This window comes from Agrobacterium sp. LY4 (assembly GCF_001526585.1).
Taxonomy (GTDB): domain Bacteria; phylum Pseudomonadota; class Alphaproteobacteria; order Rhizobiales; family Rhizobiaceae; genus Agrobacterium; species Agrobacterium leguminum.
Window position 1 is genome coordinate 57,672 of the sequence record NZ_ASYA01000014.1, and the last position, 56,893, is coordinate 114,564.

The window sequence follows — 56,893 nt, forward strand, 5'->3', positions numbered from 1 at the left end:
CCCTGCTTGCCTGCGCGGTCTTTGTCGGGGTGACCGGGCCAGAAAGCGAAACAGCGTTGGCGACAGTTCCCGCACTTCCGGATATGGAGGGGCTCGACCGCCTGTTTGCGGAACGGGGCGTTCCGGTCAGCAGCATGGCGGCAACGGGAGAGCCGCAATGACGAGCCCGCTTCCGCGTCTCAGCCTTGCCATGGACCCGGAGCGAACCCAGCATGTGCTGACACCGCAGGCGCTCGAAAGGCTGTCGCAGAGTGTCGATATTCTCGACACGGGGCGGATCTGCGATTTCCACGATCCCGCAGTGAAAGAGCAGCTGGCGCGGACGGATATTCTTCTGACCGGCTGGGGCTGTCCGGATATCGGCGCGCGGGAACTAGCGCTGATGCCGCGCCTCAGGCTGATTTCCCATGCCGCCGGCACGGTCAAATATTTCCTGTCGCAAGCGGTGTTCGATCGTGGCGTTACCGTGTGCAGCGCCGCGGAGGCGAATGCACAGCCGGTCGCCGAATTTTCGCTGGCCATGATCCTGCTGGCCGGTAAGCGCACCTTCGGTTTCCGACGCCTTTATCTGGAGCATCGCGACCGCGCCCCTGTCGAGCGATTGCAGGCGCAGGCCATCGGCAATCTCGGCCTGACGGTCGGCATCGTCGGCGCATCGCGCATCGGACGCCGCGTCATCAATCTGTTGCAGCCCTTCGATCTCAACCTCATCCTTTTCGATCCGCTTCTCAGTGCTGCGGAGGCGGAAAAGCTCGGTGTACGTCTCGTCTCGCTCGAGGAGCTGATGGCGGTGAGCGATGTTATTTCCCTGCATGCACCCTCCCTGCCGCAGACGCGGCATATGATCGGCGCGGCAGCACTTGCCCGCATGAAGGACGGCGCGACGCTGATCAATACGGCACGCGGCGCGCTGGTGGATGAAAACGCACTGCTGGCCGAGCTGAAAACCGGACGCATCGAAGCCGTCATCGACGTCACCGACCCGGAAGTGCCGCCGCCGGATTCACCCTTTTACAGCCTGCCGAACGTGTTCCTGACGCCGCATATCGCCGGCGCCACTGGGCTTGAACGCGCAAGGCTCGGCGACATGGCGATTGCCGAAATCGAACGCTTCTGCCGCGCGGCACCCTTGCAACAGCAGGTGCGGCCGGAACATCTGGAACTGATCGCATGAGATTTTTCGAGCCTGGCCTTTGCTCCGTCACCTTCCGCTCCCTGTCGCCACAGGCAGTCATCGAGCTTGCCGCCGCAAACGGCATCAGGTCCATCGAATGGGGTGCGGATATCCATGTGCCGCCCGGCGATCTCGAAAATGCAAGGGATGTGGCGGCGCGGACGGCGGAAGCCGGCCTCTCCGTCTCCTCTTACGGCTCCTACATCTTTGCACCGGATTTTGCGCCGGAAGATGTGACCGCCGTGCTGGAAACCGCAAAAGCGCTCGGCACTGGCCATATCCGCATCTGGCCCGGCAGCCGCAAACGTCCATCTGCCGATTACTCCCCCGGCGAACGCCGCGCGGCAACGGAAGCGCTGGCGACAATCGCCCGCCGGGCGCACGACTATGGCATCACAATCGGCCTCGAATATCACCCCAACTCACTGACGGACACCCTGCCCTCTGCCCTGCAACTCATGCAGGATTTGCCGATGCCCAACCTCTTTTTCTACTGGCAACCCGCCCCCGGCCTGCCGCTGGAGGACGCACTCGCGGAAATATCCGCACTCGGCCCACGCATCTGCCATCTTCATGTCTTCGCCTGGCTCGCCGACGCCAGCCGCCTGCCGCTTCACGAACGCGCGGATTATTGGCGGGCGTGCGTGGATGCATTGCCGGAAGGCGACTGGAAAAAACCGGCTTTCGCGATGCTCGAATTCGTCAAAGGCGACGATGTCGGGCAGTTCGCGGAAGATGCGGTGATACTTGGAGAAATTTTTGATAAGTCATAATCTCGACCGATCAATGTCTACTCTTACCGGTTAACGGGAGAAGGTTATTATACCACGGGTCAAAAGCATTACAGCGAAACCTCATGGCTTGCTCACGGTTGAATGGGCAGACGGCGGCCAGTCGTCTGCTGATCTGACAGGGTGGATCGCCACCGGTGGAGGATTACTGGCTCCACTACTATCGGAGGACATCTGGAAAACCGCGACAATTGCAGATTATAGTGCGAGCGTTAAATGGGATGGCCAGAATCTCGAAATTGACGCCTACCATCTTTGCCAAATCGCCGAGAACCAGCAGGCACGCAGACGTTAAACTCACTTCGCCCTATAGGCGTCAATTGCATACATTAAGACTTGTTCCTTTTTCCTCGCTGCCTCAGATCGACCCGACATCAGACCTGCCGCAATTCCTTGCCAGCTGAAAAACCAAGGCATCGCTAAAACGATCGCTAGAAGTAGAGGAAGACCAGTGATCAACAAGAAAATTGTCGCAGCACTCTTGGAGTAAGCCTGCAATATTATATGCGGCAGCATCACTGGCGTTGCCATAACAAACCACCAAAATGAGACCACCAACGAGATTGGAAAGCCTGCCACGAGCGGCATCTGCTGCGCCTTGTTAAGCGCCCAAAGCTCACTACGATGACGATAATATGTGATGCGCTGCCATAATCTCAGCATTCGTCTCTCCAGTCTTAACTTTCACACTGGACAGATTTTCCTCGTTACGCAATCGGACCTTGCCACGTGCGTCCACCTTTGTTCTTCACGATCATCATCGACGCACTGTGCCCTCGGCTCGAGATGCAGCTTACCGAAGTCTTTGGTCGCGAAAGAACCTCTTCATCGCGTAAGCACGCAATCGCTCGAAAAGGCCTGCAAAGCCAATATGACTGAAGGGGGCTTTTCTCTTGTCATCTACGTTAGACGCTAAATACAAGTGTCATATCCGCCGCCCATCCGCCCCGAACAGATGCGTCTTCGAAAGATCGAACGCAAAGGGAATGGTCTCGCCGATGCGGATATGGCGCTGGCCGTCCAGCAGCACGGTGGCGGGCTGGCCGTCGGGGGTCGCGGTGTAGACCACCGTTGAGCCGCCGAGATGTTCGACGAGCTGGATGGAGGCCTCACCCAGCGAGGCCGATTGCGCCTGCGGGTTCACATGTTCCGGGCGCACGCCGAAGGTGAGCGGTTCGCCCTGTTGCGCGGCGACCGGTTTTTCCAGCACGATGCGCTGACCGGCTACCTCGATGGTGCGGTTGGAACTGTCGCCTGAAGCCACCTTGGCGGAGAGGAAATTCATCTTCGGCGAGCCGATGAAACCGGCGACGAACTGGTTGGCGGGATTATTGTAAAGATCGAGTGGGCGGCCGACCTGCATGATGCGGCCGTCGCGCAGAACGACGATCTTGTCGGCCATGGTCATGGCTTCCACCTGGTCGTGCGTCACATAGATCATGGTGCTGCCGAGCGTCTGGTGCAGCTTGGCGATTTCGACGCGCATCTGCACGCGCAGTTCCGCATCGAGGTTGGACAAAGGCTCGTCGAACAGGAAGATTTTCGGTTCGCGCACGATGGCGCGGCCGATGGCGACACGCTGGCGCTGGCCGCCCGAAAGCGCCTTCGGCTTGCGTTGCAAAAGCGGGCCGATCTGCAGGATATCGGCGGCTTTCTGCACCCGCGCCTGAACTTCCGGTTTCTTGTAGCCTGCCGTCTCCAGACCGAAGGCGAGGTTCTTGTAGACGCTCATATGCGGATAAAGCGCATAGGATTGGAAGACCATGGCGATGCCGCGCTTGGAGGCGGCGGTTTCATTGACCCTTTCGCCATCGATACGAAGATCGCCTTCGGAGATTTCCTCAAGCCCTGCAATCATGCGCAGAAGCGTGGATTTGCCACAGCCCGAAGGGCCGACGAAAACGGTGAACTCGCCCGGCTCGATCTTGAGATCGATGCCGTGAACGACCGGAAAGGCGCCGAACCGCTTGACGATTTTTTCGAGCGTAATGCTGCTTGCCATGCTGTTTCTCCCGACTGTCGCGCCGCATGCAGGGCGGCAGCGACAGTGTTGATTGTCTTAAAATGCGTTCCCGATCCGGGTTCCGTTCAGCGTTTCATTCCGGTGGTGGCGATGCCTTCGATCAGCAGCCGTTGGAAAAACAGGAAGAACAGGAAGACCGGCACCAGCGACAGGTTGGACATGGCGAAAAGCGACGTCCAGTCCGAGCTGCCGGTGGAATCCACGAAGGATCTGAGGCCAAGCTGCACGGTGTAGGTGTTGATGTCGTTCAGATAGATCAGCGGCCCGAAGAAATCGTCCCATGTCCAGATGAAGGAAAAGATGGCAGCCGTCGCCAGCACCGGCAGCGACAAAGGCAGCATGATCTTCCAGTAGATGCGGAAGGGCGAGCAGCCATCCATCACAGCCGCCTCGTCCAGCTCGCGCGGGATGCCGCGGAAGAACTGCACCATCAGGAAGATGAAGAAGGCGTCCGTTGCGAGGTATTTCGGCACGATCAGCGGCAGCGAGGTGTTCACCCAGCCCATTTCCAGAAACAAGATATATTGCGGGATGAGCACGACGTGATAGGGCAGCATCAGGGTGCCAAGCATCAGTGCGAACCAGAAATTGCGCCCCCCGAAGCGAAGCCGGGCAAAAGCGAAGGCGGCGAGCGAGCAACCGACCACGTTTCCTATGGTGGCCAGCACCGAGATGAAGAAGGAGTTCCAGAAGAACTGTCCGAAGCTCACCTGCAGCCCGGTCCAGCCGCGAATATATCCGCCGACATCCACCGCCGAGGGGATGAGCGAGGAAGAGCCGAACAGCTCGTCCTGCGGCCGGAAGGAACCCGAGATCATCCACAGGATCGGATAGAGCATCGCGAAGGACGCGATGATCAGCGCCGTGTGGAGCATCACCGATTTCAGCGGCGAACGTTGCGGGCCCTGGCCCGGCCGGGGGGCGGTAACAGCATCAGTCATCGTAGTGCACCCAGTATTTCGCGCTGAGGAACGAGAAGGCCGTGAACAGCGAGATGATGATCACCAAAATCCAGGCAAGCGCCGAGGCATAACCCATGCGGAAGAAACCGAAGGCCTCCTGGTAGAGGTAGAGCGTGTAGAACAGCGTCGAGTTGATCGGCCCGCCGGTGCCTTCGGAGATGATGAAGGCGGGGGTGAAGGCCTTGAAGGCGTCGATCGTCTGGATCACCGCGTTGAAGAAGATCACCGGCGTCAAAAGCGGCAGGGTAATGCGGAAGAACTGCCGCACCTTGCTCGCGCCGTCGATTTCGGCGGCCTCATACATGTCCTGCGGGATTTGTCTCAGACCCGCGAGGAAGATGATCATCGGCGAACCGAACTGCCAGACGGACAGGATGACCAGCGTGTAGATCGAATAATCCGGATTGGAAATCCAACTCGGCCCTTCATAACCGAAGGCCTGCCACAGGATCATGTTGACGAGACCGTCAGAGGCGAAAAGCTGGCGCCAGAGCACGGCAATCGCGACGCTCGAACCCAGCAGCGACGGCAGGTAGAAGATCGCCCGATAGAGCGTCAGGCCCTTGATGCCGCGGTTGAAGGCGAGCGCGACCAGCAGCGCGAAGATCAACTTCAGCGGCACCGACAGCAGCACATAGGTAAAGGTGACCTGCATGGCTGCGGCGAATTTGGGGTCGGCCGTGGCGATGCGCACATAGTTTGCCGCCCCCACCCAGTCCGGCGACTGCAACAGGTCGTAATTGGTGAAAGACAGGTAAAGCGACGCAAGCGCGGGACCGAGGGTGAGGCCGAAAAAGCCAATCAGCCAGGGCAGCAGAAACAGGTAGGCGTGAATGTTGCGGTCGAAAATCCGCTTAACGCCGCCCCGCTTCGGGAGAGCCGCGCCACGGCTCTCCCCCACAAGAGTTTCAGATCGAAAGGCCATAAACCATCACTTCCGTTTGATAACGGTTTCGGATTCCTTGACGAGGCGGTCACCGCCCTCTTCCGGCGTTATCTTGCCGAAGCCGATTTCCTCCGCCGTGCGTTTGAGGACGAAGGCGAATTCGCCCGCGCCCGGAGGCGGCGCCGGCGGCAGATCGCCGACGCCGGGGGTAATCTCGGCAATATAGTCCACCATCGTCTTGCTGACCTCGTCGAGCTTGCTGCTCAACTGGCTACGCATGGATTCCGAAGCAGGAACGCCGCGCTCGACGCCGAGAATATCGATGCCCTGCGGTTCAGCCACAAGGAAGTTGATGAAACCGACGGCCTGCTCGATGCCGGCGCTGCCATTGGCGACGCTGATGAGCATGGAGGGTTTCAGATAATGGCCGGAAGGGCCATCCTTCGTGCTCTTCGGATAGGAGCTTATGGCAAGCTTGGACTTGTTGAGTTTCTGATAACCGACGAACTGGTTGGAATGGGCAAATGCCGTTGCCGCCTTGCCCGTCGTCAAAGGGTTCGTTTCGATGTTGAGCTGGTCGAGCGCCTGCACATCGGCCGGCACACAGGCGCCGCTCTTGCGCAGATCCGCCCACAAAGTGAACCACTTGGTCGCATCGGCAGGATCGAAGCCGATGCCGCCATCCTGCGTGTAAAGCGACTTGCCGTTCTGGCGCAGCCAGTTTTCGAAGCTCGGCTCCACGCCGCTGGCATCGGCCGTGGCATAATAGCCGGGCTTCGGCTTGTTCTTGCTGAGCTTGGCGGCGTTTTCGGCAAACTCCTCCCAGGTCTGGCCGATCGCCGGCGGCGTCGCACCGGATTTTTCCCAGGCCGCCTTGTCGAAGAAGACGGCGCTTGAATTGACGCCGAGATTGATGCCGTAAAGCTTGCCATCGACCCGGCCGGAATCGATGTTCATCTTGCCGAAATCCTCAATCTTCAGGCCCTTGCCGATATAGTCGTCCAGCGGCGCGAGCGCGCCGCGGCGGCCATATTCGAAGATATAGCGATAATCCATCTGGATCAGGTCGGGCGCATTGCGGCCCGCAACCTGCGTAGCAAGGCGCGGCCAATAATCGCTCCAGCCTGCGAATTCACCGGCAATATCGAGATCCGGCTTGACCTGCTTATAGGCTGCTATCGCCTTGTTGGTGCGGTCGGCGCGCTCCTGCGAACCCCACCACAACATGCGAAGGCGCGCGGCCTGGGCCTGCGCTGAACCACCTCCCAGTGTTGCAAGCGACAGGGCCGCAAGCCCCGCTGAAAGCACACCTCTCCTCTGAAGCATCACGGGCATTGGCAACTCCTCCCTATTGACTGCCAATTGATGATGAACGTAAACGACACTTGCCGTTTTATAACTAATTGGTTACATGGGAACACTGATCGCAAACATTGTCAAGCGGGTGCTGAAATGGAAGAAACGACAAAAAACCAGCCGTCCGATCCGGCCCCCGATGCGGCCATGGAGAAAACGCCGTCACCCAAGCGCAAACGCGCGACGACACAGGTGCGAAACCCGGAAAGAACGCGCGCCGCCATTCTCGAAGCCGCCCGCCGCGAGGTGGCCGCCAAGGGGCTGGCAGGGGCACGAATCGATGTCGTCGCCCGGCGCGCCGGCACCAACAAGCGGATGATCTACCATTATTTCGGCGACAAGGATGCGCTTTATCTCGCCGTTCTGGAAGACGCCTATCGCCATATCCGCCACACCGAAAGACGGCTTGACCTGGCCCGCAAGGCCCCTTCGGAGGGCTTACGCGAGCTTGCGCTTTTCACTTGGCACTACTTCCTCGACCATCCGGAATTCCTCAGCATTCTGGCCACGGAAAACCTCAATAAAGCCCGCTATCTCAGGCAATCCCCGACGATTACGGCGATGCATTCGAACTTCATTTCCGAGCTTGAGGACGTGCTGCGGCGCGGCAGCGACGCCGGCGAATTCCGTGACGGTCTCGATCCGATCGACGTCTTCTGACCATCGCTTCGCTCGGCGCTTTTTATCTTTCGAACCGGTTCACGCTGTCGACGATCTTCCAGCGCGACCTGACCGATCCCGCCGAGCTGGAGCGCTGGGGCCAGCATATCGTCGATACCCTGCTTGCTGCAGTGCGGCCGGTCTGAGCCAGTCAAACCGAATTCCTCTTTAACAACAGCGACGACGCGCCATTCGCATCCGCGAAGCGCGTCGTTTTCTTTTGCGGCGCGGTGGAAACACAAAAACGCAACCGTCGTCAGGTCACGAATTTTTCCTGTCAAAAACACCTTGACAGATCGCATCCTTCACGACCACAAATAACCAAATGGTTACAAATTGCCATGTTTGACGGAAGCGGCTTTCGGGAAGAGGCCGCCTTGGGAGGAAATTCATGAAACGTATCGGCGTCATCATGCACGGCATCACCGGCCGCATGGGTTACAACCAGCATCTCGTGCGCTCCGTTCTCGCCATTCGCGATCAGGGCGGCGTGCTGTTGAAGAACGGCGAAAGGGTCATGCTCGACCCCATTCTGGTCGGACGCAACGGCGCGAAAATCGAGGAAATCGCCAGAAAGCACAATGTCGCGCGCTGGACGACCGATATCGATGCGGCGCTGGCGAACCCCGACGATACGCTGTTCTTCGATGCCGGCACGACGCAGATGCGCGGCAGCCTGCTGGAGAAAGCCATCAAGGCCGGCAAGAACGTTTATTGCGAAAAGCCAATTTCCGACACGATGGAAGAGGCGCTGGCGATTGCGCGGCTGGCCGAAAGCGCCGGCATCAAGCACGGTGTGGTGCAGGACAAGCTGTTCCTGCCGGGCCTTCGCAAGCTCGCCATGCTGCGCGACAGCGGCTTTTTCGGCAAAATCCTCTCGGTGCGCGGCGAGTTCGGTTACTGGGTTTTCGAAGGCGACTGGCAGCCGGCGCAGCGCCCCTCCTGGAACTACCGTCTGAAGGATGGCGGCGGCATCATTCTCGATATGCTGTGCCACTGGCGTTATGTGCTCGACAACCTGTTCGGTCCGGTGAAATCGGTGAGCTGCCTCGGCGCGACCCATATTCCGGAACGTTTCGATGAGCAGGGCAAAGCCTATAAGGCGGATGCCGACGATGCCGCTTATGCCACCTTCGAGCTGGAAGGCGGCGTGATCGCCCACATCAACTCCTCATGGGCAGTGCGGGTGCGCCGCGACGACCTCGTGACCTTTCAGGTGGACGGCACACTTGGTTCGGCGGTGGCGGGCCTGACAAAATGCTTTACCCAGCACCGCACCAACACACCGAAGCCGGTATGGAACCCCGACCAGCCGCAGACCATCGATTTCTACAAGACCTGGCAGGAGGTGCCGGACAATGTCGTCTATGACAACGGCTTCAAGGCTCAATGGGAAATGTTCGTTCGCCACTTGGTGGACAACGATCCGTGGCCCTATGGCCTCATGGAAGGCGTGAAGGGCGTGCAGCTTGCGGAGCTTGGACTGAAATCGTGGAAGGAACGCCGGTGGCTCGACGTTCCCGCTATTTCGTAAGGAGGCGACGGTGAGCGAACTCAAGCTTCCGAAGGATGACCGTAGCATCGAGGTCTACCGGCTTTCAGGCACGCCAGTCGCGGTTGAGAAACGCAGTGCCGCGGATTTCAACCGCGTCGCCTTCGCCGCCGCCCATGTGGTGGCCGACCCCCTTGCCGATAATGACCCATGGCTGACGCCAGCCATCGACTGGGACGCGACGCTGCGTTTCCGTCACCGCCTGTGGGATCTCGGCCTCGGTGTCGCCGAGGCGATGGATACGGCGCAGCGCGGCATGGGGCTGGCGTGGCCGCAGGCGCAGGAACTGATTTCCCGTTCGCTGAAGGAGGCGGCCAGCCGCAAGGATGCGCTGATCGCCTGCGGCGTCGGAACCGACCATCTGAATGGCAGCGGCTACGACCTGAACCAGATTGTCGACTCTTATCTCGAACAGCTTGATTTTGTTCAGGGAGAAGGCGGACGTGTGATCCTGATGGCGAGTCGTGCACTGGCTGCGGCGGCGCGTTCCCCGGATGATTATCTCAAGGCCTATGCGCGGGTTCTCTCCCATGCCGACCAGAAAGTGGTGATCCACTGGCTGGGTGAGATGTTCGATCCCGCGCTTGAGGGTTACTGGGGTTCCGGCGACCACATGCAGGCCATGGAAACCTGCCTAGCCATGATCGAGGAGAATGCAGACAAGATCGACGGCATCAAGATTTCGCTTCTCTCCAAGGAAAAGGAAATCGTCATGCGCCGCCGCCTGCCCGCAGGCGTTCGCATGTATACCGGTGACGATTTCAACTATGCCGAACTGATCGCCGGTGACGAAAAGGGCCATTCGGATGCACTGCTCGGCATTTTTGACGCCATAGCGCCGGCGGCTTCGAAAGCGCTGGCCTGCCTGAAGCGCGGGGCGGACAACGAATTCTTCGATATTCTAGAGCCGACGGTGGCGTTATCGCGCCATATCTTCAAGGCCCCGACCCGCTTTTACAAGACCGGCGTGGTGTTCCTCGCCTATTTGAACGGGTTGCAGGACCATTTCACCATGGTCGGCGGGCAGGAAAGCACCCGCTCCACGCAGCATTTCGCCGAACTTTTCCGACTGGCGGACAGGGCCAATGTGCTGGCCGAGCCTGATCTGGCGACGCATCGCATGAAGGCGTTTCTGGCCGTCCGTGGCATCGGGTGAAGCAAAATAAGGGGAGATACAGAGATGAGCCTTGAAGGCCTTTCCATCAATTTCGCCACCGTGCGTCAGGGCGGAGACTTCGGCGCCATCGTCGATGCCTGCCTTGCCCATGGCATCACCGCCATCTCGCCCTGGCGCGAGCAGGTGCATGGCGTTGGCCTTGCTGAAGCCGCCCGCATTGTCGAGCAGAACGGGCTGCGCCTCAGCGGCCATTGCCGGGGCGGTTTTTTCCCCGCGCCCAATGCCGAAGGCCGCCGCCTCGCCATCGAGGACAATAAACGCGCGGTCGATGAGGCAGCCGCCATGAAGGCCGATTGCCTTGTGCTGGTCGTGGGCGGCCTGCCCGCTGGCTCGCGTGACCTGAAAGGCGCACGGCAGATGGTGGAGGACGGCATGGCCGAGCTTCTTCCCTATGCGCGGGCTGCCGGCGTACCGCTCGCCATCGAGCCGCTGCACCCCTTCTATGCCGCCGACCGCGCCTGCTTCAACACGCTGAAACAATCGCTCGATCTCTGCGACAGGCTGGGGTCTGGAACCGGTGTTGCCATCGATGTCTACCATGTCTGGTGGGATCCGGAACTGGATGAACAGGTGGCGCGTGCGGGCAGAAACGGGCAAATTCTCGCCCACCATATTTGCGACTGGCTGGTGCCGACCACCGATCCGCTCAACGATCGCGGCATGATGGGCGACGGCGTGATTGACCTGAAGGCATTTCGCGCCATGATCGAGGCCGCCGGCTTCCACGGCCCGCAGGAAGTGGAAATCTTTTCGCATCGCTGGCAGGCGCGCCCGATGGACGAGGTCCTCGCCACCGTGGTCGAGCGTTTCAAGACTGTTTGTTGATTATCCGGGAGAGAGACAATGCCTGAAAAGGTGAAACGCAAACGCTATGCGCTGGTCGGCACCGGCAATCGCGGCACCACCATGTGGGGCCGCGAATTGCTGGCCGGCTGGAGCGACTATGTCGAACTGGTCGGCATTTGCGACCTGAACCTGATGCGCGCCGAGCGCGCTCGCGCCATGATGGGATCGAACGCGCCGCTTTACGACGATTTCGACCGGATGATGGAGGAGCAGCGACCCGAACTGGTGATCGTCTGCACACCTGACGATACCCATGACGACATTATCATCCGGGCGCTCGAAGGCGGGGCCGATGTCATCAGCGAAAAGCCCATGACCACCACCCCGGAAAAGATCGACCGCATTCGCGCGGCGGAGGCCAAAAGCGGCCGCCGGGTCGACGTCTCCTTCAATTACCGTTTCTCTCCCACCGCCGCCCGCATCAAGGAGCTGATCGACGAAGGCGCCATCGGCACCGTCACTTCGGTCGATTTCCACTGGTATCTCGATAACCAGCACGGCGCGGATTATTTCCGCCGCTGGCATGCCTTCACCGAGCATTCCGGCAGCCTGTTCGTGCACAAGGCCACCCACCATTTCGATCTGCTGAACTGGTATCTCGATTCCGATCCCGTAGAGGTGAAGGGTTTCGGGCAATTGCTGCATTATGGCAAGAACGGTCCGTTCCGCGGAACGCGCTGTCGCACCTGTCCGCACAAGAACGAGTGCGATTATTTCATGGATCTCGGCGCCGATCCTTTTCTCGATGCGCTTTATGAAGACCCTTCGACGGTGGACGGTTATATGCGCGATGCCTGCGTCTTCCGCGAGGAGATCGACATTCCCGACACGATGAGCGCCTCGATCCGTTATGCCAGCGGCGTGCAGGTTTCCTATTCGCTCAACACCTATATGCCGATCGAGGGCCACCACATCGCCTTCAACGGCCATAAGGGCCGCATCGAGATGCGCCAGTATGAAAAGCAGCCCTGGACGGAACCGCCGGCCGATGAAATCCTGCTGGTGAAAAGCTTCGGCGGCGGTGTCGAACATATCTGGGTGCCGCATGAGCCGGGCGGCCATTATGGCGGCGACAACCGCATGCGCGACATGATCTTCAAGCCCGGCTCCAACGACCGGCTGCGGCAGCGGGCGGGTTCGCGCGCCGGCGCCATGTCCGTTCTGACAGGCGTGGCGGCGCTGAAAAGCGCCCGTGAAGGCGGCACGGCGGCGGTGAAATCGCTGCCGGTTTAACCGCCTTCATCTGCGGCCCATCGGCAGCTGGGCCGCAAACGGCAATTGCCAAAAAAGAACGGACGATATTCCGCAGATTACGCGCTTCTTCCATGCCGGTAAAATGGTCGCCGGGGGAAGAAAGAGTGAGTCATGTCCAGTTTTGAATCCTTCGTTCCGCTCATCATCATCGGCGTCAGCCTCGTCGTATTTTTCAAATGGGTCGGGCGAGATATGAACCGGGAAGAGAAAAAACCGCGTTCCCGCCGCTGACGGCAGAAAAGCGCGCCCGCGCGGCGTGGAAACGGAACCCGCGCCTTTTCCCCTGCGTTTTCCCACTAAAAGGAGGACGCGACATGACGAAGAAAACGAAGCCGAAAACAGTCGACAAAGGGCCTTCCAGCCCGAACGACATTCCTCCCGCTGGCCCACACGCCAAACCGTCCCTCACCGACTATGACAAGACGCCGGGCGCAGGCAGCCTGCCGGATGACGGTGCGAAAGACGTGTCTCCCGGCGGAGGTTGATGCGCGCGAAACCAAAGGCCGCGCAAGACCGGGCGCACGTTTGGGTCAGCGGGAAATAACGCCGTGAACCAGATACTTAGCCGATGAGCGGTCGCTCGCCGGTGCTTTTTCCTTCAGGGCCCATTGCAAAATCAAAAATTGCGCCTATATTTTCCTCATCGACCATTGCTTGTGACGTCGTTCTGGAACGCTGTGTTCCCCGTCGGATTTCCTCTCAAATAATCGATCTTATCCCGCAAGGTATCGCGGGAACCACAACGATTCTACGAAAGGAAATCGTTATGAACACTGGTACTGTAAAGTGGTTCAACGCCACCAAGGGCTTCGGCTTCATTCAGCCTGACAATGGCGGCGCGGACGTTTTCGTTCACATTTCCGCTGTTGAGCGCGCTGGCATGCGTTCGCTGAACGACGGCCAGAAGATCAGCTACGAGATCGTCCAGGACCGTCGGTCCGGCAAGAGCTCGGCTGATAACCTTCAGGCAGCTTGATATTCGTCATTTGACCCCGCAGACCACGGATGTACTGGCTGCCGGTTAGAATGATTGTGAGAGGTCGGGTCAAAGCCCGGCCTTTTGTTTTTGGGCCAGGGAAAAAGCGCGTCCGCGAAGGGCTGCTGCCTGCCGCTAAAAAGGTTACCCGCCCCCGCCAGCCGTCCGATACCGCTCTTCCATAAAGGAGAATGCCATGGCCGCGTCAAAGGAAACTTTTTTCAAACCCGGCAAACTATCCGCGCAGGACAGGGCGTCATTGACGGATAACGCCGCAAAGCAGATCATAAACGCCGAGGCCGACCAGCGCGCCCGCAAAACGGAACGCCTTCGCCAGCTTCGCGAAGCACAGGAAGCGACGATTATCGCCGACGCGCCGGTTTCCGCAAAAAAACGATCCGGCAAGAACTGACTGGCCGGATTTCCAGCATCGCCCGAGCGAAGGGCCTTGAACGGATTGTCTCATAGCCGCTCGAGGCCGTATCGATCCAACAGGAGGAGGACACCATGGCCAAGGGTCAATTGCGCAGTAACAAGGAAATCCGCAAACCGAAGAAGGACAAGACGAAAGCACCTGCCGCGCCGCCCGCCGGTTCGCAGGTCAAATTCGCAAACGCCACGACAGCGGATGCCAAAAAGAAATAAGCGTCGTGCGGGCCGGCATGTCATGGCGAATAAAAGTATTACCATGGATACCGGACTTGTTTTGGCCACATTGCCCATTTACACAGCTCACATGGCAACTGCTGGTGAGCGCGAATGAAATCGACGTTCGCAGTTGTTTTAGTCGCTTCAGACTTTTGACCACGGATGTACTGGCACGGGTGTTGAGAGCGATATGAGGAAGGTCGGTGCAATATTGCCCCGGCCTTTTTTGTTGCCTGCGGCAGCGGCTGCCGCATCTTCCGCCGTCGTCAGCGGAATTAACTTGCCTATTCCCCTTAATCAGCGCAGGCTTTCTCATCGGTAATTAAAGGGCGTTGCCGCCGTCAGGCCTGTTGCACCCCCAGCCCTGTCCCGCCCGTTGTCCGGCGGGAACGATCCGGAATTCACGCGACATGCATGACGGCACGGGCCGGAAACGGTTTCCCTGACGTCGCCCGCGTTTCAAGGCGTTGAAGCGTCCCCGCACCGCCTCTGGATGGCAGCGCGACGCTCCGGCTTTTGTGAACCCCACAGGAAAGGAGGACGTCATGTCTTCCGCATATGAAAATTGCATCATCACATCGCAGGACCTGAAAATGCTCCAGTCAGTGCTGGAAGGTCTCGGTTATGACAGCCACTCCATGGATGACGAAGTCATTCTCTACAACAATGCCGCCCGCAAGGTGATCCAGCTCTTTCAGGATGGCTTGACCGACCCCGCCGATATTTCGGAGGAAATGCTGTTCCTGTTCGGCGTTCACAAACATGAACGCGTCAAACCGTGGAAACCGCTGCCGCGTTACGCCATTCAGGGCCTTCCGCCTCTTTACCGGTGATTGGGCCTGCCGCCCTTTTCGTGGCGGCCTTCAAAATCACCGATGAAAATAACGGCTTGGCAAAAGCCGTATATCAGGCAACACTGAAATTGAGCGTCCCGTGCGCGATCAGGCGCATCCCGGGAAGCTTGGGTATGGAATGTGCATCCGAGGCGTTGCGGGACCATGATCGGTCTTCGCCAGACTTCGGTTGTTTCCCATGCCGGTAAGTTTTGCGTCTGCGTGGAGGTGAGTATGACGTATGACTGGAGCGGCCGCAAAATGCGCCGCATGCGAGCGGCGAAACTGACGATCATCAGCCTCGTCGCAGCTTTCGTGCTGACTGCCCCGATTTTCGCCCATTATTGAGGTTTTCAGACGCGAGGCGGGGTCATACCGGCTGGCGGACTTCACTCGGCTTTCTCAACCGGTTCTTCAGCCATTTCTGAACGGGCTGATCGTAATGGACCGTCAGCCACCATGACAGGCACGTCGTGCCGATGAGGAAAACAATGCCGGCCGGCAAAGCGAGGTTTTCCCGGTGCACCGCGGGGATCAGAAGCTCCGTCCAGGCCAGAAGCGGAATATGCAGCACATAGACCGCGTAGGACGCCGTGCCGAGAAACACCGAGACCATTCCCACCCCGCGCCCCGGAACCGTCTTGCTGGCGACGAAGAGCAGCAGCGGCCAGACGACGAGGACAACCGCAAGATCGAAGAACGGCCGAAGCTCGCGCGACATCGGCACGGCCAGAATGAAACAGACCAGCAGAAGGCAAAGCGCCGCCTGAAAGGGTTTCAACTGCGGTATGCGATTGCGGAAACGGTAAATCAGCACGCCGGCAAAAAACGAGAAGAACACCCGCCCCATGCCGGCATACATTTCATGCCAGCGAAAACCGGCATGCAGACGGCCGAACTCGGCGGCAGCCACCATCAGCACAAGGGCGCTGACAATGAGCACCGCGGCGGTCTGTTTCGTCGTGGCCCGGACACCGAAGCGGGCGTAAAACGCATTCACCACCAGTTCGTTGAAAAGCGACCATGCCGGGCTGACGAGAAACAGCGCACCGTTCAGGGTGAGCGTGAAGGGTGCCGGCAAAAAGAGCAGCCCCGTTACCAGGGCGAAAGCAAGCTCGCCGGGATCGATGAGACGATGCAGATCGTCGATCGGCGTCGGCAGGCCCAGCACGTAGAGACAGATGAAATAGGCCGCCATCAGGGCCAGCGCCAGCCCATAAAGAGGATAAAGACGTGCGAAGCGCGCCTTCATGAAAAAGCCTGGCGTAATCGCCCCTTCGGCCAGTTTCCGGCTATAGGCATGCGCGAGCACAAAACCGCTGAGCGCAAAAAACAGATCCACGGCGAGATAGCTCGAAGCCGTGCTTTTTCCGAACAGATCCTCGGCGTGGCGGTGGACTATGAAAAGGGCAGCCACGCCCCTTATGCCGTCGAGCAATATGAAGCGTTCCGGAGACGACTGGACCATGGCATGAGGCTCGGTGTGGCTGACGGATTTAAGGTTCACAGGCAACGAGCTTTACCGCGTTGCGGTTCACCGCTGCCAGTCACAAACTGTTTAACGTGGCGAACGTCCCATATTATTATGGAACACTAACGGATGATCGACACCCTTTCGCGGCTGCGAAAGGCGTGCTACGTCCGGATGTCATCGATCTTCCGAACCTTTGACTCTGTGCCCTGTCCTTTCGAAACTTCAGTTTGATTTCACTTGGATATCTTCGGCGCAAATTCAGATGGGGCGGCGTTCGACGGCAGGCAACTTTCGCGGAGTCTCACCATGTCCACCATTGCAGAACGTATCAGAAAAATCATCGTGGACCAGCTTGGTGCAGACCCTGCCACCATCGTGGACGAGGCCAGTTTTGCTGACGATCTCGGTGCGGATTCGCTCGAGACCGTTCAGATCGTCATGGAAATCGAAGAGGAATTCGGGGTGGAAATTCCAGATTCCGCCGCAAGCACGATCCTGACCGTTGGCGACGCCATCCGCTTCGTCGAAAAAAACAAGGCGTGACCGGCAGGGGGATTTACCCCGCAGACAAAGCCGCGACGGGATCGAGCTTCGACGCGTTGCGCGCCGGCAGATAACCGAAGACTACACCGATCAGCGTCGAGCAGACGAAGGCGGCGATGATCGACGCCGTGGAATAGACCATGGCGAAGTTGCTGCTGAAGGCGGAAAAAAGCGCGCCGAAGCCGAGGCTGCCCAGCACGCCCAGCGTACCGCCGATGATGCAGACCAGCACCGCTTCGATGAGGAACTGCCGCAGAATATCGGTGCGCCGTGCGCCCACCGCCATGCGCACGCCGATTTCCGACACGCGTTCAGACACCGAAACGAGCATGATATTCATCACCCCGATGCCGCCGACCAGCAGCGAAATCACCGCAATGGCCGCAATCAGAAGGGTCAGCGTCTGCGTGGTGCTGGTGATGGTCTGGCGGATATCGTCGGTGTTGAGAATGTAGAAATCCCGTGTGCCGTGCCGCTGGGTCAGAAGCGTCGTCACCGCCTGCTCGGCGATTGAGGCATCGACATCGTCGGCCACCTGCACCGTGATGCTGCGCAGCGACAGGCTGCCGAGAAAGCGCGACTGGACGGCGGTATAGGGCAGGTAGAGCGACAGGTTCTGGCTCGAGCCGAAACCGCCCTGCTGCGCCTGCGTGACGCCGACGATGCGGGCCGGCACCTTGCCGATGAGAATGACCTGGCCGACAGGGCTGCCGTCGAAATCCGCAAACAGCGATTTGCGGGTATTTTCGTCGATCACCACTTCCTGCGCCTTCTGCGCAACGCTTCCGCCATCGAAAAAGCGACCCTGCGACAGCTTGGTGCCCTTGGCGACGAAATAGCGCTCGCTGACGCCGTTCACCAGCGCATTCGCCTCCTTCGCGCCGAAACGCACCGTGCTGGACGTCGAGACCGTCGGCGTCACCGCCGCGACATAGGATTGCTTGGCAAGCGCTTCGGCATCGGAAACGACGAGCGTGGTGATCTTGCCCGACCTTATGTCGCCGAAATCCTTGCCCGCGAAGATTTCCAGCGTGTTGGTGCCAAGACTCGATATGTTCTGCAGCACCCGCTGCTGCGAACCCTGCCCCAGCGCCACGACGCTGATGACCGAGGCGATGCCGATGATGATGCCGAGCATGGTGAGAAAGGTGCGCAGCTTGTGCGCCCGCATCGACAGAAGCGCCATGCGCAACGCCTCCCGCAGAGACGAAACGAGACCCGCAAGACCGGAAGACCCGCCGGAAACGGCAGCGGGTTTGGCATCGTCCTGCGGCACGGGCGTTGCATCCGTCCTGCGGTCGGAAATGATCGTGCCGTCGCTGATTTCGATGATCCGCCCGGCGCGTCTGGCAATCGACATGTCATGGGTGACGATGATGACGGTGCGGCCTTCGGCATGCAGCTCGCCGAGGATGCGCAACACCTCGTCGCCACTGGCGCTGTCGAGCGCGCCGGTCGGCTCGTCGGCAAGAATGATCTCGGCACCGTTCATCAGGGCGCGGGCGATGGAAACGCGCTGCTGCTGGCCGCCGGAAAGCTGGCCGGGACGGTGATCGAGGCGTTCCGCCATGCCGAGGCGGCCGAGCAGCCTTGCAGCATTGTGCCTGCGGTCGCCCTGCGTCTTGCCGGCATAGATCGCCGGAATTTCGACATTGCCGAGCGCCGTCAGCTCGGCCAGCAGATGGTAGCGCTGGAAGATGAAACCGAGATTTTCACGCCGCAGCGCCGAAAGCGCGTCGGCATCGAGATTGCCCGTTTCCCGGCCCCTGATGCTGTAGTTACCCGATGTCGGGCGGTCGAGGCAGCCGAGAATATTCATCAGCGTCGACTTGCCCGACCCGGACGCACCGACGATCGCCACCATCTCACCGGCCTCGATGGTGAGGTCAATGTTCTTCAGCACGCTGATCGTGCCTTCGCCGGAGGGATAATCCCGCCGCACGGATTTAAGCGAAATCAGAGGTTCAGCCATGGTTCAAAGCCCCATCGGCGGGCCGCCCGGCCCCGGCATGGCGTTTGCGGTGGTGTCGGTGGAACGCTCGCCGGTCACCACCCGCTCGTTCTCGGCAAGGCCGGAACGCACTTCCGCCGTGACCTTGTTGTTGAGCCCGATTTCGACCTTGCGCTCGGAAACCCTGCCATCGGCACCGGCCACGCGCACGACATAGCTGCCGTCGCTGTCCATGCTGCCAAGGGCCGCCGAGGGGACGGTCAGCACGTCCTTCGCTTCGCCGAGAACGATATGGACCTCCGCCGTCATATAGGTGCGCAGCTTGCCGTCCGGGTTCGGCACTTCGAACACGCCATTATAATAGATCGCCTCTGATGACGACGTGCTGGAAGAGGATGAGCTGGAGGATGAAGAGGTCGAGGAGCTGAAGCTGGAATCGCTGCGCACCGATTCCGGCGCCGGCTCTATCGAGGCGAGCGTCGCGTCGTAACGCTGCTGCGGCTCACCCAGCACCGTGAAATAGACCGGCAGGTCCGGCTTGACCCGCGTTACATCCGCCTCGGAAATTTCCGTGCGCACCGTCATCCGATCGAGCTGACCGAGGATGACGATGGTTGGCGCGGATTGCGTGGCGTTGACGGTCTGCCCTTCCTGGCTGACGATCGACAGAACCGTGCCTTCGATGGGCGCGGTGATCTTGGTATAGCCAAGATTGGCCTCGGCCGTTTCCACCGCGACCTGCGCTTCCTCGATCTGGGCGTCGATGGCTTCGATCTGCGCCTCGGTGACGGCGAGCGCCGCGGTGGCGCTTTCGAAATCGGCGCGGGAGGCGGCGTTCTTCGACACCATCTCCTGCTGACGGGCAAGGCTCTGGCGGTTGAGAACAAGCGTCGCCTGTTTCTCCACCCGCTGCGCCTTCACGTTCGCAAGGGCCGCCTGCGCCGTGCGCAGGCTGTTCGTCTGGGTAACGGAATCGATTTCGGCGATCAGATCGCCCGCCTCGACCGTATCGCCGAGCGCCACCTTGACGGCGGTGATGCGGCCGGAGGCCTGCGCGCCGACGGCGACAAGGCGAACGGGTTTCAGCGTTCCCGTCGCCAGCACCGTCTGCTCGATATCGCCGCGTGTCACCGGTGCGGTTATGTAGTCGGGTGTGGCCGCCCGTGTATATTGCGAGGACAGCCAGTAGCCGCCCACAGCGAGAGCGACAACCGCCAGCAATGCGCCTGCTTTGCGTGCCGTTTTCATCTTGATGTCCTGTCCAGCCGGTTCATTCGAAGGAAGAAACCGGCGTCATCTCGTGTTTCACGAGGATGAAACCCCTATCCGCCTCGATCCATTCATAGGCAGAGGCGGATTTTCGCGCCGCGGCCTTGCGGCAGGTGCTGCGAAGACGTTTGGAATCCGTCTTTTCGCGCTGATCCTTCGCACAGGCGGGCTGACGCCGCTGTTCATCCTGCCGGGATTTGGCCGCCGGCTGTTGCACGGGCTTGTCCTTTGCCACGGCCATCGACCAGGCAAAGCTCAAACCAAAAGCCGTTGCCAGCACCAGATAGAAATATCTCATCATCGTCTTCCTGCTTGAAAATCACGCGGGGGATCGCAGGCGTGCGATCCCCCGGCTCCAGCCGTTGCCGGCTGATTTCCTCCTTTACTGGGGGGCAGATTAAAGGAGGAAACTTCGAATAGTTGCCTCAGCCCCGTTCCGCCTCGGGAACCGGCGGCCTCATATCGCCATGCGGGGGAGCAAAGCCGCCGCGCGCTGCGGGGCCATGACGCGGGCCGGGAGGCGGAGGTGGCATCAGCGCACGCTCGAGTTCGGCAAGCTTCAGCACCTGCTGCGGCGAAAGCTTCGGTTTCAGCGCCGCAACGGCGTCCTGCAAGGCTTTGGCCTTTTCCGCCTTCTGCGCGATGATGCCTGCCAGCTCCTCTCCCGCAAGACGCGGCTCGGGCTTGGCCTTGCCTTCACCCTGCACCGGCGGACGCGGATTGCGCTCCGGACCGGGGGAAACGAGATCGATCAGCGCCGTGGTATAGGCGCGCCATGGACCGAGCTGCTCCGGCGTGACGCCGAGATAGATTTCGGCCGCCGAAAGCTTCGTCGCCAGCCCGAGAACATCCGGGCCGGGCATTCTGCGCATATGCGGCGGCAGCGGCCTTTCATCCGGACCCCGATCCGGGCCGATGCCCGGGCCGAGATCGAGATTGGCGGGCGGCGGCGCAGCCTGTTCGGTCGCCTGGGGTGCGGGCGCATTCTCTTCCGCTGCCTGCGCGGCGGCGGAAACGCCGATAATTGCTGTCGCGATGACGGCGGTGGCCAGTAGCGAGTTTCTCATCTTACCTTCCTTCCGTTTTCCAACATGAAAGGACGATAGGTGCATCGCGTTTCCGGCTTTGGTCCGAATGTTTCCGGCCTGCTTCCGCAAACCGCCTATTTGTAACCGAATGTTGCCAGAACGGCCCCGGAAAGCTTTCGTTGCAAAAATCCGCCGTTTCTTTTCGGCGCTTATGTATAGTGGCATCAAAAGGTTGGACGATATGACGACAGTTTCGGTGACACATATATTGATCGTCGATGACGATCCGGAAATACGCACATTGCTCGCGAAATATCTCGGCTCGCAGGGGTTTCGCGTGTCGATGGCCGCCGACAGGCGTGAGTTCGAGGAAAAGATCGCGAGCTCCGATCCCGATCTCATCGTACTCGACGTGATGCTGCCCGATGGCTCCGGCCTCGATATCTGCCGCGATCTGCAAGGCCGCCGGCCGCGCACGCCGGTCATTCTCCTGACAGCGCTGAAGGAAGATGTCGACCGCATCGTCGGGCTGGAAATCGGCGCCGACGACTATCTCGGCAAACCCTTCAATCCGCGCGAACTGACCGCGCGCATCAAGGCCGTGCTGCGCCGCGCCACGCCGCAGGAAGCCCCCCGCCCCTCATCCGCCGCCTATGGTTTTGCGGATTTCACCGCCGATCCCGAGCAGCGCTCCGTCATCCGCGCCAGCGGTGAAAAGATCGATTTGACGGGAGCGGAATTCGATCTTCTGAAAGTCTTTCTCGACAGGCCCGGCCGGCTGCTTTCCCGCGATCAGCTTCTCGATCTCACGCAGGGCAAGGATCGCGGCCCGTTCGACCGCTCCATCGACGTGCTGATGAGCCGCTTGCGCAAGAAGCTGGACGCCGACACCCAAACGCCGATCTTCAAGACCGTGCGCAACGGCGGTTACCAGATGACGGTTCAGGTCAAAACCCTGCCGGTGCCGCGATGAGCTCGCTTAAAAACCGCATCACGGCGCTGATGATCGTCTCCATCATCGCGGTCATCGCACTTGCGACTTTTGTGGCGGACCGGACATTGCAGCCGCCGCCGCCCGACGCCACCATCGAACCGCTGGCCCGCAGCCTCGCCTTTGCCGTGGCCATGGCCGAGCGCGATCCCTCCCTGCAGCAGCCCGGCTATTTCCAGATCGAGCAGAAGCCGCCGGAAGGCGATCTCGACGGCATGCTCTCGGAATTTCTGGAAAAGGCGCTGGCCCGTATCGGAGAGCCGCGCACCGCGATGGTCATCCGCTCGCCGGGAAATCCTGCCCCCGTGGCGGCTATCGCGCTGGAAAAAGGCGGCTGGCTGGTCGCGGAAATCCCGCATATGGGTCCGCCGCCGGGCGGCTGGAAGATTTTCGGCATGTGGATCGGGCTGATCATTCTCGGCAGCGCCGCCGTTTCGATCTTTGCCGCCAGCAAGATCACCCGCCCGCTCGACATGCTGGAAAATGCCGCCGCCAGCATCGGGCCTGACGGTTCGCTGCCGCACCTGCCGGAAACCGGACCAGGCGAAATCCGCGCCACGGCGCGGGCGCTGAACGAACTCGCCACCCGCCTGAAGGCGGCGATGGAAAGCCGCATGCGCCTCGTCGCCGCCGCCGGCCACGATCTCAGAACCCCGATGACCCGCATGCGGCTGAGGGCGGAATTCATCGAAAACGACGAGGAACGGGCCAAATGGCTGGCGGACCTCGAGGAGCTGGACGCCATCGCCGACAGCGCCATTCTTCTGGTGCGGGAAGAGGTCAGCCAGGATAGCGTCAAGACGATCGACATCGGCACGCTTCTCAGCGAAATCGTCAACGATGTATCCGATCTCGGCCATGCGGGCGCACTCGACTTCATCGAGCCGGAGGCCGCCATGACCATCAAGGCGGCCCCGCTGGCGCTGAAGAGAGCCCTGCGCAACCTCATCCTGAACGCCGTTACCCATGGCAAGAAGGCGCATATCGATCTGACCGGAGACGAGAGCGAAATCGTCGTGACCATCAGGGACGAAGGCCCCGGCATTCCGCAGGAACTGATCGGGCGGGTTTTCGAACCCTTCTTCCGGGTGGACCTCGCGCGGCGCAAATCAATCCCCGGCGTGGGTCTTGGTCTTGCCATCGCCAAGGAAATCATCGAGCGCTTCGGCGGCACGATCACCATTGCCAACCACAAGAAACAGGGCCTGATCCAGACCGTGATCTTCGCAAGGGCGGCGTGACGTCACGCCGCTGAAACAGTCTGCGCCTGCGGCTTAGCCAGAAGCAGGCTTTCGGCATAGGCCATCATCAGCGGCCCGACGCCCTTGGCATCGTCGGACACCACCGGCTCGGTCAGATAATATTCCGGCGTTCCATCGCGATAATTGCCCTCAAAGCCGCCAAGGCCCGCGACATGAACGATGCCGATGAGGCGGGTCACGCCCTCTTCATCGGCTTTCAGCCGCGTTTCAAGAAGCGCCTCAAGCGCACGGCGACCCGCCGAGAGGGCGGCATTCACCTCTTCGCCCTGCACGAGCTTCAACCGCACTGCGTGCAGCAAGGCATAGGCAAACATGGCCGAGGCGGATGTTTCCTCGTAATTGCCCGCAAGGCCCGGATTGTCGAGAACCTGCATCCAGAGGCCGGCCTCAGTCTGCCGTGCGATGATGCCGGCCAGAAGCAACTGCGTCTTGTTGCAAAGCGCCGCCGTCGCGCCGTCATCCGGCAGGATGGCCAGCGCGTCCACCAGCGCCATGGCGAGCCAGCCGACCGCACGCGCCCATATGGCGGGAGACTTGCCGCTTTGAGGATCGGCCCAGCGCTGGCTGCGGCTGTCGTCGTAACCATGGGCATAGAGCCCAGCGCTATCCTCGGTCGCCGCGAGCGCCGCTGAAAACTGCCGCACCGCATCGTCGATCAGTTCCGCCCGGCCCGTCGCCTGAGCGTATTCGATCTGGAAAGGAAGTCCCATATAAAGCCCATCCAGCCAGACCTGATGCGGATAACGCTTCTTGTGCCAGTAATTCCCGGATGCGATGCGCGGATGGCTGCGCAGTTGCCCCGCCAGATGTTCCGCCGCAGCGAGGTAACGCGGATCGCCCGTTTCCGCCACAAGGGGAAAGAGGATACGACCAGCGAGGATATGGTCGATATTATATTCCTGCGGATCGTACCCGGCGAGCGTGCCGTCTGGCGCTATCTGCGCATCGGCGAGACGATGCAGATGGTCGTTCCAGCGCGCTTCCCCGGTCGCCTCGAACAGCTGCTGCAGGCCGCGATAGACGCATCCATCCTCGTAACACCAGCTTCCGCCCTTGTAATGTTTATAGCGACTGGAGAATTGATCAAAATATTCAGTGGCTTTCATCGGTTTTCTCAATCGGAATCTGACACAATGGAAACGGACGCGTCGCTCAACAGGGCGGGATTATCGCAGACTATATGCGCCTGCTCGAAAACAATCGCCTCATGACGCATGGGACGCACCCGGTCGGCCATGATCGGCGGCGTTGCGATGGCCGAAGGATCGCGCGAGACGATGGTGAGATTGCGGATGGCGATGTTGCGGATGGGCGCTTCGGCAAGGCCTAAAAAAGCGCCGGCCGCATGGGAGAGATTGCGGATTTCGACGTCCTCCACCGTAATGCCGTCGATAAAGGGCGTGCCGCCATCAACCGGCGCCGGGTTTCGCGACTGCACCCAGTCGTCATGTCCATCGGCATCGCAATGGTAATGGGCATTGGCGGAAAGCGCGGTCTGCACGCCATCCAGCAGCACCCGGCGCATGGCAATGTTGCTGACGGTACCGCCCCGCCCGCGCCGTGTCTTGAGGCGCAGGCCGCGATCCGTGCCGACCATATCGCAATCCTCAACCGCCACGTCACGCACACCGCCGGACATTTCCGAACCGATCACCAGCCCACCATGGCCGCGCTGCATCAGGCAATGGCGCACCCGAACGCCGCGCGTTTCCGCGAGATGATCGTCCTCGCCATCGGGGCCGCGCTTTCCCGCCTTCACCGCGATGCAATCGTCGCCGACGGAAAAGCGCACGCCTGATATCGTGACGTTGCGGCAGCTTTCGGGGTTGAAACCATCGGTGTTCGGGCTGTCATGGGGTGCGACGATGCTGAGGCCGGCGGCAATCAAGTCTTCGCAGCCCTGCGGATGGATCGTCCATGAGGCGGCGTTTCGGATGGTGAAACCGAGCAGGTTTGTCTTCCGGCAGGAAACGAGATGCAGGCCACGCGGCCGGCGCGCGCCGTCGCGGGTTTCTTTCGGCCAGCTCCACCAATCGCCGCTATCGCCGGAGCCATCGAGAACGCCCCTGCCCTCGATGACGAGATTGTCTGCCGCGATGGCGTGAACCGGCGCGGCAAAACAGGCATCCGGCAAGCCTTCCCAGCTTCCGAGCATGCGGCCTGCCTCATCGCGGGCGGGCAGGATCGGCCAGCCCCTGCGGGTGGAGGGCGCGCGCAGCACGGCTCCTTCGGCAAGGTGGAAGGTCATGTTGCTTTTCAGGCGAACGGGAAAGGCTGTCCAGAGACCGGCCGAGAGACGCAATGTGCCGCCGTGCGGCACCGCAGCCACGGCCCTTTCCAGCGCCTGCGCATTGGCGCGCGCGCGTGTCTCATCATCGAGCGCAACATCCGGCATGGGGGAGAATTCCGCAGCCTCGACAAGCCCGGCACAGGGGGCGGTTCTGAACTCCAGCCGCCCGAACCCCTCCGCTTCGAAGACATAGCGGGTATCCGGGGAGAGACCATGCAGCAGCGTCACCACGGACGCTGTTTCGCCGCGCCGTTCGTCGCCATCCGCCGACGTCAGACGCCATGCCGTTTTGTACGGAAGGAAATATCGAGCGCCGGGCACAGCAAGGCAAAGCGCTGCCGTTCGCGCCGAAGACGCGATGATAAGGGGTTCGTTCATGCTCTTTTCTCGTCTTTGGTGCCTGTCCGGCCAAACCGTTAGCGGACATGCCTCACATCATCCGGCAGCCGGATAGGGAGCCCGCCGCCATGGAGGCGGCGGCGGGCCATTGTCGTCAATCAAATTTGGCAAGAACATCGTTGGTCGTATCGATGATCTGCTCGGCCGCCTCTTCCGCCGTCAGCTGGCCATAGGCATATTCCTCAAGCGTATCGATGAAGCCCGAGCGGATTTCCGGGTGTTCGTTGAAGGGTGACACCACCGGTCCCGATGCCGCCATGACGATGGCGTTGGCGGCCCGCACTTCCGGCTCACCCTTATCGCCCAGACGCGCAGCCGCGGCTTTCGACGCGGGCAGGCCGCGCGAGGTACCGAGCGCATCGATGCCTTCCGGTTCGTTCAGCAGGCAGTTCAGGATTTGCGCGGCCGCTTCCGGGTTCCTGGAGTTTTTCGAGATCGAAAACACCATGGAAGGCTTGCGATAGACGCCCTCTGTCACGGCATCGGCAAGCTTCAGCATCGGGAACGGTTTCAGAACCTGCCCTTCCTTGAGCGGATCGGCATATTTCGAATAGGTCGAATCCCATTCATAGGAGCCGGCAATCCGGCCTTCCGACCAGGACGGTTTTTCATAGAGATTGACATTACCGTCGGCCGCTTCCTCTTTCTGGGAGCGGATGGAGCCGGTTTCGACCAGCTTGCCGACGAAAGAGATACCCTCGGCAAGCTCCTCCGGCGTCCAGGCCACGCGGTTGGTCTTGGGATCGACCAGATCCTTGCCGGTCTTCTGTACGACAGCCAGTGTCACCAGAAGCTGGGCAGTCTCCTTCACGGCATTGAAGGTGTAATAGTCCTTGCCGAGCTTTTCCTTGATGGTCTTGGTTGCCGCGAAAAACTCGTCCCAGGTCTTCGGAATTTCCACGCCGGCCTTTTCGAAGGTGGTGGCGTTGAAGAAAAAGACGCGACCGGTGGTGGAAACGGAAAGCCCCTGCAACACACCGTTCATCGAACCGGCATCCAGATCGCTCTCGGCCCATTGCGAAAGATCGAGCGGTTTCAGCTGGCGCAGATCGGCAAAACCTTCGCCGTTCTTGGAAAACAGCGGCAGCCACGGCCAGTTGACCTGAACGATATCGGCCTCCGTCTTGCCGGCCATCTGCGTGGTGAGCTTTTCCAGATAACCGTCGAATCCGGTGAATTCGCCCTTGACGGTGTGGCCGTATTTCTCCCCACAGGCGGCAATCGCCTTCTGGGTGGCGACGTGGCGGCTTTCGCCGCCCCACCACGACATGCGCAGTTCCGCAGCACCCGCCGCCGGAGCCGTCGCCATCGCCACATAAGCGGCACCGGCGAGCATCGCCATCATTCTTGTCATCGTCTTCATTGTTCTTCTCCTCCTCGAAAAATCAGGCACGCCCGTCCGCTCCTCACAGCGAGACGTTGCGACCGTCGGCCTTGTCGAAAATATGCAGCTTCTCAGGGTCCGGCTTCAGCCGCAGGATGCCGTCGCGCCCGAGTGCCTCGAATTCGGCCGCGCCAACGACACTGACGACTTTCTGACCGCCGAGATCGGCGTGCAGATAGACCTCGTGGCCCATGAATTCAGCATTGGTGAGTTTCGCGTGCAGCGCCGGGCCATCGACTTCTCCCGCCAGCGAAAGATGCTGCGGGCGGATTCCGATGACGGCATCTGCGGATCTCGCCGAAAGCCGTTGCTCCAGATGCGCACCGATGGGCAGCCGCTGGCCGGCGATAACGAATTCCGCGCCGTCGATTGCCACATCCACCAGGTTCATTTCCGGTGTGCCGATAAAGCCGGCGACGAAAAGATTGGCGGGATGGTTGTACAGCTCCTTCGGCGTCGCGACCTGCATGATGCGGCCGGCCTGCATGACGCAGATACGGTCTCCCATGGTCATGGCTTCCGTCTGGTCATGGGTGACGTAAATGACCGTCGAGGACAGGCCTTCCGCCTTCAGCTGACGGTGCAGATCGGTGATGCGCACCCGCATCGAGGCGCGCAGCTTGGCATCGAGATTGGACAGCGGTTCATCGAACAGGAACACGCCGGGCTTCTTGATGAGCGCGCGGCCCAGCGCCACACGCTGCGCCTGCCCGCCCGAGAGCTGTTTCGGCAGACGGTCGAGCAGCGGCTCGATTTCGAGAATGCGCGCGACATTGTCGATTGCCTTTTCGATCTCTGGCTTGGCGACACCGGCGATCTTTAGGCCGAAGGCGAGATTGCCGCGCACCTTCATATGCGGATAAAGCGCATAATTCTGGAACACCATGGCGATAGAGCGCTTGCCGGGCGGCAGGTCGTTGACGCGCTGGTCGCCGATCAGGATTTCGCCGCCGGTGATTTCTTCCAGCCCCGCCACCATGCGCAGCGTCGTGGATTTGGCGCAGCCGGAAGGGCCGACGAACACCATGAACTCACCATCCTCGACATCGAGATTGATGCCGTGCACGGCCTTGAAGCTGCCGCCATAGATTTTTTCGAGATTTTTAAGTTGAACGCTTGCCATTTTCAGCCCTTGACCCCGCCAGACGAGATCCCTTCAATGAAATACCGTTGCGCCGCGAAGAACACGATCAGCGCAGGCGCGATCGTCAGCACCGACATCGCCAGAATGCGGTTCCATTCGAAGGCTTCGGTGGTGTCGATGGAGAGTTTGAGCGCGAGGCTCACCGGATATTTGTCGACCGAGGACAGGTAGATCAGCGGCCCGAGGAAATCGTTCATCGTCCACATGAACTGGAACAGGCAGACCGAGATCAGCGCCGGGGCCAGCATCGGCACGACGATGTAAATCAGCGTCTGCAGGCTGTTGGCGCCATCCACCCGGGCGGCCTCTTCCATGTCCGATGGCAGCGAGCGCAGGAACTGCACCAGCATGAAGACGAAGAAGGCATCGCCGGCGAGCGCGGACGGCACCCAGAGCGGCAGGAAACTGTCCAGCCAGCCGAGATCGCGAAACAGGATATATTGCGGAATGCGGGTAACGACATTCGGCAGCAGCAGGATGGCGATGACCGAGCCGAACAGGACTTTCTTCAGCGGAAAATCGAAGCGGGCGAAGGCATAGGCCGCCATGGTGCAGGAAATCGCCGTGCCGATGACTTTCGGCAGGATAATCAGGAACGAATTCCAGAAGAACCGGCCGAATGTATAGGGCGTCGAAGTTTCCCAGCCGCGAATATAACCATCCAGCGTCGGGTTTTCGGGGATGAAGCCGGCGCCGGAGAAGATTTCCGAATTGGTCTTGAAGCTTGCGCCCACCAGCCAGATCAGCGGATAGAGCATGATGAGGCCGACCGCGAAGAGAAGCACGTAGCGGACCGAGGTAGAGACGAGCCTCAGCCGCGCCCGGCGGGCCGCCTGCATGTCGTTTAGGATTGCGATATCGGTCATGGCATCAGTTCCGCTTGTCGCCGGCGTAATAGACCCACTTCTTCGAGGACCAGAAGGCCACGAGGGTCAGCACGGTGATGATGGTGAAGAGCACCCAGGCGATGGCGGAGGCATAGCCCATGTTGAACTTCTTGAAGGCCTCGTCATAGATGTAAAGAGGCAAGAGATAAGTGGACTTCAGCGGCCCGCCCTGGGTGATGATGTAAGGTCCGTTGAACTCCTGGAATGCCTGAACCATCTGCATGATGAGGTTGAAGAAGATCACCGGCGTCAGAAGCGGCAGCGTGATGAAGAAGAATGTTCTCACCTTGCCCGCGCCATCGATGGCGGCGGCCTCATAAAGCGACTTGTCGATGGATTGCAGCGCCGCGAGAAAGATCACCATGGCCGAACCGAACTGCCAGCAGCGCAGCAGCGTGATGGTGAAAAGCGCATTGCCGGGATCGCCGAACCAGTCCACCGGCGACAGGCCGATGGCGGCCAGCGCCATATTGGCAAGTCCCTCGCTTGCGAAGATATAGCGCCACAGAACCGCAATCGCGATGGAGCCGCCGAGAATGGACGGCACGTAAAAGGCGGTGCGGAAGAAGTTGATGAATTGCAACTTATAATTGAGTATGGCCGCAATGAACAGCGCGAAGGCAAGCTTCAGCGGCACCGTCAGAAACACGTAGAACAGGGTAACGTTCAGCGATTTCATGAAGGTGCGGTCGCGGGTGAACAGCCGCTCGTAATTGGCCAGCCCCGCCCAGCTGGGATCGCTCATCAGATCGTAACGGGTGAAGCTGAGATAGAGCGAGCCGAGAAACGGGATGGCCGTGAAGACCAAAAGCCCGACGATATAAGGCGTCAGATATCCCAGCCCGAGGAAGCGCTGAGATTTCATAATGCTCCTCCTCGCGTCCCAGTGGAACGCGAATGACAGAATACAATTTCGTACAAGTGATTCTCCCGGAACGGCCGGCGGCACGCGCGTGATGGCACAATTTCTCGCCGCGACCGATCTCCTCCCTCATTGATACGGCGCGTAAAAGCAATTTATGCGGTGACAAAACCAAATTTCCGCGCCAAGGTGAATTAACAAAGACGAGGAAAAAGATGGACGAAATCGAAGGTGGCATTCTGTCGTCCGTTCCGCCTGCGGCGCTCAACCTCAACCTGACGCGCGCAACGATCAAGATGGAGCATTCGCGCACCTGGCAGATCGACAAATCCAACCAAGTGGACGATCTCATCATCTGTCTGGAAGGGCGTGGGCATTATCTCGTCGATGGCGAGGCGCGGGTGCTGGAGCCGGGTGACGCCATGCTGATTTTCCGGGGCCAGCGCTTTGTCGGCTGGAACGAGCAGGCCGTCACCTATCGCGGGGTGGCGCAGCATTTCACGCTGGATATTTACGGCCGCCACAACCTGATCGCGCAGATGGACCTGAAGCCCAAAGTGAAGCTGAGCCGCTGGCCGCTGCTGGAACCGCTGGTGCGCCACTACCGGCAGAGCGCCCCGCCCTCCTCCGTCACGCTTGGCCAGCACCATCTTTTCATGGTGCTTCTCATCGCCTTCATCGACGACGCTTTCCTCGGATGGGTGGACCGCCCGAGTTTCCAGCCGGAGGGGACGGAAGGCCTCGACCTTGCGGTGATGAAGGCGATCACCATGATTTCGGCCAATCCGCTCGACCCCGACATTGCCGGCCGGGCGACCGAGGCGGCTCCCTATAATCGCGACTATTTTCTGCGCGAATTCCAGAAACGGGTGGGACGGACGCCACGTAAATATCAGGAGTTCAAACGCATGGAACGCGCCATGCATTTTCTCGAGGCGGGGCTTTCGGTCTCGGCGGCGGCGGCCGAAGTGGGGTATGGCGATCCCTATTATTTCTCGCGCATGTTCAAACGGACATTGGGGTTAAGCCCACGCGACCATATGAACCGCATACGCCGCAGCCGGCACGGCAATCTCATGGCCTTTGACGAACACGAACAGCAGCGGCTGCTTGCCACTGAAACGGAAAAGGGCCCGGCATAGCGGGGCCTTGTTACGGTGGATTCCGGTCATCCCGGATTGACCTATGCCGCCGTGACTGGCGGCAGCTTGAACAACGCTTCCGGGTTCTCCACCAGCGCACGGTGGCGCGCCGCTTCATCCGGCAGCCAGCCGAGTATGAGTTCCGCAAGGCGGGCATCGTCGGGATAGGCCGCCGTTTCGCGGATGGAATTATGCGGCCAGTTGGTGCCCCAGACAATGCGTTCCGGCGCATGGGCGGCGATGACGCGCGAAAAGGCGGCGACGTCCTCATAGGGCCAGCTCTCACGCGAACTTTCGTAGACGCCGGCGAACTTGAACCAGAGATTGCCGCGGTCGATGAGTTTCAGAAGCGCCGCCATTTCCGGGCCATCGGTTTTGATGCCCTTGAAGAACTTGCCGTGGTGATCGAACACCCAGCGCGAGCGGATGTTCTGAAGGCGCGGCAGGTGATCGAGCAGCGTATTGCCGTCGAATTGCACCGCCACCATCCAGTCGGCCGCATGCGCGCGCTCGTCCACGGCTTCCAGCTCGGACAGGTTCACCGCGCCACCCGGCAGATCCATGATACGCGCACCGACGGCGCCTGCGGCGGCAAGCTTTTCTACGTCCTTTTCGGTCGTGCCAGCATCGATGATGACCACCGCGCGGGCCGCCTCGCCCATTTCCGCGACACAGGCGAGTGTGTTGCGGTTATCGCGCTGATGGGCGTTGCCCTGGGTGATGATGACCCGGTCGATGCCGAGCCATTGCATGAGGCTGCGATAATCCTCCGGTCCGGGCAGAGCGCCCGGCGGCAGGCCCGGTCCGCCCGGCAGGGCGGGATAGTGGGGCAGATAGAGATGCATCTGCGTATCGATGGCGCCTTTCGGGAAAGCGGGCCGAGGCGCTGTGCCGCTCAGTTTTCTGACAAGTTCGCTCACGGGTCTGGCATCCTGAATTCAACCAATGCGTCGCGGTCGATCTCTATTCCAAGGCCGGGGCCGTTCGGGATCGTGACGACGCCGTTTACCGCCTCTATCGGCTCGCTCAGCACGGCCTGCCGGAACGGATTATAGGTGCGGTCGAATTCCATGATCGGCTCGATGGGATTGACCCGCACCGGATCGGGCGTCATCGCCGCCATGAATTGCAGGGCTGCCGCAATCTGTACGCCGGTGCCCCAGACATGCGGCACAATGCGCACGCCGTGCAGCGTGGCGAGCGCCGCAATCTTCTGCGTTTCGGAAAAACCGCCGCAGCCGCAGAGATCGGGCTGGAGAATATCCACGGCGCCGGCGGAAAGCGCCTGCCACATGCCATAACGCCCGTGCCATGTCTCGCCGCCCGCAACCGGTATCGGCTGGCCGGCCCGCACCCGGGCATAAGCATCGAGCTGTTCGGGAACCACCGGCTCCTCGAACCAGTCGATACCATAGTCGGCGGCGCGGTTGCCGAGCGCGATGGCTTCGGTGACGGTGTAGCCGTGATTGGCGTCGATCATCAGCCGCATATCCGGCCCAATCGCCTCGCGCACCGCGGCGATGACGCGGAGGTCCTCCTCGATACCGAAGCCGATCTTGATCTTGCAGGCGTGAAAGCCGTCCGCCCGGCGATCCGCCATCTCCGAGGCGTTGTCGGAAACGCGGTCGACGCCATCGCGCTTGAAGCTGCCGGTGGCATAGGCCCGCACGCTTTCGCGCCAGCGCCCGCCGAGCAGCATCGAGATCGAAGCGCCATAATGCTTGCCCTTGATGTCCCACAGCGCGATATCGATGCCGGACAGGGCCGTGAGGCTGAGGCCGCGCTGGCCCTGATCGCGCAGGGCGTTATAAAGCACGGCCCAGATCTTCTCGGTCTGGCGCGGGTCCTGGCCGATAAGCCAGCCTGAGTAAGCCTTAACCACGGCGGCGTTGGGCCGCGCCGGGCCGAGGCATTCGCCCCAGCCGACGGTTCCGTCGTCGCATTCGATTTCCACCAGAATATGGGCGCGGCGATCAAAACGCATGGATGCGCTTTCGAACGGCGTGTCCAGGCAATGTTCGAGCAGATGCGTGCGCACCGCTGTGATCTTCATGGCTCCCCTCCCGCTTGTCTCGATCAGGCCTCCAAATCAGGCTTTGCGCTTGTGCGTGCCGATCAAGGCGTCGAGCATGCCGATTTCCTCATTGGTCAGGTCCTTCAGCGGCGCACGCACCGGACCGGCGTTGAAGCCCTGCAGGCGAACGCCGGCCTTGACGGCGGAGACGGCATAACCCTTGGCGCGGTTGCGGATCGCCATGAACGGATAGAAGAATTCCGTCAGAATACGCTCGCAGGTGGCGCGTTCACCGGCGCGCAGGGCGGCATAGAACTCATTGGCAAGGCCCGGCACGAAGTTGAAGACAGCCGAGGAATAGGTGGTGAAACCGGCGCCGAGATAGGCTTCGGCAAACAGCTCCGCCGTCGGCATGCCACCGAGATACATCAGGCGGTCGCCCATCTTGGCGGTGATCTGGCGAACGAGGCCGATATCGCCGGTGCCGTCCTTGAAGCCGACGAGGTTCGGGCATTCGTCGCAGAGACGCGCCAGCGTATCGGCCTGTAGCACGGAATTGTCACGGTTATAAACCATGACGCCGATGCCGACCGACTGACACACCTTCTTGATGTGGGCGTAAAGGCCTTCCTGCGGCGCATCGATGAGATAATGCGGCAGAAGCAGGATGCCGTCCGCGCCGACTTTTTCGACCGAGCGGGCGATATCGACGGCGATCTCGGTGCCGTAACCGCAGCCGGAAACGATGGCGGTTTCACCGGCCACATCCTTGGCGGCGGAAACGATGGTCGGAATTTCATCCGGCTTCAGCGAGAAGAACTCGCCCGTGCCGCCGGCGGCAAACAGCACCGGCGCTTTATAACCGGCAAGCCATTCGACATGCGCCCTGTAACTGTCCTGGGCGAAACGGCCCTCGGAATCGAAATGGGTGACCGGGAAAGACAACAGGCCGGAGCCGAGCGCCGCCTTGATTTGTTCAGGGTTCATGTTTGGTATTCCTTTGCAAATTCATTGACTGGAAGCCACCTAACCCGGTTGCCGCATGCTTGTCAACAATTCATCATACATGTTGTATGATGAATTGTCGAAATCTGTAACAGATCAGCGCGCCAGCCAGCCACCATCGACATTGAGAATGGCGCCATGCACATAATCCGCCGCCGGCGAGGCAAGGAAAACCGCCGCCCCGGCTATATCGTCGGAATGGCCCCAGCGGCCAGCCGGAATACGCTCGAGAATAGCCTTGTTACGGGCCGCATCCGCGCGCAGCGCTTCGGTATTATTGGTTTCGATGTAGCCGGGCGCAATCGCATTCACATTGATGCCCTTTGCCGCCCACTCATTCGCCAGAAGCTTGGTGAGGCCCGCGACGCCATGTTTCGCCGCCGTATAGGACGGCACGCGAATGCCGCCCTGAAAGGAGAGGAGCGAAGCGATATTGACCACCTTGCCGGACCGGCCTTTCGCCAGCAACTCTTTCGCAAAAGCCTGGGTGGTGAAAAACAGCGCCTTGAGATTGACATCCATCACCTCGTCCCAGTCGAGTTCGGAAAACTCGACGGAATCGGCACGGCGGATGATGCCGGCATTGTTGACGAGAATATCGAAACCGGTGCCGGCAAAACTGTCCTTCGCCGCCAGCGGATCGGCAAAATCGATAGACAATGCGCTGGCCTTGCCGCCGTCCCTGGCGATCATCTCCAGCGTTTCATCCGGCGCGCGGCGGGCGGCGCAGACCACCTCCGCGCCGGCAGCGGCGAGCCCCACCGCAATCGCCTGGCCAAGCCCCGTATTCGCGCCGGTGACGAGCGCCTTACGCCCCTGAAGCGAAAAGGGATTCTTCATTTCAGATCTCCCGGCTGGATGAAGTCCATATCGGTGTAATCGACATTGTCTCCTGCCATGGCCCAGATGAAGGTGTAAGAACCGATGCCGGCGCCGGAATGGATGGACCAGGGCGGGGAAATCGCACCCTCTTCATTCGAAATGAACAGATGCCGGGTCTCCTGCGGCTCACCCATCAGATGCAGCACGCGCGACTTTTCATCCATGCCGAAATAGAGATAGGCCTCCATGCGGCGATCGTGGATGTGGGAAGGAATGGTGTTCCAGACGGAACCGTCCTCCAGCATCGTATACCCCAGCACCAGCTGGCAGCTTTCCATGACCAGCGGATGGATGAACTGGTTGATGGTGCGCTTGTTGGAGGTTTCGGTCGCGCCGAGCTTGACCTCCTTGCTGTTGGCCAGTGTCACGAGCTTTGCCGGCAGGCTGCGATGCGCCGGGCAGGAGGTGATGTAGAATCGCCCTGCCCCGTCAAAGGTCACTGCGCCGCTGCCTGCGCCGAGATAAAGCACATCGCCGCGATTAAGGGTATAAATCTCGCCGCCGGCGCTGACCGTGCCGGTCTCGCCGATATTGACGATGCCCATCTCACGCCGGTCGAGGAAGGACGGCGTTTTGGTTTCTTCCACCTTGTCCAGCGTCAGCGGTGCACCGTTCGGCACCGCGCCGCCCATCACGAAGCGGTCATAATGGGTATAGATCAGCCTGATTTCGCCGGAACGAAACATGTCGTTGGCGAGGAAATGCCGGCGGAGCCCTTCGGTATCCAGCGTTTTTGCATATTCCGGGTTCACGGCCTGCCTTGTTTCGACGGTCAACATCAAACTCATCCTTCATGATTGTTGCGTATGGCACATAATATATGTTATCCGCTTTTTGTACGATCTGTATGACAAGGTCAAGAGGCATAGGCATATCTCGACCACGCCAGGGACGTGCAACGCTGAGGGAGAATGGCAATGAAACGGCTTCTTGTTACCGGTGCTGCGGGCCAGCTTGGCCGCGTTATGCGTAAACGCCTTGCATCGATGGCCGAGATCGTTCGCCTCGCCGATCTCGCCCCGCTCGATCCGGCAGGCCCGAATGAGGAATGCATGCAATGCGACCTTGCGGATGCAGACGCCGTGGATGCCATGGTTGCCGATTGCGACGGCATCGTTCACCTCGGCGGCATATCCGTGGAGAAGCCTTTCGAACAAATCCTTCAGGGCAACATCATCGGGCTTTATAATCTCTACGAGGCCGCCCGCGCCCACGGCCAGCCGCGAATTGTTTTCGCCAGTTCCAACCATACGATCGGCTATTATCCCCAGACCGAGCGGCTTGGTCCCGATGTTCCCTTCCGCCCGGATGGGCTTTACGGCGTTTCCAAATGTTTCGGCGAAAACCTCGCCCGCCTGTATTTCGAGAAATTCGGCCAGGAGACGGCGCTTGTCCGCATCGGCTCCTGCACCCCGGAACCCAACAATTACCGCATGCTGTCCACATGGTTCTCGCATGACGATTTCGTGTCGCTGATCGAAGCGGCGTTCCGCGCACCCGTACTCGGCTGCCCGGTCGTCTGGGGCGCGTCGGCCAATGATGCCAGCTGGTGGGACAATTCGCATCTCGGCTTTCTGGGATGGAAACCGAAGGACAATGCCGAGACCTTCCGGGAGCACATCGCCCGGACAACCCCAAAACCGGACCCGAGCGACGCGGTAGTCCGCTTTCAGGGTGGCGTGTTTGTCGACAACCCGATCTTCAAGGAGACGTGAAATGTCGCACGGACCTTTCCCGCTAAAAAGGCGGGATTGCATGCCAGGCCGCGAATGACGTATCGAGGAACGGTGCACGCAACCGACATTTTTTAGAACGGCGACCAAGATGACAAAAGCGACAAGCTCCGAACCGGCAGCTCCACAAGGCAGAACGCTTGTGGTGAAGGTTTCGGAGGAACTCCGCAGCCAGATCGCCAAGGGCCGTTACAAGACGGGCGAACGCCTGCCCTCCGAGGCGCAGATGACGCAGGAATTCGGTGTCAGCCGTACCGTGGTGCGGGAGGCAATCGCCTCGCTGCGATCCGACGGTCTGGTCGAGCCGCGTCAGGGCGCGGGTGTTTTCGTACTGGAACCCGCACCCACTGAGCGGCGTCCCTTCCACAATGTCGATCTTGCGCGCGTCTCGTCGCTGATCGAAATGCTGGAATTGCGCACCGCCGTTGAAGGTGACGCCGCCGGTCTTGCCGCCATTCGCCGTTCGCCGGCGCAGGAGGAAAAGATCATCGAGGCCTTCGATGCCTTCCGCGCCAGCGCCACCAAGGGCGTGCCGACAGCGGAGGCCGATTTCGCCTTCCATCTCGCCATTGCCGAAGCGACCAACAATCCCCGCTTCAGCGAGTTTCTGCAGGTGCTCGGCCCCACTCTCATTCCGCGCCGCGCCGTGGCCGAAAACGGCACGGAAACCGTGCTTTCGCCCGCCGATCTCGCCCGGCTCGTCGGAGAACACGAAGCGATCCTGATCGCGATACAGGACGGCGACGAGGAGGCGGCGCGCAGCGCCATGCGCAGCCACCTGAAAAGCAGCCAGACGCGCTATCGCTCCATGCTGCGCGCGCCGCGCTGAGACTACCTGTTTAAACCGTATTGCATGACTGAGGAGAACGATATGCAGCAGCTTCCGACCTTCCCCACCGTTTCCCCCGACGATGGCGTGGAGCGCACCGTGCTTTCCGAAGCGCCGGAACTGATGGTGGTCTCCTTCCGCTTCAAGACCGGCGCCGAAGGCAGGCTGCACAGCCATCCGCATGTGCAATCCACCTATGTCGCCAGCGGCAGCTTCCGCTTTTACCGCGACGGCGAGGCCTACGACCTTCAGAAGGGCGATAGCCTCGTCATTCCCGGCCATATCGAGCATGGCTGCCTGTGTCTGGAAGAGGGCGAGCTGATTGACTGCTTTACCCCGCGCCGCGACGATTTCCTCTGATCCGGCGCTCAGTCCGCCGATAAATCCCGCAGGGCGCGTGGCAGGCTGTTCATGCATTCTGCGCCGGAGGAGGTGACGAGGAACTGGTCCTCGATCATCAGCGCGCCCAGCCCTTCGCCATAAAACGGCGCTTCGAGCGCCACGACCATGCCGGGAAGAATGATTTCCGGATTGTCATGGGAAAAGAACGGCCATTCCTCAATGCCCACGCCACCGCCGACGGAATGGCCGAAATGGCCGCGATAATATTCGCTTAAACCTTGCTTGCGCATCGAGGCCAGCATGGCGGCGTGCACCGAGCCGAATGTATTGCCCGGACGAAGCGCTTCCAGCCCGCAGGCAAAGGCCGCTTCCAGCGCGCTGAAAATATCGGCGGCCAGTGGCGGGACCGGCCCCCACGAAAAACTCCGCGCGCCATCCGATGAATAACCGTCGACCAGTGTGCCGACATCGGCCTTGATAAGCGCACCCGGCGTGACAACCGCCGCCATATCCGACAAAGCGGGTCCGACGGATATGTAGTCCCAATGGCCGCTCAGCGAAAACCCGGATTTCGCGGCATGGGCCTGTGCGCCGGCCTTCCAGGCGGCAGAAAGCCCGCCGAGCGGCGCGCCGGGCCTGACGGCAGCGGCCATCGCGACCAGCCCGGCCTCCGCAGCCGTCGCCGCGCGCCTCAGAAGCCCTATCTCGCGCTCGGATTTCACGGCGCGCAGGCGACGCAGCACGGGCGATCCGTCAACCCAATCGACATCGGGCAGCGCCTGACGCAGCGCCCGAAAATCGGCGGCGGGCATGAATTCGAGGTCTGCGCCAATGCGCGCCGCCGTCAGCCCGCGCTCCCGCAGCAGGTCAGCCAGCAGGCCGAAACAGGCGTCGCGATCGAACGTCTCCGGCCTCGGACCACCGGAATTGTTGCGGCGGTAGGCATCGTCCACCTGCGCGACGGTTTCGGCGCCCGACAGATCGACCATATCGATCCAGATGCGATGGCAGCGCAGATCGATCTCCGGCGCGGCCCTTCTGACAAGCGGGGCTGCATGATCGCTGACGACAGCGGCAAGCCGAGCCCCGGCATCGGCCGGCACCAGCGCAATTGCCGAACCCGCCCTGCCCCACATGGTCGCGACACCGGCATGGGCGCCGACGGCATAACGGAAGGCTTCGGGCTGGAACAGCACCAGCGCATCCATGCCCGCTTCCCGCATCAGCTGCTGGGCACGGCTTCGGTCGATATCGCTCATGGGAACCCCGGTGATTGTTTGGCTGCAGGTTTATGAACCTACGCTTTAGCAGTCACCGGGAGAGGAAAGAAGGTGGAAGATGATGTCTCCATCCTGAGATTCGTCAGTTGGACCGAGCGGTTACCGCCTGTTTCTTCTCCCCGCCGGGGAGAAGTCCGCGGCAGCGGGATGAGGGGGCAAGGGTAGAGATAAACCGAGAGCTTGCCCCCTCATCCGACCCTTCGGGCCACCTTCTCCCCGGCGGGGAGAAGAAATATGCCGCAACGCCTTGCCCTATCCGAATGAGCGGCGGATAAATCCGCCGTCTCATTGTCTTTCACGCCTCCAGCCACTTCACCTGCTCGGGCGTCAGCCTGATATCCAGCGCCGAAAGACTATCCTCCAGCTCCGCAATCGTGCGCGGCCCGATCAGCGGAATGACCGGGAAAGGCTGGGCGATGACATAGGCGAGCGCGATATGGATCGGGTGCCGCCCGAGGTTTTGCGCAAGCTCGATCGCCCGGTCGCGGCGGACGAAGTTGCGGTCGGAATACCAGACGCGGACGATTTCCTCATCGTCATGCCTATCGCGCCCTGCCCTGTCCGTGAAAAATCCACGTCCCTGACTGGACCAGGCGAAATTGGGAATCTGGCGTGATTGCTGCCATTGCTTCCACTCGTCGTCCGATGCCGCGACGCAGCCCGCCCAGATGGGATCGAGCATTTCCGCCAGCGAGAAATTGTTGGAAAGCGCGGCCGGAGCCTGCTTGCCGTTCTTCGCAGCATAGGCGGCCGCCTCTCCATGCGCTCGCGCGTCCAGTTGGAACCGCCGAAAATGCCGCGAATGCGGCCGCGCCGGACTTCGGCATCCATGGCATCGACAAATTCGCCGACCGGAATGTCCAGATTATCGCGATGCATGAAATAGGCATCGACATAATCCGTTTTGAGCCGTTCAAGCGACTGATCGAGCTGTTTGGCGATCATATCAGGATAGCAGAGCGGCGAATGTGCGCCCTTGCCGATCAGCACGATCTCTTCGCGCGGCACGTTGCGGCTGGTGTGCCAGTCGCCGAAAATCGCCTCGGTCTTTCCTGCACCATAAACATAGGCCGTATCGAAGAGATTGCCGCCCGCCTCGTAAAAGGCATCCAGCGTCAGGGATGCGGAAGCGAAATTGGGGAAGAATTCGAAACCGAGCGCGACCACGGAAGCGGGTTTGGCAAGGCCCGGTATCTGCCGCTTGGGAACCGAATTTCCGGCAACGACCTTGCCGCCGGCAATATTGGCAATGCGCGACGTTGCTTTTTCAATGCTGTATTCGAGCCCGACGGAAGCCCGCCATTGATCCATGACACGCAGATTGCCGAGGCTGTCGGCCCAGGCCATGCCGGGTGCCGCGAATTCATGTCTGCCCTGGCGGATTGCCTCACCCGCTGCATCGACCTCGAAGGAATAAAGCCAGCGATCCTCCGGCAATTCGATGGTTTCGACCTTGTCGCCCCTGATGATATCGATCCGGCCGGTGCCACCCTTGTGGCCGGCGGCAAACCAGAAATCCTTGACCTCGATGCGCCCTTCCGAGCCGATGATGCGCAGCACATTGTCCTGCGCCGCCATGATCGAGCACGAGACTTCGGCGACGATGCCGTTTGCGAATTTCAGCACGGCCGAGGCCCATTCATCAACGCCCGACTGGCCGAGATGCGCCGCACCCGCAACCTTTTCCGGCTCGGCAAAGGGTTTTCCATCCACGGCACCGGCGATCATCCGCACCATGGAAACCGGATAACCGCCGACATCGAGAATGCCGCCGCCCGCCGTTTCATTGGCGAAAAGCCGGTGATCGGCCCGGAACGAACCCATGTTGAAACCGAAGCTGGAGCGGATGATGCGGATATCGCCCACCGCACGGGCTTTCACCAGCTCCAGCAGTTTCGCCGTCTGCGGATGCAGGCGATACATATAGGCCTCGCCCGCGAAGACGCCCGCCTTTTTCGCCTCGTGGAAAATGGCGTCGGCATCATAGGCGGAAAGCGCGATGGGCTTTTCCACCAGCACGTTTTTGCCCGCCCGGATCGCCTTGATCGCCCATTCGGCATGGCCGGTATGGGGTGTGGCGATATAGACCGCATCGATATCGGGATCGGCAAGCAGCGCATCGTACCCATGGATGATGCGCGCACCGGCGAAGGCCTCGGCAAGGCCGGGCTTGTCCGGATTGCGTGTGGCGATGGCCTCTAACCTGCCGGTGCGGGAATGCGCGATACCATCGGCAAAGGTTCTCGCGATGGTGCCCGGGCCGATGATGCCCCAGCGGATCGGTTGTACGGTCGTCATGAAATCCTCGTCCTTCATATCAGTCTTGGGTGCTTGGGAAAGGGTTCAGCGCAGGCGTTCGCCCTTGCTGTCGAAAAGGAAAGCCCTGCGGGCGGAAAGGCCGACCGTCAGCCGGTCGCGATTGCCGACATCGCGCGATTCCGGCCGCTCGATAATGAGCTGCTCGCCGCCTTCGGTCCGGGCATAGACATAGCTGGTATTGCCGAGATGTTCGGCGACATCGACATGAACGGTGAGATCGGCATCGCCCGCGCCCGCATCGGCAAAATGTTCGGGCCGGATGCCGAGCGACACCCTGGCTCCCTCGTTCAAACCGGTCGTGACCGGCAGGCTCAGCCGCACCGCAGAATCGCTGTCGAGGGAGAGCGTGACGCTATCGGCGCCGCTGCCGACGATGGTGGCTTCGAGAAAATTCATCTTCGGCGAACCGACGAAACCGGCAACGAAGCGGTTGGCGGGATCGTCGTAAAGATCGAGCGGCGCGCCGACCTGTTCGATATTGCCGGCCCGCAGCACCACGATCTTGTCGGCCAGCGTCATCGCCTCGGTCTGGTCGTGGGTAACATAGATCATCGTGGTGCCGAGCTGCTTGTGCAGCCGCGAGATTTCCACGCGCATCTGCACCCGCAATTCCGCATCGAGGTTGGACAGCGGCTCGTCGAACAGGAAGACCTGCGGTTCGCGCACGATGGCACGGCCGATGGCCACACGCTGGCGCTGGCCGCCGGAAAGCTGCTTCGGCCGGCGCTGCATCAATTCGTTGATCTGCAGAATTTCGGCGGCGCGGTTGACCCGCTTTTGCGTATCCGCCTTGGGGTTGCCGTTCATTCTAAGACCGAAGGAGAGGTTTTCGGCCACCGTCATATGCGGATAAAGCGCATAGGACTGGAACACCATGGCAATGCCGCGATCTGCCGGATCGGCATCGCTGACCGTTCTGCCACCAATCACGATATCGCCGCCGGAAATATCCTCCAGCCCGGCGATCATTCTGAGAAGCGTGGATTTGCCACAGCCGGACGGGCCGACGAAAACGACGAATTCCCCGTCTTTCACCTCGAGATTGGCGCCATGGATCACTTCCAGCGCGCCGTAACGCTTGACCACGTTGTTGAGCGAAAGTTCCGCCATGCGGCCCCCTTACTTGACTGCCCCGGCGGAAATGCCGGCGATGAAGTGACGCTGCAAAGCCACGAAAACCACGAGGATGGGTGCGGTGAGCAGCACCGCGCCGGCCATGATGCCGCCCCATGACACTTTGGTGAGCCCGATGAGGGTGCCAAGCGCCACGGGTGCGGTCATCATTCCTGGGCGGGAATTGATGAGAAGCGGCCAGAGGTAATTGTTCCACGAGGCCAGGAAGAGAATGATCGACAGCGCCGCCATGGTGGGTCGCGCCAATGGCAGGGCGATGCGCAGGAAGATCTGCCATTCCTTCACGCCCTCCACCCGTGCCGCATCGAAAAGCTCCGTCGGCATCATCGAGAAGGATTGCCGCATGAACAGCACGCCGAGCGAGTTGAAGAGCGGCGGCACGATCAGCGCCACCCAGGTATTGGCGAGCTTGAACTCACGCGCCACCATGATGAATTGCGGAATGACGACGACCGCGAAAGGCAAAGTGATGGTGCCGAGAATGATGGCGATTACCACCCCGCGCCCGGCGAACCGGTAACGCGCCAGCGCCCAGCCGGCCATCGACGTCAGCAACACCGAAAGAACCGTGTAGATGACCGCGACGGTGATCGAGATGAACATGGCCCTGAGGAAATTGGTATCCGCCTGCAGATTGTTGAAATTCTCGACGAAGTTGGTGGAGGGCACCAGCACGATATCCGGGCTGAAAATGCCGTAATCCGGCATGGTCGAAAACACGAACATCATCCACAGCGGAAACAGCCAGATGATGGCGAGCGGTGTCAGAGCCGCATGCAGGGCGATCTTCTGCCAGAAAAGCGATCTCGATTTCGATCTCATTTCGGCTCCCTCCCGACCCAGAGATTAAGCAGCGAAATGGCGATTGCGAGCGCCGCCATAGTGTAGGCAATAGCCGAGGCGTAGCCGAAATTAAGCGAGGTGAAGCCCTGGCGATAAAGGAACAGCCCCAGCGTTTCCGTGCCGCCGCCCGGCCCGCCCCTGTTGGTGATGAGGAAGGGTTCGGCAAACAGCTGCATGGTGCCGATGACCGAGAGCACAACGCAGAACAGGATGATGGGTTTGAGGAGCGGCAGGGTGATATAAAAGAACTGCTGGCGCTTGCTCACCTTGTCCAGCGTCGCCGCTTCATAGACATCGCCGGGGATCGATTGCAGCCCGGCCAGAATGATGATGGCGTTATACCCCGCCCAGCGCCAGGTCACCGCGATGATGACCAGCGCCATGGCCGCATTGGCATTGTCGAACCACGAGATAGGCGAAAGTCCGACTGACGTGATGAGCTTGTTGATGATACCGAAATCGGCGCTGAACATCAGTCGGAAGACAGCCGCATAGGCCACCTCGCCGACGACGACAGGCGCAAAAAAGGCAAAACGATAAAGCGGCCGCGCCTTCAGGAGCGGCGAGTTCAATAGCACCGCCATGACGGTGGCGAGCGCGATCATGACGGGCACCTGAATGACCAGAATGATCAGCGTATTGTAGAGCGCATTATAAAAGGCCGGATCGGAAACCAGCCGCCCCCAGTTCATGGAAGGCGCGAACCGCCACGGATTGATCCGCGTATTCTGGAACGACAGCATGAACGAGCTGATGATCGGCCAGACCCAGAAGGTGGCGAAGATCAGGAGATAGGGCGCAAGGAACGCATAAGCGATCCTGTTCCTGGACGGCATGACGACCTCCATGTGCCGGACGGTGGGCCGGATAAATGGAAAAGCTTGAACGAGGCCTGCCCCCGTTTGAGGGCGAGACCATTGCAAGGCGATGCGGCGTATTTCTTCTCCCCGAGGGGGAGAAGGTGGCCCGAAGGGTCGGATGAGGGGGCGACGTCAGCGATAGGCCGCACCCTCGCCCCCTCATCCCGCTGCCGCGGACTTCTCCCCCTCGGGGAGAAGAAATTCGTGGCACCCACTCGGTTCATAAACAGCCGCCGGCTTACTCCGCGACCGGCAAACCGGTGGCCGTTTCGATCTGCTTGGCCGCATCATCAAGCGCCGCTTTCGCATCGGGATATCCGCCAGCGAAATATTTCGTCTGCGTCGCCTTGTAGATCGCATCCGCATCCGACTGGAACGCCGTGCCACGGCTCGGCACGATCTTCGGCAGCGTGGCGAGAATATCGGTCCACACCGCCTGCCCGCCCCAATAGGCCTGCTTTTCCTTGACGAAAGGATCGTCGATGGCTGAGAGCAGCGAGGGAACGAGGCCGAAGGATTTCAGCATCGTCACCTGCCCTTCATTGGTGGTCAGCGCGTAGTCGATATATTTCCACGCGGCTTCCTTATGCTGGGATGTCGAGCTGATCGCCAGCGACGAGCCGCCGAGATTGGCGGCGTGCGGACCATCCGGCGTCAGGCTCGGCATCAGATAGACGCCCCATTTGCCGGAAAGATCAGGAGAGCCGGAACGAACCGTGCCTTCATACCAGGCGCCATACATCTGGCTGGCGGCCTTGCCGGCCGTATTGGCTTGGATTTTTTCATCCCAGATTGCCGCCGTGATGATGCCGGCGTCCTTCATTTCCTTGACCTTTTCAAGGGTCGCGACACAGGCGGGCTGGTTGATGGTGATGTTCTGGCCATCGGTCGAAAAGTAACCGCATCCCTGCTCATTGGCGATCATGCGAAACCATTCGCTATCGCCGTTGAAATCGGCCTGCGCCATGACGGTGCCGGGATTGGCGGCCATGACCTTCTTGCCGGCGGCGATGAAATCATCCCAGCTTTTGATGGTGGCCGGATCGACGCCCGCCTTTTCGTAGAAGTCGCGGCGATAGAACACCGCCACCGGACCGGAATCCCACGGAACCGCATAGGCGACGCCGTCAACCTCCAGTTCCGTGCGCTTGAAATCAGGGAAAAGCGCCTGTTTCTCAGGCGTATAGCCAAGCTCGGTCAGATTGGCAAAACAATCGGGAAAACGACTCCAGAACAGTTCCGCCTCGAAATTTTCAATGGTGACGATATCAGGAAGACCATCGCCCCCGGCTGCGCAGGCAGCCAGCGTCTTGTCAAAAACCTGATTGTTTCCAAGGTCTTCAACGACGATCTTGATATCCGGATTCTGCTTATTGAAGCCCTCTACCGTGGATTTCAGCGCGGAAGCCGCGACGTTCCAGCTCCAGATGGTGACGGTTTCCGTTTGCGCGAAAGCCGGGGCTGCGAGAAGCAGCATGGCCGTAGACGCGCCAAGAAATTTCAAGCACATTGAAAACCTCCCTTTTTCAATTGCCGTTCTTCAGCGAACATGGGCACATTAGCGGCGGCAAGAAATCTGTCTCGTAAAAAGGGAACATCGATTTGGCGGAAAGTAAGATTGCTGAAAGAGCCTTCTACCAGCCGGGTGCGAGCAGCATCGAAGGCATGCCGACGACGCTGCAGCTTTTTCACAATCATCCGCCCATCATGCTCAGGCCCCACTGGCACGCGCAGGTGGAAGTGAATTATGTCATGTCGGGATCGGTGCATTATCGCATGGGCGATCATGAACTCTCGCTCGAGGCCGGCCAGATGTGCATCTTCTGGGGTGGCCAGCCGCACCAAATGGACCATTCCTCCGACGATTCCTTTTATGCCGGCGCGCACCTGCCGCTCGTGCATTTCTTCCGCATGCGCCTGCCGGCCGCCGTCTCCAGCCAGTTGATGGGCGGTGCGACGATGGTGAGTGCCGAGACGGACAGGGCGGATGCGGAAAATTTCGGCCGCTGGTTTCGCTACGTCACCTCGGGCGATCCGGCAAAAGCCCAGCACGCGGTGGAGGAATTGCTGCTGCGGGTCGAGCGGATGTTTCTGGAGCCTTACTCCGTCATATCCTCGGCCATGAATGGAAAACGCAGACAGGATGACGAGGGCATGGCGCCCTCCATCGGCGTGGTGCGCATGTGCGACTTCATCGCCGCCAATTTTCTCGACGATATCGACGCGACGGAAATTGCCCGTGCCGCATCGCTGCACCCGAAATATGCGATGAACCTGTTTCGAAAATCCACCGGCATGACGCTGATCAAATATCTGACCCTGCTCCGGCTTTCGCGTGCGCAGGCGATGCTGATGACCGGCAAGGACAATATCCTGCAGATCGCCATGGAAAGCGGCTTCGGCTCCGTCAGCGCCTTCAACAAGGCGTTCCGCCAAATCGCCGGCATGTCACCTTCCGATTTCCGCCGTGACATGCGGGCGACTGCGGCTTAGGGTATTTCCAATGGAGCCGTACCGTAAGCAACCTACATGGTGCCGATGCGTCCCATCTCCACCCCTCATTCCTGTGCTTGTCACAGGAATCCAGCCGACGCGCGTCTGCGCGGCGGGAAGAGTCCTTTCAGCCCAAAGACTTGGGCTGGCTGGATCCCTGTGACAAGCACAGGGATGAGGAGCGTTAAGCCTAGTCTCCTATATCTTCCAAGTCGGAAAAAGCTCCCCCGCGCTGCCGCGCCGCCTGCCGATAGGCCCTTGGTGAACTGCCCAGCATTCGCCGGAACATGGTGGTGAAAGCCGGGATGTTTTCATAACCGGCATCCAGCGCCACATTCGTCACCGCTTCGCCGGCCGCCAGTCTCGGCAGGGAGGCGAAGATACAGGCCTGCTGGCGCCAGGTGACGAAACTTAACCCCAATTCCTTGCGGAACAGCCGCGTAAACGAGCGCCGGCTGATGCCCATGGCCGCCGCCCAGTCCTCTATCTCCACCCGCGCCACCGGCTTTTTCAGGAAATCACGACACAGCGCCGCCAGCCGCTCGTTATCGGGAAAAGGCAATCCGAGCGGCCGGTCCGGCAGGCGGTTGATCTCGTCCAGCAACAGCGCCCGCACCAGACCGCGCCGATGGAAAGCGGGTGGCTCATGCTCTTCGCCCAGCAATTCGGCAATCAGGCTTGAGGCGAGATCGGTGATTTCCACCACCCGCGGCACTTCCGCCTGAAACAAGTCGGGATGCACATAGATCGATTGCATTTCCACCGTCGATATGGTTTCCGACTCGTGTTCCAGGCCGGCGGGAATAATCAGCCCATGGCCGGGGGGTATCATCCAGCGACCATCGGCGGTGCTGACCAGAACCACGCCCCTGCGAGCATGCCAGATCTGCGCCCGCAGATGGCTGTGGACCGGTGCGCGATGTCCCTTGGCATAGGTGCGGGAAATCGCCAGCACCGGCTCGTTGGTGCCATCGATCAAATTCAGCATGTAGTTGTGGTCTTCGGCAGAAAAGGAGCCGAAGATCATGGAATTGTTTTTTGCCATTTGGCCCACTCACAAAGAAAATCGTCCAGAGCAAAGATGCAGGCCAGAAACAATATGAATAAAAGCGGGAAGAAATAAAGACATGTTTCCCGCCTTCCGCCGGGAACCGAAGAGGACTTCATCATGGCCACTGTTACCAGCGCCAGCACCAGCACCGGGTTCAATCCGCAACGCACGGCGTTTTCGATCATCGCAGCCGCCAGCTTCTGCCACATGCTGAACGACATCATGCAATCGCTGCTGACGTCGCTTTATCCGCTGCTGAAGGCGAATTACGCGCTCGATTTCATGCAGATCGGCCTGCTTACCTTCGCCTTTCAGGTCACCGCCTCGCTGCTGCAGCCGGTCGTTGGCATGGTGACGGATCGCTGGCCCATGCCGTTTTCCCTGCCCGTCGCCATGCTGTCCACCTGCGCCGGCCTCATCACGCTTGCTTTTGCCCATAGTTTCGAGGTTCTGGTGATCGGCGCCTGCCTCATCGGCATCGGTTCGGCGATCTTCCATCCGGAAGCCTCGCGCGTGGCGCGTCTCGCATCCGGCGGTCGCCATGGTCTGGCGCAATCCTTCTTCCAGGTGGGTGGCAATACCGGCACGGCCATCGGCCCGCTGCTCGCCGCCTTCATCGTCATCCCGCTCGGGCAGTCGAGTCTGAGCTGGTTCTCGCTGATCGCGCTCGTCGGTTTTGGCGTGCTTTCCTGGGTTGGCGTCTGGTACACCCGCCACCGCCGCGCAACGGTCGGCAAGGCGCCGGCCAGCCGCACCCTTCCCCTTGCCCGTGGCACGGTGATCATGACGCTTCTGGTGCTGGTGGTTCTGACCGCCACCAAGAATGCCTATCTCGCCAGCCTGTCCAGCTACTTCACCTTCTACACCATCGACAAGTTCGGCCTTGGCGTACAGGATGCGCAGGTTCTGCTGTTCCTCTTCCTCGGGGCTTCGGCGCTCGGCGTGTTCTTCGGTGGCCCGATCGGCGACCGTTTCGGCTCGCGCGTCGTCATCTGGTTCTCGATCCTCGGCGTCATTCCCTTCGCGCTGCTGCTGCCCTATGCCAACCTGTTCTGGACGGCCATTCTCGTCGTCGTCATCGGCTTCGTCTTCTCCTCCGCTTTCTCGGCCATTGTCGTGTTCGCGCAGGAACTGGTGCCGGGCCGCGTCGGCCTCATCGCCGGCATGTTCTTCGGTTTCGCCTTCGGTTTCGGCGGCATCGGCGCTGCGGTTCTGGGTGTTTATGCGGATAAGGAAGGTATCGAATTCGTCTACCGCATCTGCTCCTACATGCCGCTGCTCGGCCTGCTCACGGTGTTCCTGCCGAAACTGCCGAGCCACCGCTAAAAGCTGAGCCTTCAACGCTTTTCAACACGGCGGTCACCTGTGATACTCAGGTGACCGCCGTATTCCGTTGAGCAAAGCCCTGCCCATGCAAATCCCGATAAAATCGATCCTCGTTTTCCACGCCGCGGCAAGGGCAGGCAGCATTTCCCGGGCGGCGGAGGAACTGAGCGTCACACCATCGGCCGTTTCCCAGCAGATCCAGTTGCTGGAAGGCCAGCTCGGCACGACCCTGATGGCGCGAACCGGCCGCAAGGTGACATTGACCGAAGCGGGCGAACGCTATTTCTCGATGATCACCGCCCAGATCGAACAGATATCAGACGCCACCGACAGTATTCGCGGCTTCCGCTCGGTCACCACGCTGACGATCCGGGCGACGCCGACCATCTCCAACAAATGGCTGCTGCCGCGTCTCGGCTCGTTTCTGGAGGAACACCCGGAACTGGAAGTGCGCCTCGACGGCACCAACGAGCCGACGGATTTTTCCCAGGAACTTGTCGATATAGAGCTGCGCCACGGCGATGGCCGCTGGCCGGGCCTCTTCGTGGAAGGGCTGGTGGAGGAGGAATTCCTGCCGGTCTGTTCGCCGAAGTATCCCGGTGCGGGTAAATTTCTGCCCGAGGAATTGCAGAACCAGCGGCTGATTCATTCAGTCAAGGCGCAGGCGCAATGGAACCACTGGTTCCCGCTGGCTGGCGTGACAGCCGAAAAGCGCTGGCAGCGGGTCCTGTTCGACCGCAGCCACATGGCCATCGATGCCGCCGTTCTCGGCATCGGCGTGGCGTTGGAAAGCACCTTGATGATGGAGCGGGAGCTGCAGGACAAAATGCTGATCCCGGCCGTGACGGACGCACCGCGCATCAAGCTCGTCACCCAATGGATCGTCTGCCCGCATTCCCATCTGCGGCAGAGAAAAGTCATGCTGTTTCTGGAGTGGATGCGAAAACAACGCGACGAGTGGCGTGCCCGTCGCGTTGTCTGATTTTTCAGTTCCGTTCTTCCCGTTTCAATAAAGCCCCATCAGCCGTATCGGCCCGAGCGTCAGCACCGGGAAAAGCACCAGCGCGAAGATGGCGAGCGTCAGCACCGTCATCGGCGCCAGCGAACCGCGAATGACATCCTCGATCTTCATATTCGCCACCTGTGCCGCCGCAAACAGGCAGACCCCCACCGGCGGCGTCACCAGCCCGAGCGTCAGCGTCATAACAGTCACAATCAGGAAATGGATCGGATCGATGCCCAGCGCCTCCACCGGCGGCATCAGCACCGGGATGAGGATGAACATCGCCGGGATCGCTTCCATGAAGATGCCGATGATGAGCAGGAACACGAAGATGACGAGCATGCCGGTCATTGGCCCGAGGTTCATGGCCTTCAGGAGATCAGCGACCTGTTCCGGCAGGCCATCGAAGGTGAAGACCCAGGCGGCGAGCTGCGAGGTGGCGGCGATGAACAGGATGGTTCCCGAGATACGTGCCGTCGAGATCAGTATTTCCGGCAGCTCGCGTACCGGCAGGGTGCGGTAAACGATGACGCCGAGCACCGCCACATAAACCACCGCGATGGCTGCGGCCTCCGTCGGCGTGAACAGGCCGCTGGCGATGCCGATGATGAGGATCAGCGGCGTCAGCATCGGCAGGATGGCGCGCAGGCCCGTGACGACCACCAGGCGGAAATTGAACGGTGTCGGCGGATTGTAACCGTAATGCACCGAATAGAAGTGGTTGAAGACCAGAAAGGCGAAGGCGATGAAGAGGCCGGGCACCAGACCCGCGATCAGCAGCGTGCCGATCGACACATTAGCGATGGAGCCGGCAATCACGATCAGGATCGAGGGCGGAATGATCGAGGAGAGCGTCGAGGTGCAAAGCGTCATACCGACGGCATAACCCTTCGGAAATCCATGGCGTTCCATCGCCTTGATCTCGATGGCGCCGACCGAGGCAATATCGGCGACGGAGGAGCCGGAGACGCCGGAAAAGATCACCGATGAGATGACGTTGACATGGCCGAGCCCGCCGGGAAGCCAGCCGACCATGGCCTCGGCGAAATCGAAGATGCGCTCCGCCACACGCCCCCGTTCCATGACGGTGCCGACAAGGATGAAAAGCGGCACGGCGACAAGGAGGAAGGAGTTCATCGACGAGAACATCGTCTGCGACAGCAGGTCCATGGGCATGGAGGTGAAGAGCCACAGCGTGCCGACACTGGCGAGCGCCAGAGCGATGGCGAGCGGCACGCCGAGCATGCTGAGACCGAAAAAGGCGACGAGAAGAAAGACCGACATGGCTCAATGTCCTGCTGAAATGGAAATATCGGCATGGGCGATCTCATCCGCCGGCAGACCAAGTTCGGGAAGCGCGATGAGCTCCCGGCGGCTGCGCAGCGATTCGATGATGGCCAGCACGGCGATGATGGCGGAGACCGGCAAGACAATGCCGATGGTCCACATGGGGATCGGCAAGGTGGCGGCGGTCTCGTTCATCATGATCTGCTGGCGCACCAGGGTCAGACCCGTCCAGCCCATCATGCCGAAGAAGAATACCGAGGAACCGACATAGATCGGCACCGCCAGCCGCCGGAAGAAGCGGTGAAACAGCACCAGAAACACCACGACACGGGCGCTTTCAACGGTGCGGAAGCCGGCGGCGAGGCCGAGAAACACCATCCAGATGAAGAGGAAACGCGTCGCCTCCTCCGTCCAGGGAAGCGGGCTGCCGGCAAGGCGGCCGATGACCTGAAGAAGAACGACGATGAGAATGCCGGCACAGGCCGCCCCTGCGGCCACATCGGCGATGACTTTAACGATGGTGCCGAGCACCGAAGGTTTCGTATCGTTCATGACAATACCCTTCCACTGCTGAAACCGGATATCCGGTAAAAACGAATGCCACCCTGCCCTAACGGCAAGACAACCCTGCCTGACGTTGGGGAAGGCCGGATAAAAACCCGGCCTTCCCTGTGCGAAAACGTCAGTTCGTCTTGAGGAAAGCCTGCGTCTTGTCGAAGAACGCCTGATCTTTCACCAGTGCGGAGAACTTTGCCGAAAGCCCGGCCGCCACCGCCACGAAAGCCTTGCGCTCGTCGTCCGTCAGCGTGTTCACCTCCATGCCGTTCTTCTTCAGCGTTTCGAGCGACTTGTCGATATCGGCAGCGTCGTTCTGCGCCTTCCACGCTTCGGTCTCGGTGGCGGCCTCCTTCAGCGCGGTCTTGAAGTTCTCATCGAGACCTTCGAAGCGGGCCGGGTTCATTCCCAGCACCCAGGCGTCAGCAATATGGTTGCTGATCGTCAGATACTTCTGCACTTCGTAAAGCTTGGCGCTGACCGGCACGTTGACCGGATTTTCCTGTCCGTCGACGACCTTGAGCTGGAGAGCATTATAGACCTCGGCAAAGGCCATCGGCGTCGGAGCCGCCCCCATGGCGCCGAAGAATTCGACCCAGAGCGGATTGTTCGGCACGCGCAGCTTCATGCCCTTGAGATCGGCCGGCGACTTGATCGGCGCCTTGGAATTGGTGATCTGGCGCAGCGGCCGCGACCAGAGATCGAGCCCGAGAATGCCGATCTTGCTGAGATCGGTGGAAAGCTCCTTGCCGAGATCGCTGTCGAGATAGACCCTGAGCTGGTCGATATCGCGGAACTGGTAAGGAATGGCGATGGCCGTGAACTTGGGATTGAAGGTCGCGTAAAGCGAGGTCGAGTTCAACAGCATGTCCAGCGAACCGCCGGCCAGCTGCTTGACGCCCGCCGAGGGATCGCCGCCATAAAGCGTGCCGTTCGGAAACACCTTGATCTTGAGTTTGCCGTCGGTCTTTTTCGAAACGATCTCGGCAAATTTGTTGGCGGCGAGCGTGATTTCGGACGTATCCGCATCGGGTGTCGAAAGTGTCAGCGTTTCCGCCTGTGCGATGGATGCCACGAGCATGGTGGCGGCCAGAGCCAGCCCGTAAAGTTTTGAAATTTTCATGTGTTCCTCCCTTTGTTGTCTCTCAAACAGTTTCGAGCGTTCCTCCGAACGCATTCATGCGCTTAATTTCAAGGATCACACCGCTGTGATCAAGCTCGCCCGCGCCATGCTCGACCATGGAGCGGAACAGCCGGTCAACCTCCTCGCCAACCGGTAGTCTGAGGCCCCGATTTCTGGCGAAGGCCAGCGCCGTGGACGTATCCTTCACCTGATATTTCGCCGGTCCGCCGGGACGGAAATCGCCTTCCACCATGCGTTTTCCGTGCTGGCGGAAGACGGTGGAATCGGCAAAGCCGCCGAGCAGGGCGTGGCGCACCTGCGCCGGGTCTGCTCCGCCCTCTTCCACAAGGGTGAGAGCTTCGGCGACGGCGCAGATTGTCGAGGCGACGATCAGCTGGTTGGCGAGCTTGGCCAGAGAACCGCAGCCCACCGGGCCGACATGGGTGACGCGCCCCAGACAACCGAGGAGCGGCCGGAGCGCATCCACATCCTGCTGTTCGCCGCCGGCCATGATGGCGAGCGTTCCTTCGATCGCTCCCTTTTCACCGCCGGATACGGGCGCATCGACATATCTGACCCCGCATGCCCTGGCTGCCTCCGCCTGTTCCATTGCGGTCTCGACGGGAATGGAACTCATGACCAGCAACACCGCGCCGGGCTTCATGGCTGAAACGACGCCCGATGGGCCGAGCAGAACCTCGTTGCAGACCGGCCCGGAACTCAGCATGCAGAGCAGGGCATCCGCTTCAGACACAGCCTCGGCAGCCGTTGCCGCCGCCAGCACGCCCTTCTCCGCCAGAACCGCAGCTTTTTCAGCGCTGCGGTTCCAGACCTTGACGGAAAATCCGGCCTCCACCAGACGCGCCGCCATGGGAGCACCCATGATACCCGTTCCAATAACGGCGATCCGGCGAATATCTGCCATCGTCCCCATCCTTCAAAGCCATTGCCGGTTCAGGAAACGCACCGGCAGTTCTTCATCGATAAGGGCGGGAAACGCCTCGCGAAACCGGTCGAGATGCGGTGTTTTGAGGTGATCGTCGAAAGCCTGCCGGTCGTCGTAGACCTCATAGAACACCACATTATTCCCCGTTTCCGGCCGCACCACGTCGAATTGCCGGCAACCCGGTTCATCCTGAACCGAATGGGTGGCGTCATCGCGCGCGGCGTCGAGAAAGGCATCCATTGAACCGGGCTTTACCCGAAATTCCGCGATTACCACGAAAGCTCCCTTCGGCATGTCCCGTTCTCCGTCCATCACGCAGCGGCGTCTTTTTGCGGACGGAAGCGGTTTTCCATGTCCTGACGCAGCTTCACCACATCGAGGTCGTTCACCAGCTCCACATCGTCGAAGCTGACGATCTGGTCCTTCTTGATCGCGCGCTTCAGCTTGACATTATGCGCAAGACCAATCGGCAGCGCCTTGATGTCAAGGCTGCGGGTGGCCGGAATGGCGTTCGCCCAGACCGCGTATCCGCCCTCGCCGTCCAGCATCTCGCCGGGCTGCATATCCTTCTTCGCCGTGGCGACGGCATCGCCGCGAAATTCTTTCGAGCAACCGGTGGCTTCGTTACGCAGCACGGCGGAGAGCACGCTGATTGAGGTTTCGAGACCGATGATGTGGAACGGGCGCCACATGGAGGCGTACCAGCCGGACGGGTCAGTCAGCAGTCCATATTGCTTGAAGCAGGCGCGGGCATATTCATTATGCGCCTTGAAGGTGACGAAAACACCATAGCGAATGTTGTTGAACACCTCGCGTCCATCAGGCTCCTGGCTTGCGGCAATGTCGACGAGACCGGAGCGCGCCATGCGGCCGCCATCGGCAGCGGGACGGAAGACGCGGGCGAGATCGTGCAGGCCGGCGGGCGGGAAGGCCAGACCGTCATCCGGGCAATCCAGCCCCGTGCCGTTGGCGACGGCCGCCATTTCGATGGCCGCCTTGGTGCCGTCGGTGAAGGAATTGTACATTTTCGGATTGAAGTCGCCCTTGGCCACTTCCTCGTCCGTCCAGCCGAAATAACCCCAGACCGTGTCCGGCGTCGAATAACGGTAACGCGGCTCGAAATTCATGCCCTTGCCGGCGGAGACGACCTCGAAACCGGTGGCGCGCGCCCAGTCGACCAGTTCGCAGATCAGCGCCGGCTGATCGCCATAAGCCATCGAATAGATCAGGCCCTTGGCGCGGGCCTTCTCGGCAAGGATCGGCCCGACCATCACGTCGGCTTCGACGTTGACCATGACGACGTGCTTGTTGTGGTCGATGGCGCCCAGCGCATGGCGCGCGCCGGCCAGCGGATGGCCGGTGGCCTCGATCACGCATTCGATCTCGCCGCAGGCGAAAAGCTCGTTCACATCGTCGGTCACATAGGTCTTGCCGCTCTTCAGCGCCTCGGCGCAGCTCTTCGCATCGTAACGCTCCTTCGGCCAGCCGACGCGATCCAGCGATTCCTTCGCCTTGCCGACATTGAGGTCTGCGACGGCGACCATGTGGAAACCGGCGATGCGCTGCGCCTGCGCCAGCACCATGGAGCCGAACTTGCCCGCGCCGATGAGACCGACCCGCACAGGCCTGCCGCCGGCTGCACGCTCTGACAGAAGAGAATAGAGATTCATGTTTTGACATCCTTCGCTGGGGAAATTGCTGGCGAGAATGTCCAGTCAGCCCGGCGAAGGCCATGCGACACCGAGGCAGCGAAGGCTCCCCTCGCGGCACCGACGGCATGACGATCCAACGTTCCTCCCGGATACCGGCACGCCTTTGCGCCGGCTCTCGCGGTCGCCTCCCAAAGCAACCTTGAGAACAGAGTAGGAGCGTTCAAATATTAGTTCTATTTAGAAAATCAGATTCTTTGTTTAGCTTATCTAACAAATTATCAGGCCGATTTGCGCAGCATCAGATCGGCGCTGAGGAGAATGCGCTCGCGCATCCGCGTTGTGTCATCCGGCTCCTCATCGAGCTTCTGCAACAGAAGCTCGATCGACAGCCTGCCGATCTCGTTATAGTTCTGCGCCACCGTGGTAATCGGCGGGCAGGCATAACGCGACAG

56 protein-coding genes and 2 pseudogenes (2 of these 58 only partly in view) are annotated in these 56,893 nt (G+C 60.6%); 23 read left to right on the forward strand and 35 right to left on the reverse strand.

All coding sequences use genetic code 11. The annotated features are described in order from the left end of the window. The 3 genes in view from L904_RS14535 to L904_RS14545 are tightly spaced (each overlapping or abutting the next) and all read left to right on the forward strand, a layout consistent with a single transcriptional unit that may run on beyond the window. Positions 1-161 carry the final stretch of a DUF2264 domain-containing protein gene (locus L904_RS14535; protein WP_020809238.1) on the forward strand. It extends 1,717 nt beyond the left edge of the window, so only the last 161 of its 1,878 coding nucleotides appear in the window; its start codon lies off the left edge, out of view; its stop codon occupies positions 159-161. Next, positions 158-1,174, forward strand: a complete 1,017-nt coding sequence (locus tag L904_RS14540) for a hydroxyacid dehydrogenase (protein WP_020809239.1) — start codon at positions 158-160, stop codon at positions 1,172-1,174. Before L904_RS14535 ends, L904_RS14540 begins: the two co-directional genes overlap by 4 nt. Further along, on the forward strand, positions 1,171-1,947 hold the full coding sequence (locus L904_RS14545; RefSeq protein ID WP_020809240.1) for a sugar phosphate isomerase/epimerase: 777 nt from the start codon (positions 1,171-1,173) through the stop codon (positions 1,945-1,947). Before L904_RS14540 ends, L904_RS14545 begins: the two co-directional genes overlap by 4 nt. Before the next feature lie 315 nt (positions 1,948-2,262). On the opposite strand, the gene L904_RS14555 is transcribed toward L904_RS14545, so the two are convergent. The 5 genes from L904_RS14555 to L904_RS14575 all read right to left on the reverse strand — a co-directional run bounded on the left by L904_RS14555 (position 2,263) and on the right by L904_RS14575 (position 7,171). After that, positions 2,263-2,628, reverse strand: coding sequence for a hypothetical protein (locus tag L904_RS14555; protein WP_020809241.1), 366 nt, complete (start codon positions 2,626-2,628; stop codon positions 2,263-2,265). A gap of 262 nt (positions 2,629-2,890) precedes the next feature. Continuing rightward, positions 2,891-3,967, reverse strand: coding sequence for an ABC transporter ATP-binding protein (locus tag L904_RS14560; RefSeq protein WP_003520178.1), 1,077 nt, complete (start codon positions 3,965-3,967; stop codon positions 2,891-2,893). 86 nt (positions 3,968-4,053) lie between these two features. After that, complete coding sequence (locus tag L904_RS14565; protein WP_020809242.1) at positions 4,054-4,929, reverse strand: carbohydrate ABC transporter permease; 876 nt, start codon at positions 4,927-4,929, stop codon at positions 4,054-4,056. Continuing rightward, a complete protein-coding gene (locus tag L904_RS14570; protein WP_003520181.1) occupies positions 4,922-5,875 on the reverse strand; it encodes a carbohydrate ABC transporter permease in 954 nt (317 codons plus the stop codon). The genes L904_RS14565 and L904_RS14570 overlap by 8 nt, the downstream gene beginning before the upstream one ends. Positions 5,876-5,881: 6 nt before the next feature. Further along, on the reverse strand, positions 5,882-7,171 hold the full coding sequence (locus L904_RS14575) for an ABC transporter substrate-binding protein (protein WP_020809243.1): 1,290 nt from the start codon (positions 7,169-7,171) through the stop codon (positions 5,882-5,884). A gap of 117 nt (positions 7,172-7,288) precedes the next feature. Here L904_RS14575 and L904_RS14580 point away from each other — a divergent pair. From L904_RS14580 to L904_RS14615, 10 genes and pseudogenes are all read left to right on the forward strand, one after another. Then, positions 7,289-7,998: pseudogene (locus L904_RS14580) on the forward strand (TetR/AcrR family transcriptional regulator). 245 nt (positions 7,999-8,243) lie between these two features. Next, positions 8,244-9,386 (forward strand): Gfo/Idh/MocA family protein, encoded by a 1,143-nt coding sequence (locus L904_RS14585; RefSeq protein WP_020809245.1) that lies wholly within the window; start codon positions 8,244-8,246, stop codon positions 9,384-9,386. 10 nt (positions 9,387-9,396) lie between these two features. Continuing rightward, entirely contained in the window at positions 9,397-10,560 is a 1,164-nt protein-coding gene (locus L904_RS14590; protein WP_020809246.1) for a dihydrodipicolinate synthase family protein, read from the forward strand. 24 nt (positions 10,561-10,584) lie between these two features. Next, on the forward strand, positions 10,585-11,406 hold the full coding sequence (locus L904_RS14595; RefSeq protein WP_020809247.1) for a sugar phosphate isomerase/epimerase: 822 nt from the start codon (positions 10,585-10,587) through the stop codon (positions 11,404-11,406). A gap of 18 nt (positions 11,407-11,424) precedes the next feature. Continuing rightward, positions 11,425-12,660, forward strand: coding sequence for a Gfo/Idh/MocA family protein (locus tag L904_RS14600; RefSeq protein ID WP_020809248.1), 1,236 nt, complete (start codon positions 11,425-11,427; stop codon positions 12,658-12,660). A gap of 335 nt (positions 12,661-12,995) precedes the next feature. Next, positions 12,996-13,166 (forward strand): hypothetical protein, encoded by a 171-nt coding sequence (locus L904_RS28145; protein WP_020809249.1) that lies wholly within the window; start codon positions 12,996-12,998, stop codon positions 13,164-13,166. 281 nt (positions 13,167-13,447) lie between these two features. Next, a complete protein-coding gene (locus tag L904_RS14605; RefSeq protein ID WP_003520191.1) occupies positions 13,448-13,657 on the forward strand; it encodes a cold-shock protein in 210 nt (69 codons plus the stop codon). Positions 13,658-13,853: 196 nt separating this feature from the next. After that, positions 13,854-14,069, forward strand: a complete 216-nt coding sequence (locus L904_RS14610; RefSeq protein WP_020809402.1) for a hypothetical protein — start codon at positions 13,854-13,856, stop codon at positions 14,067-14,069. Between the two features lie 95 nt (positions 14,070-14,164). Next, positions 14,165-14,302 (forward strand): hypothetical protein, encoded by a 138-nt coding sequence (locus L904_RS28150; protein ID WP_020809401.1) that lies wholly within the window; start codon positions 14,165-14,167, stop codon positions 14,300-14,302. Between the two features lie 548 nt (positions 14,303-14,850). Continuing rightward, the gene (locus L904_RS14615) at positions 14,851-15,138 is read left to right on the forward strand and encodes a hypothetical protein (RefSeq protein ID WP_020809400.1); all 288 of its coding nucleotides are present in this window, start codon (positions 14,851-14,853) and stop codon (positions 15,136-15,138) included. Positions 15,139-15,508: 370 nt separating this feature from the next. Here L904_RS14615 and L904_RS14620 read toward each other — a convergent pair whose 3' ends face one another. After that, positions 15,509-16,606 carry an acyltransferase gene (locus L904_RS14620; protein WP_020809399.1) on the reverse strand — a complete coding sequence of 366 codons (1,098 nt, stop codon included), beginning with the start codon at positions 16,604-16,606 and terminating at the stop codon, positions 15,509-15,511. Between the two features lie 312 nt (positions 16,607-16,918). Here L904_RS14620 and L904_RS14625 point away from each other — a divergent pair, with 312 nt between their 5' ends. Next, positions 16,919-17,155 (forward strand): acyl carrier protein, encoded by a 237-nt coding sequence (locus L904_RS14625; protein ID WP_003520197.1) that lies wholly within the window; start codon positions 16,919-16,921, stop codon positions 17,153-17,155. Positions 17,156-17,168: 13 nt separating this feature from the next. Here the strand turns inward: L904_RS14625 and L904_RS14630 are convergent, their stop codons facing one another. The 4 genes from L904_RS14630 to L904_RS14645 form a co-directional block, all read right to left on the reverse strand. After that, complete coding sequence (locus L904_RS14630) at positions 17,169-19,127, reverse strand: MacB family efflux pump subunit (RefSeq protein WP_020809397.1); 1,959 nt, start codon at positions 19,125-19,127, stop codon at positions 17,169-17,171. A 3-nt stretch (positions 19,128-19,130) separates the two neighbouring features. Next, on the reverse strand, positions 19,131-20,354 hold the full coding sequence (locus tag L904_RS14635; RefSeq protein WP_020809396.1) for an efflux RND transporter periplasmic adaptor subunit: 1,224 nt from the start codon (positions 20,352-20,354) through the stop codon (positions 19,131-19,133). Between the two features lie 22 nt (positions 20,355-20,376). Beyond that, the gene (locus tag L904_RS14640; RefSeq protein ID WP_035264377.1) at positions 20,377-20,673 is read right to left on the reverse strand and encodes a hypothetical protein; all 297 of its coding nucleotides are present in this window, start codon (positions 20,671-20,673) and stop codon (positions 20,377-20,379) included. A 127-nt stretch (positions 20,674-20,800) separates the two neighbouring features. Beyond that, complete coding sequence (locus L904_RS14645) at positions 20,801-21,442, reverse strand: hypothetical protein (protein ID WP_020809394.1); 642 nt, start codon at positions 21,440-21,442, stop codon at positions 20,801-20,803. Between the two features lie 202 nt (positions 21,443-21,644). Between L904_RS14645 and L904_RS14650 the strand changes: the two genes are divergently transcribed. Beyond that, complete coding sequence (locus L904_RS14650; RefSeq protein WP_196248079.1) at positions 21,645-22,376, forward strand: response regulator; 732 nt, start codon at positions 21,645-21,647, stop codon at positions 22,374-22,376. Further along, positions 22,373-23,635, forward strand: a complete 1,263-nt coding sequence (locus tag L904_RS14655) for an ATP-binding protein (RefSeq protein ID WP_020809392.1) — start codon at positions 22,373-22,375, stop codon at positions 23,633-23,635. Before L904_RS14650 ends, L904_RS14655 begins: the two co-directional genes overlap by 4 nt. A 2-nt stretch (positions 23,636-23,637) precedes the next feature. Here the strand turns inward: L904_RS14655 and L904_RS14660 are convergent, their stop codons facing one another. The 6 genes from L904_RS14660 to L904_RS14685 all read right to left on the reverse strand — a co-directional run bounded on the left by L904_RS14660 (position 23,638) and on the right by L904_RS14685 (position 30,625). Next, a complete protein-coding gene (locus L904_RS14660; RefSeq protein ID WP_020809391.1) occupies positions 23,638-24,762 on the reverse strand; it encodes a glycoside hydrolase family 105 protein in 1,125 nt (374 codons plus the stop codon). 8 nt (positions 24,763-24,770) lie between these two features. Continuing rightward, positions 24,771-26,324, reverse strand: coding sequence for a glycoside hydrolase family 28 protein (locus L904_RS14665; protein WP_031233593.1), 1,554 nt, complete (start codon positions 26,322-26,324; stop codon positions 24,771-24,773). Between the two features lie 115 nt (positions 26,325-26,439). Beyond that, complete coding sequence (locus tag L904_RS14670; protein ID WP_020809390.1) at positions 26,440-27,708, reverse strand: ABC transporter substrate-binding protein; 1,269 nt, start codon at positions 27,706-27,708, stop codon at positions 26,440-26,442. A gap of 43 nt (positions 27,709-27,751) precedes the next feature. Continuing rightward, complete coding sequence (locus tag L904_RS14675; protein ID WP_035264380.1) at positions 27,752-28,852, reverse strand: ABC transporter ATP-binding protein; 1,101 nt, start codon at positions 28,850-28,852, stop codon at positions 27,752-27,754. 2 nt (positions 28,853-28,854) lie between these two features. Continuing rightward, the gene (locus L904_RS14680; RefSeq protein WP_020812252.1) at positions 28,855-29,739 is read right to left on the reverse strand and encodes a carbohydrate ABC transporter permease; all 885 of its coding nucleotides are present in this window, start codon (positions 29,737-29,739) and stop codon (positions 28,855-28,857) included. 4 nt (positions 29,740-29,743) lie between these two features. After that, positions 29,744-30,625 (reverse strand): carbohydrate ABC transporter permease, encoded by an 882-nt coding sequence (locus L904_RS14685; protein WP_020812253.1) that lies wholly within the window; start codon positions 30,623-30,625, stop codon positions 29,744-29,746. Positions 30,626-30,837: 212 nt separating this feature from the next. On the opposite strand from L904_RS14685, the gene L904_RS14690 reads away from it, so the two are divergent. Beyond that, entirely contained in the window at positions 30,838-31,764 is a 927-nt protein-coding gene (locus L904_RS14690) for an AraC family transcriptional regulator (RefSeq protein WP_020812254.1), read from the forward strand. A gap of 41 nt (positions 31,765-31,805) precedes the next feature. Here the strand turns inward: L904_RS14690 and L904_RS14695 are convergent, their stop codons facing one another. The 5 genes from L904_RS14695 to kduI form a co-directional block, all read right to left on the reverse strand. Then, the gene (locus tag L904_RS14695; protein WP_020812255.1) at positions 31,806-32,684 is read right to left on the reverse strand and encodes an amidohydrolase family protein; all 879 of its coding nucleotides are present in this window, start codon (positions 32,682-32,684) and stop codon (positions 31,806-31,808) included. Then, a complete protein-coding gene (locus L904_RS14700) occupies positions 32,681-33,817 on the reverse strand; it encodes a D-galactarolactone cycloisomerase (RefSeq protein WP_020812256.1) in 1,137 nt (378 codons plus the stop codon). The genes L904_RS14695 and L904_RS14700 overlap by 4 nt, the downstream gene beginning before the upstream one ends. A gap of 36 nt (positions 33,818-33,853) precedes the next feature. Further along, positions 33,854-34,765, reverse strand: a complete 912-nt coding sequence (gene kdgD, locus L904_RS14705) for a 5-dehydro-4-deoxyglucarate dehydratase (protein WP_003522686.1) — start codon at positions 34,763-34,765, stop codon at positions 33,854-33,856. 114 nt (positions 34,766-34,879) lie between these two features. Continuing rightward, positions 34,880-35,623, reverse strand: a complete 744-nt coding sequence (gene kduD / locus L904_RS14710; RefSeq protein ID WP_020812257.1) for a 2-dehydro-3-deoxy-D-gluconate 5-dehydrogenase KduD — start codon at positions 35,621-35,623, stop codon at positions 34,880-34,882. Continuing rightward, positions 35,620-36,444: a 5-dehydro-4-deoxy-D-glucuronate isomerase gene (gene kduI / locus L904_RS14715; RefSeq protein WP_020812258.1), complete on the reverse strand. Its 825-nt coding sequence runs from the start codon at positions 36,442-36,444 to the stop codon at positions 35,620-35,622. The genes kduD and kduI overlap by 4 nt, the downstream gene beginning before the upstream one ends. A gap of 138 nt (positions 36,445-36,582) precedes the next feature. On the opposite strand from kduI, the gene L904_RS14720 reads away from it, so the two are divergent. From L904_RS14720 to L904_RS14730, 3 genes are all read left to right on the forward strand, one after another. Continuing rightward, entirely contained in the window at positions 36,583-37,380 is a 798-nt protein-coding gene (locus L904_RS14720; protein ID WP_020812259.1) for an NAD(P)-dependent oxidoreductase, read from the forward strand. Between the two features lie 109 nt (positions 37,381-37,489). Further along, positions 37,490-38,227 (forward strand): FadR/GntR family transcriptional regulator, encoded by a 738-nt coding sequence (locus L904_RS14725; protein ID WP_020812260.1) that lies wholly within the window; start codon positions 37,490-37,492, stop codon positions 38,225-38,227. A 42-nt stretch (positions 38,228-38,269) separates the two neighbouring features. Then, the gene (locus tag L904_RS14730) at positions 38,270-38,587 is read left to right on the forward strand and encodes a cupin domain-containing protein (protein ID WP_003522691.1); all 318 of its coding nucleotides are present in this window, start codon (positions 38,270-38,272) and stop codon (positions 38,585-38,587) included. An 8-nt stretch (positions 38,588-38,595) separates the two neighbouring features. On the opposite strand, the gene L904_RS14735 is transcribed toward L904_RS14730, so the two are convergent. The 6 genes and pseudogenes from L904_RS14735 to L904_RS14760 all read right to left on the reverse strand — a co-directional run bounded on the left by L904_RS14735 (position 38,596) and on the right by L904_RS14760 (position 46,515). Continuing rightward, positions 38,596-39,828 (reverse strand): Xaa-Pro peptidase family protein, encoded by a 1,233-nt coding sequence (locus L904_RS14735; RefSeq protein ID WP_020812261.1) that lies wholly within the window; start codon positions 39,826-39,828, stop codon positions 38,596-38,598. Positions 39,829-40,144: 316 nt separating this feature from the next. After that, a pseudogene (locus tag L904_RS14740) lies at positions 40,145-42,147 on the reverse strand (aldo/keto reductase). A gap of 45 nt (positions 42,148-42,192) precedes the next feature. Next, entirely contained in the window at positions 42,193-43,278 is a 1,086-nt protein-coding gene (locus L904_RS14745) for an ABC transporter ATP-binding protein (RefSeq protein ID WP_020812263.1), read from the reverse strand. Positions 43,279-43,287: 9 nt separating this feature from the next. Further along, positions 43,288-44,124, reverse strand: coding sequence for a carbohydrate ABC transporter permease (locus tag L904_RS14750; RefSeq protein ID WP_020812264.1), 837 nt, complete (start codon positions 44,122-44,124; stop codon positions 43,288-43,290). Continuing rightward, a complete protein-coding gene (locus tag L904_RS14755) occupies positions 44,121-44,981 on the reverse strand; it encodes a carbohydrate ABC transporter permease (protein ID WP_003523586.1) in 861 nt (286 codons plus the stop codon). The genes L904_RS14750 and L904_RS14755 overlap by 4 nt, the downstream gene beginning before the upstream one ends. Before the next feature lie 262 nt (positions 44,982-45,243). Then, positions 45,244-46,515 (reverse strand): sugar ABC transporter substrate-binding protein, encoded by a 1,272-nt coding sequence (locus L904_RS14760; protein WP_020812265.1) that lies wholly within the window; start codon positions 46,513-46,515, stop codon positions 45,244-45,246. A gap of 86 nt (positions 46,516-46,601) precedes the next feature. On the opposite strand from L904_RS14760, the gene L904_RS14765 reads away from it, so the two are divergent. Beyond that, entirely contained in the window at positions 46,602-47,498 is an 897-nt protein-coding gene (locus L904_RS14765) for a helix-turn-helix domain-containing protein (protein WP_196248047.1), read from the forward strand. A gap of 190 nt (positions 47,499-47,688) precedes the next feature. Here the strand turns inward: L904_RS14765 and L904_RS14770 are convergent, their stop codons facing one another. Beyond that, positions 47,689-48,543 (reverse strand): helix-turn-helix domain-containing protein, encoded by an 855-nt coding sequence (locus tag L904_RS14770; protein WP_020812267.1) that lies wholly within the window; start codon positions 48,541-48,543, stop codon positions 47,689-47,691. A gap of 123 nt (positions 48,544-48,666) precedes the next feature. On the opposite strand from L904_RS14770, the gene L904_RS14775 reads away from it, so the two are divergent. Continuing rightward, a complete protein-coding gene (locus tag L904_RS14775; protein WP_020812268.1) occupies positions 48,667-49,875 on the forward strand; it encodes an MFS transporter in 1,209 nt (402 codons plus the stop codon). Between the two features lie 85 nt (positions 49,876-49,960). Further along, positions 49,961-50,857, forward strand: a complete 897-nt coding sequence (locus L904_RS14780; RefSeq protein ID WP_020812269.1) for a LysR substrate-binding domain-containing protein — start codon at positions 49,961-49,963, stop codon at positions 50,855-50,857. Between the two features lie 24 nt (positions 50,858-50,881). On the opposite strand, the gene L904_RS14785 is transcribed toward L904_RS14780, so the two are convergent. From L904_RS14785 to L904_RS14815, 7 genes are all read right to left on the reverse strand, one after another. Beyond that, the gene (locus tag L904_RS14785) at positions 50,882-52,162 is read right to left on the reverse strand and encodes a TRAP transporter large permease (protein WP_020812270.1); all 1,281 of its coding nucleotides are present in this window, start codon (positions 52,160-52,162) and stop codon (positions 50,882-50,884) included. Between the two features lie 3 nt (positions 52,163-52,165). Beyond that, on the reverse strand, positions 52,166-52,717 hold the full coding sequence (locus tag L904_RS14790) for a TRAP transporter small permease (protein ID WP_020812271.1): 552 nt from the start codon (positions 52,715-52,717) through the stop codon (positions 52,166-52,168). A 130-nt stretch (positions 52,718-52,847) separates the two neighbouring features. After that, positions 52,848-53,843 (reverse strand): DctP family TRAP transporter solute-binding subunit, encoded by a 996-nt coding sequence (locus L904_RS14795; protein ID WP_020812272.1) that lies wholly within the window; start codon positions 53,841-53,843, stop codon positions 52,848-52,850. 22 nt (positions 53,844-53,865) lie between these two features. Next, complete coding sequence (locus L904_RS14800; protein WP_020812273.1) at positions 53,866-54,768, reverse strand: NAD(P)-dependent oxidoreductase; 903 nt, start codon at positions 54,766-54,768, stop codon at positions 53,866-53,868. Between the two features lie 12 nt (positions 54,769-54,780). Then, complete coding sequence (locus tag L904_RS14805; RefSeq protein ID WP_035259684.1) at positions 54,781-55,083, reverse strand: putative quinol monooxygenase; 303 nt, start codon at positions 55,081-55,083, stop codon at positions 54,781-54,783. A 17-nt stretch (positions 55,084-55,100) separates the two neighbouring features. After that, entirely contained in the window at positions 55,101-56,459 is a 1,359-nt protein-coding gene (locus tag L904_RS14810) for an NAD(P)H-dependent oxidoreductase (protein ID WP_020812275.1), read from the reverse strand. A 260-nt stretch (positions 56,460-56,719) separates the two neighbouring features. Then, positions 56,720-56,893: the 3' portion of a LacI family DNA-binding transcriptional regulator gene (locus L904_RS14815; protein WP_031234309.1), read on the reverse strand. Its footprint extends 840 nt past the window's final position; only the last 174 of its 1,014 coding nucleotides appear in the window; its start codon lies off the right edge, out of view; the stop codon is at positions 56,720-56,722.

Coding starts and splice junctions, on each gene's coding strand:
- L904_RS14540 (WP_020809239.1), top strand. CDS start 158: ATGACGAGCCCGCTTCCGCGTCTCAGCCTTGCCATGGACCCGGAGCGA.
- L904_RS14545 (WP_020809240.1), top strand. CDS start 1,171: ATGAGATTTTTCGAGCCTGGCCTTTGCTCCGTCACCTTCCGCTCCCTG.
- L904_RS14555 (WP_020809241.1), bottom strand. CDS start 2,628: ATGCTGAGATTATGGCAGCGCATCACATATTATCGTCATCGTAGTGAG.
- L904_RS14560 (WP_003520178.1), bottom strand. CDS start 3,967: ATGGCAAGCAGCATTACGCTCGAAAAAATCGTCAAGCGGTTCGGCGCC.
- L904_RS14565 (WP_020809242.1), bottom strand. CDS start 4,929: ATGACTGATGCTGTTACCGCCCCCCGGCCGGGCCAGGGCCCGCAACGT.
- L904_RS14570 (WP_003520181.1), bottom strand. CDS start 5,875: ATGGCCTTTCGATCTGAAACTCTTGTGGGGGAGAGCCGTGGCGCGGCT.
- L904_RS14575 (WP_020809243.1), bottom strand. CDS start 7,171: ATGCCCGTGATGCTTCAGAGGAGAGGTGTGCTTTCAGCGGGGCTTGCG.
- L904_RS14585 (WP_020809245.1), top strand. CDS start 8,244: ATGAAACGTATCGGCGTCATCATGCACGGCATCACCGGCCGCATGGGT.
- L904_RS14595 (WP_020809247.1), top strand. CDS start 10,585: ATGAGCCTTGAAGGCCTTTCCATCAATTTCGCCACCGTGCGTCAGGGC.
- L904_RS14600 (WP_020809248.1), top strand. CDS start 11,425: ATGCCTGAAAAGGTGAAACGCAAACGCTATGCGCTGGTCGGCACCGGC.
- L904_RS28145 (WP_020809249.1), top strand. CDS start 12,996: ATGACGAAGAAAACGAAGCCGAAAACAGTCGACAAAGGGCCTTCCAGC.
- L904_RS14605 (WP_003520191.1), top strand. CDS start 13,448: ATGAACACTGGTACTGTAAAGTGGTTCAACGCCACCAAGGGCTTCGGC.
- L904_RS14610 (WP_020809402.1), top strand. CDS start 13,854: ATGGCCGCGTCAAAGGAAACTTTTTTCAAACCCGGCAAACTATCCGCG.
- L904_RS28150 (WP_020809401.1), top strand. CDS start 14,165: ATGGCCAAGGGTCAATTGCGCAGTAACAAGGAAATCCGCAAACCGAAG.
- L904_RS14615 (WP_020809400.1), top strand. CDS start 14,851: ATGTCTTCCGCATATGAAAATTGCATCATCACATCGCAGGACCTGAAA.
- L904_RS14620 (WP_020809399.1), bottom strand. CDS start 16,606: ATGGTCCAGTCGTCTCCGGAACGCTTCATATTGCTCGACGGCATAAGG.
- L904_RS14625 (WP_003520197.1), top strand. CDS start 16,919: ATGTCCACCATTGCAGAACGTATCAGAAAAATCATCGTGGACCAGCTT.
- L904_RS14630 (WP_020809397.1), bottom strand. CDS start 19,127: ATGGCTGAACCTCTGATTTCGCTTAAATCCGTGCGGCGGGATTATCCC.
- L904_RS14635 (WP_020809396.1), bottom strand. CDS start 20,354: ATGAAAACGGCACGCAAAGCAGGCGCATTGCTGGCGGTTGTCGCTCTC.
- L904_RS14640 (WP_035264377.1), bottom strand. CDS start 20,673: ATGAGATATTTCTATCTGGTGCTGGCAACGGCTTTTGGTTTGAGCTTT.
- L904_RS14645 (WP_020809394.1), bottom strand. CDS start 21,442: ATGAGAAACTCGCTACTGGCCACCGCCGTCATCGCGACAGCAATTATC.
- L904_RS14650 (WP_196248079.1), top strand. CDS start 21,645: ATGACGACAGTTTCGGTGACACATATATTGATCGTCGATGACGATCCG.
- L904_RS14655 (WP_020809392.1), top strand. CDS start 22,373: ATGAGCTCGCTTAAAAACCGCATCACGGCGCTGATGATCGTCTCCATC.
- L904_RS14660 (WP_020809391.1), bottom strand. CDS start 24,762: ATGAAAGCCACTGAATATTTTGATCAATTCTCCAGTCGCTATAAACAT.
- L904_RS14665 (WP_031233593.1), bottom strand. CDS start 26,324: ATGAACGAACCCCTTATCATCGCGTCTTCGGCGCGAACGGCAGCGCTT.
- L904_RS14670 (WP_020809390.1), bottom strand. CDS start 27,708: ATGAAGACGATGACAAGAATGATGGCGATGCTCGCCGGTGCCGCTTAT.
- L904_RS14675 (WP_035264380.1), bottom strand. CDS start 28,852: ATGGCAAGCGTTCAACTTAAAAATCTCGAAAAAATCTATGGCGGCAGC.
- L904_RS14680 (WP_020812252.1), bottom strand. CDS start 29,739: ATGACCGATATCGCAATCCTAAACGACATGCAGGCGGCCCGCCGGGCG.
- L904_RS14685 (WP_020812253.1), bottom strand. CDS start 30,625: ATGAAATCTCAGCGCTTCCTCGGGCTGGGATATCTGACGCCTTATATC.
- L904_RS14690 (WP_020812254.1), top strand. CDS start 30,838: ATGGACGAAATCGAAGGTGGCATTCTGTCGTCCGTTCCGCCTGCGGCG.
- L904_RS14700 (WP_020812256.1), bottom strand. CDS start 33,817: ATGAAGATCACAGCGGTGCGCACGCATCTGCTCGAACATTGCCTGGAC.
- kdgD (WP_003522686.1), bottom strand. CDS start 34,765: ATGAACCCTGAACAAATCAAGGCGGCGCTCGGCTCCGGCCTGTTGTCT.
- kduD (WP_020812257.1), bottom strand. CDS start 35,623: ATGAAGAATCCCTTTTCGCTTCAGGGGCGTAAGGCGCTCGTCACCGGC.
- kduI (WP_020812258.1), bottom strand. CDS start 36,444: ATGTTGACCGTCGAAACAAGGCAGGCCGTGAACCCGGAATATGCAAAA.
- L904_RS14720 (WP_020812259.1), top strand. CDS start 36,583: ATGAAACGGCTTCTTGTTACCGGTGCTGCGGGCCAGCTTGGCCGCGTT.
- L904_RS14725 (WP_020812260.1), top strand. CDS start 37,490: ATGACAAAAGCGACAAGCTCCGAACCGGCAGCTCCACAAGGCAGAACG.
- L904_RS14730 (WP_003522691.1), top strand. CDS start 38,270: ATGCAGCAGCTTCCGACCTTCCCCACCGTTTCCCCCGACGATGGCGTG.
- L904_RS14735 (WP_020812261.1), bottom strand. CDS start 39,828: ATGAGCGATATCGACCGAAGCCGTGCCCAGCAGCTGATGCGGGAAGCG.
- L904_RS14745 (WP_020812263.1), bottom strand. CDS start 43,278: ATGGCGGAACTTTCGCTCAACAACGTGGTCAAGCGTTACGGCGCGCTG.
- L904_RS14750 (WP_020812264.1), bottom strand. CDS start 44,124: ATGAGATCGAAATCGAGATCGCTTTTCTGGCAGAAGATCGCCCTGCAT.
- L904_RS14755 (WP_003523586.1), bottom strand. CDS start 44,981: ATGCCGTCCAGGAACAGGATCGCTTATGCGTTCCTTGCGCCCTATCTC.
- L904_RS14760 (WP_020812265.1), bottom strand. CDS start 46,515: ATGTGCTTGAAATTTCTTGGCGCGTCTACGGCCATGCTGCTTCTCGCA.
- L904_RS14770 (WP_020812267.1), bottom strand. CDS start 48,543: ATGGCAAAAAACAATTCCATGATCTTCGGCTCCTTTTCTGCCGAAGAC.
- L904_RS14775 (WP_020812268.1), top strand. CDS start 48,667: ATGGCCACTGTTACCAGCGCCAGCACCAGCACCGGGTTCAATCCGCAA.
- L904_RS14780 (WP_020812269.1), top strand. CDS start 49,961: ATGCAAATCCCGATAAAATCGATCCTCGTTTTCCACGCCGCGGCAAGG.
- L904_RS14785 (WP_020812270.1), bottom strand. CDS start 52,162: ATGTCGGTCTTTCTTCTCGTCGCCTTTTTCGGTCTCAGCATGCTCGGC.
- L904_RS14790 (WP_020812271.1), bottom strand. CDS start 52,717: ATGAACGATACGAAACCTTCGGTGCTCGGCACCATCGTTAAAGTCATC.
- L904_RS14795 (WP_020812272.1), bottom strand. CDS start 53,843: ATGAAAATTTCAAAACTTTACGGGCTGGCTCTGGCCGCCACCATGCTC.
- L904_RS14800 (WP_020812273.1), bottom strand. CDS start 54,768: ATGGCAGATATTCGCCGGATCGCCGTTATTGGAACGGGTATCATGGGT.
- L904_RS14805 (WP_035259684.1), bottom strand. CDS start 55,083: ATGCCGAAGGGAGCTTTCGTGGTAATCGCGGAATTTCGGGTAAAGCCC.
- L904_RS14810 (WP_020812275.1), bottom strand. CDS start 56,459: ATGAATCTCTATTCTCTTCTGTCAGAGCGTGCAGCCGGCGGCAGGCCT.